This is a genomic window from Achromobacter sp. 1011791174 (genome assembly GCF_059760925.1).
Genome location: NZ_JCBANH010000044.1, coordinates 1 through 48,795, shown reverse-complemented (window position 1 = coordinate 48,795; position 48,795 = coordinate 1). Strand labels below are relative to the sequence as shown.

Below are 48,795 nucleotides of genomic sequence, written 5' to 3'. Positions count from 1 at the left end.
GGCCGCGCCCGTCCGCCAGCCCGCGCCGGCGGGGCCAGCCCATCTTACCCGCGGCCCGCGGACCGCCGCTATTGCGCGAAAGCGAGTAAGGGAAAACGACCATCCGGGTCGAACAGCGCCTTGATCCGGGCATCCAGCCGGCGTCCCGCCTCCCGGGCCGCATCGTCCAACGGCGGCGCGTCGCCGCCTGCCGCTTCCCCGGCCGCCGGCACGGCCGTGAGCAGCACCTCCTGCACCCACGCCAGCGTGCCGCCGTGCCCCAGCAGCAGATGCGCCAGGTTGACCGTGGCGGGCGCCTGTGGCCGCAGCGCGTCCAGCCGGTAACGACCGGCCCAGGCGCCGCCCACGGCGCAGGCGGCGGCGTCCGGCCCCGTGCTCAGCTGGAACAGCGCCGGCACCAGCCGCTGCAGCGTGGCCGAGCGCAGCGGCCGTTCGTCGCTCTCGCCAAAAGGCCCCAAGGTTTCCTCCACCCCGTCGGCCAGCACCACGTCGGCCGCCAGGACCCCGGACTGCGCGCAGCGTCCCGCCGGCCAGGCGGCTGGCGCCGCCAGCCATTCGGCCAGCGTCATGGCGCCGGGCAGGCCGTCGAACTGCCGCAGGCCGGCTTGCGCCAGCACCGCCAGCGGCACGCCGGGCTGGGCCCGCCAGCGCGGCGTGTCTCCGGCCAGGCGGGCCAGGCCGCTGAGGTTCGCGGGATCCACCCGCAGGCAGGGACCAACGGCGGTTCCCTCCGCGCCGTCCAGCGCCAGGGCCACGCCGTACTCGGCGCACAGCACCCGGGCGTGGGCCAGGTCGCCCTCGCGCGCGGGCGCCAGCCAGCCGCGCGGGCCGTCCGCGCCGGCCTCGCCCAGGTCACGCACGGCCCCCTGGCACAACAGCGTCAGGCGCTGGATGAATCGGGCCCAAGGCGTCTGCACGGGACGCCGGCCGAGCAGGAAAGCGCGCCGGGATGGCTGCATGACTACAATCCCCCTTCTGCTTCAGATCGCTTCGAGAATCAAATGCCCCGCCTTGCCCATCGCACCAACGACTTTCTGACATTCCGAGTCATGGAACTCTTCAAGCAGGCGCAGGCCCTGCAGGCCGCGGGCAAGGACATTATCAGCCTGGGCATCGGCGAACCGGACTTTACCGCGCCGCCCCAGGTCGTGGAAGCGCTGGAGCGCGCGGCGCGTTCCGGCCTGAGCGGCTACAGCCCGACCGCCGGCCTGCCCGCGCTGCGCGAGGCCATCGCCGGCTTCTACCTCGACCAGTTCGGCGCCCGCGTCGATCCCCGGCGCGTGATCGTGACCGCCGGCGCCTCCGGCGCCCTGACGCTGGCCTGCGCCGCGCTGGTCAACGCCGGCGGCGAAGTGCTCATGCCCGACCCCTCCTATCCGGCCAACAGCAACTTCGTGCTGGCCGCCGGCGGCGTGCCGCGCCTGATCCCCAGCACCGCCGACAAGCGCTTCCAGCTGTCCGCCCAGGACGTGGCGCAACATTGGACGCCCGCCACCCAGGGCGTGCTGGTGGCCTCGCCCAGCAATCCCACCGGCACCTCGATCGCGCACGGCGAGCTGGCCGAGCTGCTGGCCCAGGTGCGCGCCCGCGACGGCTTCGCCATCGTCGACGAGATCTACCTGGGGCTGTCCTATGAAGGCCAGCCGCGCTCGGCGCTGACGCTGGACGACGACGTCATCGTCATCAACAGCTTCTCCAAGTACTTCCACATGACCGGCTGGCGCCTGGGCTGGATGATCGTGCCCGACAGCATGGTGGAGGCGGTCGAGAAGATCGCCTCCAGCCTGGCCATCTGCGCGCCCACGCTGGCCCAGCACGCCGCGCTGGCCTGCTTCACCGACGACGCGCTCAAGACCTTCGCGCACCGCCGCGAAGCCTTCAAGCAGCGCCGCGACTACCTGCTGCCCGAATTCGAGCGTCTGGGACTGCGCGTGCCGGTCAAGCCGGACGGCGCCTTCTATATCTACGCCGACATCAGCGACCTGGGCATGGACAGCACCGCTTTCTCGCAACGCCTGCTGCTGGAAGCGGGCGTCGCGGCCGTGCCGGGCCTGGACTTCGGTCCGGCCCACGGCGACCACACCATGCGCTTCTCCTATGCCACCGGCCTGGACCGCCTGGAAGCGGCCGTCGATCGCATGGGCAAGCTGCTGGGTCACTGAACCGGCGTTCGGGTTCCATGAAAAACAACGCGCCCCTCGGGGCGCGTTTTCCTGTGGCCGGGGCGCGACCGGATCGGGGTCAATCCCTCGCCAGCGCGATGCCCGAGGCCAGCGCCAGGCGCCGGCGCTCGGCCTGCACCTTGGCGCCATAACCGTTGTCGTCGGGGCCGGTTGCGCCGACGTAGCAAGCCAGTCCGCCATCGACCGAGCCGCGCCGGTTGATGCAGTCCTTCAGGATGGTGGCGCCCACCATGATGTTGGCGCCGGGATCCAGCGGATTCTTGCCAACCGCGTCGAACTTGTCCTGGTGGACGCTGGTCATGACCTGCATCAGGCCCTGCGCGCCCACATGGCTTTCGGCCAGCGGGTTGTAGCGCGACTCGATGGCGATCACGGCCAGCAGCAACAGCGGATCGAGCTGCTTGTCGCGGCCGACCTTGTACACCGTGCCCACCAGCGGGCCGGTGGCGTCATAGGCCACCTTGTACTTGCGCGAAATATAGTTGCGCAAGGCTTCGGCCTGCGGGCCGGTGGCGACCATGGCGGGCTTCTTGGGCGCCGGCGGCGCCACGCGTGCCGGCCCCAGCATGCCGGTGGCATTGCTGGCGGGCGCGGCGGGCACGGCCATCGCGATGGCCGAGGACGAATCTATGCTGAGTTCGGATCCGGTGTCGGACTCGGAACCCGCTTGCATGGATGTAGGCGCGAGGGCGGTCAACAAGGCTTTGTGCACCTGCAATGCCTGGTCGCGCAAACCAGGCAGGGCGAATCCCATGCTTACCGTCACGATCACGGCAATGCCCAGGTAGACGGAGCAAATGCGCAGGGATTCGGCAAGATAGTGGTGCACTCCTTGGGCCATGCGCCTGAACAGGCTGGCCACTGACGCATCGGGCATAAAGACCTCCTGCGTATCAAAGAGGGGGTTAATGTTAACCTCTCTGGCTGATCGAAATGTAACCAAATTGCCGGGATCTGTAGTGAAATACCGCGACCTTCGAGACTTTCTCGCTCAACTCGAACGCATGGGCGAACTCAAGCGCATCGCCGCGCCCGTCTCCACGCGCCTGGAAATGACCGAGATTTCCGACCGCGTGCTGCGCGCCTCGGGCCCGGCCCTGCTGTTCGAGAACGCGCAGCACGACGGCCGCCCGGCGCAGATGCCGGTGCTGGCCAACCTGTTCGGCACGCCGGCGCGCGTGGCGCGCGCGATGGGCGCCGACGACGTCAGCGCCTTGCGCGACATCGGCGAGCTGCTGGCCTCGCTGCGCGAGCCCGAGGCGCCCAAGGGCCTGCGTGACGCGCTGGCCAAGGTCTCGATGCTGAAGTCGGCGCTGTGGGACATGAGCCCCAAGAACGTCAAGAGTCCGGCCTGCCAGGAAGTGGTCTGGGAAGGCAAGGACGTGGACCTGACCCGCCTGCCAATCCAGACCTGCTGGCCTGGCGACGTGGCGCCGCTCTTGACCTGGGGCCTGGTGATCACGCGCGGCCCCAACGCCAAGCGCCAGAACCTGGGTATCTACCGTCAGCAATTGCTGGGGCCGAACAAGCTCATCATGCGCTGGCTGTCGCACCGCGGCGGCGCGCTGGATTTCCGCGACCACGCGATCGCCCATCCCGGCACGCCCTTCCCCATCGCCGTGGCGCTGGGCGCCGACCCGGCCACCACGTTGGGCGCGGTCACGCCGGTGCCGGACAGCCTGTCCGAATACCAGTTCGCCGGCCTGTTGCGCGGCTCGCGCACCGAGGTCGCGCAGGCGCTGGGCAGCAACCTGTCGGTGCCGGCCTGGGCCGAGATCGTGCTCGAAGGGCATCTGCTGCCGGCCTCCGACCCGCGCGCGCTGCCGCCCGCCGTGCCCGAGGGCGCCCCGCCGCCCCCGGACACCGGCTACGAGATGGCGCTGGAAGGCCCCTACGGCGATCACACCGGCTACTACAACGAGCAGGACTGGTTCCCGGTCTTCACGGTGGAAAGGATCACGATGCGGCGCAATCCCATCTATCATTCCACCTACACCGGCAAGCCGCCGGACGAGCCGGCCGTGCTGGGCGTGGCGCTGAACGAAGTGTTCGTGCCACTGCTGCGCCGCCAACTGCCGGAGATCGTGGACTTCCACCTGCCGCCCGAAGGCTGCAGCTACCGCCTGGCCGTCGTGTCGATCCGCAAGCAATACGCCGGCCACGCCAAGCGTGTCATGTTCGGCCTGTGGAGCATCCTGCGCCAGTTCATGTACACCAAGTTCATCGTGGTGGTGGACGAGGACATCGATCCGCGCGACTGGAAGGAAGTGGTCTGGGCCATGACCACGCGCATGGACCCGGTGCGCGACACGCTGCTGGTCGAGAACACGCCGATCGACTACCTGGACTTCGCCTCGCCCGTCTCCGGCCTGGGCGGCAAGATGGGGCTGGACGCCACCAACAAATGGCCGGGCGAGACCAGCCGCGAATGGGGCACGCCCATCGTGATGGACGCCGAGGTCAAACAGCGCGTGGACGCCATGTGGAGCGAGCTGGGGCTCTGACCCCGCCGGCGGGCGGCGCGCGGTCTCCCCGCGCAATCGATTGAAGCCGCCCGCGCCGCGCCTCGCGCATCCAACCGTTACAAGCCGTTCCAAACGGCCTGTGAACGAGCGCTCCGAATCCGCCGAGAGCCGCGTCCTTCCAGGCCTGGCGGCCGGTTCTTAAGACTCTCTTCAACTTTGTATGCGCCTCGTCCGGGGCTTTCTACACTGCCGGCATGATGACTGTTCCGCGACGGTCCCGGCCCGGCAAGCACTGCCGCGCCCAGCGACACGCGGGCGGTCATTCTCGAACGAATCGGCAACATCAACGCCGTCCCTGTTTTCCCCAGGGATGACGATCCCGACAGTCGTCATGCCGGCCTTTCCGGATTGAATCACCGCAGGCTCTGGCAGGCGCGCACAGACGCTCCGCCCGCGCCTCGCCCGGCCAGCGCGACCTGTCGGCATCCGCCCCGCCATTCCTGGCCGGGGCATGCGCCGGACAAGCATCCGTCCCGTCGATCGTTCGCCGCAGTTCCCCGCGCCGGGAGCACGCGCCAGTCCCCTGCCGCGTGTCGAAGCAGGCGCCCGCTGAATCGCCGCCGCAGCATGCTCGCAATCGCGACGGCGTTCAAAACATTGAATAAGAGGACTCATCATGAAGAAGGTTCTGGGATTGATATTTGCCGCCAGCGTCGTGTTGGCCGCGCCGCTCGCCCACGCCAAGGAAGCCGTTCCGGCCGCCAAGCGCGTCGAACAGCCCGCCCCCGTCAGCGTCACGCTGAGCGCCTGGTCGGTCACGCTGGACAAGGCCGGCAACGAGAGATTCAAGCGCGCCGAATCCGCCAAGCCCGGCGACGTCATCGAATACCGCGCCGAGCTGCGCAACGTCTCCCGCGCCACGCTAAAGGATCAGGCCCTGACGCTGCCGGTGCCTCCCGGCACCGCCTACGTGCCGTCCTCGGCGCGGCCGGCGCAGGCGCAGGCTCGCGCGGACGGCGGCAAGTTCGAGGCCATGCCGCTGATGCGCGTCGAGCGCAACGCGCAGGGCCAGGAAGAAAAAATCGCCGTGCCGCCCGAGGCATACCGCGCGCTGCGCTGGCCGGTGACTGACCTTCCCGCTGGCAGCAGCTTCAAGGCCACGGCCCGCGTGCGCGTGACCGACACGCCCGCCGAGGCGGCCAAGGACTAAGCCGCCCGCCATGGCGGCGCGCCCTTTTGCCGCGCCGCCCGCTACCCACATCGCGTTTCCTTCATCGCGGCGCCGGATTTCCGCGCGCCCCGGGGGACGCTTTGCGTCCGAACACGGCGGAGGGCCGCGTTCGATGGTTCCACCTCTAAGGAAATTCATGAGAGCTCTACCCAAGAAGAGCGCCACGCGCTGGCTCGGCGCCGCCGCGCCAGCGCTGGTGGCCTGGTCTTTGACCTCGGGCATGGCACAGGCGGCAACCCCGGCCGCCGGCACGATCATCAGCAACCAGGCCGCCGCGTCGTACACCGACGGCCAGGGCGTCGACCGCGTGTCGCAATCCAACGCCGTCGAGACCCTGGTGCTGCCCAAGGCCGCGTTCAGCCTGGCCAGCGACAACACCAAGCAGGCCTCGCCGGGATCCACCGTGTACTTCACGCACACGCTGACCAATACCGGCAACGCCGCCGACACCTTCAAGATCACGGTCGACAAGCCCGCCAACACCGTCGGCTCGCCGGCCTCGACCTGCGATATCTACATCGACGAGGACGGCAACGGCCTGCCCGACTCGAATACCCCGATCGGCGCTTGCGGCACGCCCTTCACCACCACCTCGGTGCTGGCCGGCGGCCTCTACCGCTTCGTCATCGGCGCCACGGTCAACGGCCAGGCCTCCACGGGCGATGAAGCCACGATCGCCGTCCACGCCAAGAGCGTCACCGACCCGGCCGCGACCGGCGCGCCCGAGCAGAACACGGACACGCTGCAAATCGCCAACGGCGCGGCGTTCAACGTGAACAAATCGTCCAACAAATCCTCCGGCCCGACGGGTTCGGTGATCACCTATACCTTCACCATCGCCAACACCGGCAACGCGGCCGGCGATCTGACCATCACCGACGCGCTCGGCAACGGCCCCACCGCGGGTCTGCGCTACGTGTCGGGCTCGGGCACCTGGTCCAACGGCCAGGGCGCGCTGACGGACGCATCGGACGGCGCAGAGAAGAGCGACGGCAACGGCGGCTCGATCGACTACCAGGCGCCCACCGAGGCGTCCAAGCCGGGCGACGTGGTGGTCAAGCTGACGGGCTTCAATCCCGGCGCGACCCAGACCGTGACCTTCCAGGCCAAGGTGGCCGACACCGCCACGGTCGGCAAGGACATGACGACCAACGCCGCCGACTACACCTGCCAGATCGGTGACGGCGGCAAGGACTGCCGCACCAACGAGGTCATCTTCGAAGTGCTGCGCGCCATGAGCGTCGTCGCCAACGGCAGCACCTCCAGCAGCGTCAACGGTTCGAACGAACCGCTGACGGTGACCGAGGCGACCGCGGGTTCGACGGTGCACTGGACCGACGTGATCTGGAACACCGGCAACGACACCGAGACCTACCAGCTGACGCTGTCCAAGGAGAACTTCCCGGCCGGCACGACCTTCATGCTGTTCCAGGCCGACGGCGCGACGCCGCTGGTCCAGGGCTTGACGCCGCCGATTCCCGCCTCGGGCTCCGCCGGAGTCTGCGCGGCGCCGCTGGTCAAGGATGCCGAGACCAACGCTTGCGGCTACCCCGTCGTCGTGCAGGCGCAGCTGCCCATGAACGCGTCCGGCGACGGCCCGTTCCAGGCCAGCTATATCGCGGCCTCGACATCCGACCCGTCGCAGACCGATTCGGTCGAGAACCAGTTGGCCAAGCTGTCGTCCGCCGCCTTCGTGCTGGCCAACGACATCTCCGCCGCCCTGCGCGGCACGGCCACGCCCCAGACCACGCTGACGGCGACGATCGGCGGCAGCGTCACCTTCCCCCTGTACGTCAAGTCCAACAGCGTCGACACCTTCGCCCTGTCGTACTCGGGCACCGACTTCAACGCGGGCATCGTCCCGGCCGGCTGGCGCGTGGAATTCCGCTCGCCCACCGCCGGCACCTGCGACGCGCCGGGCGCCCAGATCATGAACGCCCGCGTCACCGAGACGGCTGACCCGTCGGACACGACCACGCCCGACGCCACGCTGATCGCCTGCGCCGTGGTGTCCACGCCCGAAGACGCGGCCCAGAGCACGCAGAAGGTGTACTTCAAGGCCACCGGCACCTCGGGCGTGTCCAGCGCCAAGCTCGACGCCGTGACGATCAGCGCGAACCGCCAGATCTCCCTGGTGCCCAACCAGACCCAGCAGGTCGCCCCCGGCGGCAGCGTGACCTATAGCCACGTGCTGACCAACCAGGGCAACCAGGCCGAAGGCGGCACCTGCTCGGCCATGAGCTTCTCGGGCGATAACTCGCTGGCGGGCGACGGCTGGACCTCGGTCGTGTACTACGACGCCAACAACAACGGCGAACTGGATCCGAGCGACCCCGTGGTCGAATCGCTGGCCCAGATCACCGCCTCCGGCAAGTACACCGACGGCACCGCCGCCGTGGCGGGCACGCTGCCTTCGGGCAAGGGCCTGCGCCTGTTCGTCAAGGTCTTCGCTCCGTCGAGCGCGGCCGCCGGCGAAACCGACAACCGCACGCTGCAGGCCATCGTCAAGAACAGCACCGGCGCCGGCGCCTGCGCCAGCCCCGAACCGGCCGCGCAAAGCGTGGTGGACACCAGCAACGTCATGACCGCGCAGATCCGGCTGCTCAAGGAGCAGGGCCTGGACGCGAAGTGCGACGGCGTCGTCGACCTGGCTTTCAGCGCCACCCAGATCCAGGTCAAGCCCGGCGAGTGCGTGATCTATCGCGTGCAGGCCAGCAACCAGGGCGTGGACGCGGTCACCAACGTGATCATGAACGATTCGGTCCCGGCCTTCTCGACCTACGTCGACATCAAGGACTCGTCCATCTGCACCCCGGGTCAGGCCACCACGCCGGCCAATGGCGGCACCGGCTCGGTCACCTGCAACGTGGGTGAACTCAAGCCTGGCGCCAAGGCCACGATGCAGTTCAACGTCAAGCTGGACGACTGACCGTCCCTTCCCGTTCGCCTGGGCGCAAGCCCTGGCATCCGATTCGAGGCGGCTCCCGCCGGAGCCGCCTCGTCATTCCCAAAACCCTGATTCGGAAAGATTGATACGCATGCCTGTAGATTGGAGAAACTTCCTGTCTTTCCCCCAGGAGCGCGCATCCGGCGCGACGCGACCGGCCCCGGCCGCGCGCGGTCCGGGCCAGCTCGGGCGCGCCTGTCGCGCGCTGACGCTGGCCGCGCTCCTGCTGCCGGCATGGGCATCCATCTTCAGCGGCCACGCCAGCGCCCAAACCTCGATCGCGGATTCGCCGCAGGCAGGCATCATCCTGCGCACGCAGGCCGATGTCACGTTGCTGCCCGCCGGGCACACGCGGGAGGTCCGCATTCTCTCCAACATCGTCGAGGTCCGGGTCTCGCCGGTGGAAGCGTTGCTGCTCACGCCTGGCGGCTCGCGCGACGGCGTCCCCGGCGCCAGCGTGCAGATGCCGCACGTGCTGACCAATACCGGCAATATCGTCTCCGGTTATGCCTTTGACCTCAACGTCGTGGCCGGCAGCTTCGCGCCGCAAGCCCCCTACATCGTGCATGACCGCAACGACAACGGCGTCGAGGACGACGGCGATGCGCGCATCCCGTTGCACGGCCCCGCGTTCACGCTGGAACCTGGCGAGGCCGCCAGCCTGCTGGCGATCGCCACCGTGCCCGATGATGCGCGGGACGGACAGGCGGCCGTGCTGCGCCTTTCGGCCAGATCGCAGGCGCGCAGCGTGCTCACGAGCAAGAATGATGTCATCGTCGTGCGCGAAGGCGCGGCCTTCGCCTTGCACAAGACGGCCGACGCGGACCGCGCGCAGGGCGGCGACGTGGTCGGCTACACGCTCGACGCCACCAACAACGGCAATGCCGACGCCGAAGGCACGGAGACCGGCAAGGACCTCGACGGCGCCACAGGCGCGCTGCGCATCGACGGCGTGGCCGCCCGGGCCGTGCTGCTGCGCGACCGCATCCCGGCGCATACCCGGCTGGTCAGCGGTTCGCTGCAAACCGCCATCGCCGGCGCCCGGCGACTCTGGCATGCGCCGGGCGACGCGCCGTTTTCCTATCGTTCGAGCGAAGTGGCCAATGCCGACGAAGTGGCCATCGCGCTGCCGGTCGTGCAGCGCAATCAATCGCTGCGCATGGGCTTTTCCGTGCGCGTGGACGACGACCACGCCGGCCGCGTCGACAACGTCGGCGTGCTGAACTTCCACGCCGCGGCCTCGCCCGACGGCGTGCGCACGCAGCCTAGCAATACCGTGCCCGTGATGGTGGACGGTACCGAGGGCGTGGACCTGACGCTGGTCAAGACGCACGACGGCAATTTCCACGCCGGCCTGGAGCAGGCCTACACCCTGAAGGTGCACGCGGCCAACCAGCCCAGCGCCGGCGCGATCTCCGTCGTTGATACCCTGCCCGATGGCATGCAGCTGGTCTCGGCCACGGGGCCGCTCTGGACCTGCGACGCGGCCGGCCAGACCGTCAGCTGCCAGACCTCGCAGACCATCGGCCCGGATTCGCCCAGCGCGCCGCTGACGCTGGTGGCGCGCGTGCCCTCGACCGTGCTGGCAGGCCAATCCGCCGTCACGCTGATCAACCGCGCCGCCGTCTCCGGCGGCGGCGAACCCGCGGCCTTCGCCGGCAACAACAGCGTCGAGGACCCCACCGTGATCGAAGCCGGCGCCAAGCTGTCCGGCAAGGTCTGGCTCGATCTCAATCGGGACCGCCTTCACCAGGGCGGGGAACGCCCCCTGGCCGGCTGGCGCGCGCAACTGCTGCTGCCCTACAACGATCCGGCCGCGCGGACCGCCGGCCTGCGCAGCGTGGTCATCGGCCCCGGTACGCAGTACCGCCTGGTCCAGGAGGCCGTGACCGACGCCGCCGGCGCCTACCGCATGCAGGACGTGACGCCGCGCGCGGACTACGCGCTGCGCTTCCTGTCCCCCTCCGGCTACCAGTACGCCACGCCCGTGGACGGCGACAATGGCGCCGCGCAATCGGGCGCGCGCCCGGATACGGACGCCGGCATGCTGGTGGACCTGTCGATCGCGGCGAACGCCGACATCACCGGCCAGAGTCTGCCCGTCATCCCCAGCGGCGTGGTCTATGGCTCGTCGAACCGCCAGCCGCTGGCCGGCGCCATGGTGCGGCTGAGCGGCCCGGCCGGCTTCGATCCCGCGCGCCACCTGGTGGGCGGCGCGGGCAATGCCGAACAGCGCAGCAGCGACGAAGGCATGTACCAGTTCCTGCTCACATCGGACGCGCCCTCGGGCCGCTATCAGCTGCTTACCCGGCCCTCGGCCGGCTATGTGTCGCCGTCCACGGCGCTGCCGCCCCAGCCGCAAGCCCTGGTCCTGCCCACCGGCGCGGCCCCGCTGGCGGTGCAGCCGCAAGCCGCCCCGCCGCAGCCTGGCGAGGCCACCACCTACTACACCCAGTTCACGGTATCGTCCGGCAGCCGGCCCGTGGCCAACAACCACCTGCCGCTGGACCAGGCCGCGACCCAGGGCCTGCTGCTGCGCAAGAGCGCGTCCAAGAGCGTCGTCGAAACGGTGGACTTCGTGGACTACGCGCTCGAACTGAACAACCAGACGGGCGGGCTGCTGGCCGGCGCGACCTTCGAGGACCTGCCCGCCGCCGGCTTCGTCTACCAGCAAGGCTCGGCGCGGGTCATCACCGCCGCCGGCGCCAGCGCCGTCGAACCGCTGCTCACTCCCAACGGCAAGGGCGGGCTGTCGATGCGCTTCGAGCTGCCGTCGCTGCGCCTGGCCGACCAGGAAGCGCTGCGCCTGACCTATCGCATGCGCGTGAACGTCGGCGCCCTGCAAGGCGACGGCGTCAACCGCGCCCGCGCCACCAGCGGCGCGCTGCGCTCGAACGAAGCCTCGGCGCGGGTGAAAGTGGTCGGCGGCGTGTTCGCGGAAGAGGCCTTCGTCATTGGCAAGGTCACGCTGGACTGCAACCGCAATGGCATCCAGGACGAGGAAGCCGGCGAAATCGGCATCCCCGGCGTGCGCCTGTACCTGGAAGACGGCACCTTCGCCATCACCGACAGCGAGGGCAAATACAGCTTCTACGGCTTGCGTCCGCTGACGCACGTGCTCAAGCTCGACCTGACCACCCTGCCGCAAGGCGCGGTGCTGGGTTCGGCCGGCCACCGCAACAGCGTCGACGAGCAGGCCTCGCCCGCCGTCCGCACCCGCCAGGCCAGCACCCGCTTCGTCGACCTGAAGAAGGGCGAGCTGCACAAGGCCAACTTCGTCGAGCAATCCTGCGCGCCATCGGTGCGGCGGGATGTGATCGCGCGCCGCGACGCCGCCTCGGCCCAGCGAGACGAAGCCGCGTCCAGCGTGCGCCGCGACTTCAAGGCGCAGGCGCAGCTCGTGGAAACCACCGACGTGCGCAGCCGCCCGCAGACCGGCTACATGGATCCGGAGCGCGGCACGCCCGGCGCCGACCAGCCCCCGGGACGCGACGGGAAATCGCCGGCGCCGCGTGCGACGCGGACCGAAGCGGCGAACGCCGCCGGCGCGCCGGACGCCGCCACGGCCCGGCCGCTGGAGGAACTGCTGCCCGAGGCCGACCCGGAACTGGGCCTGCTCAACCTGAAGGAGGGCCAGACCCTGCCCATCGCCCAGACTTCCATCATGGTCAAGGGCCGTCTGGGGGCCGTCTTCCGCCTCAAGGTCAACGGCGCCGAAGTCGGCCAGGATCGCGTCGGCAAGAAGAGCCAGCTGCAGGACCAGGGCGTGCAGGGCTGGGAATACGTGGGCGTGAACCTGCGCCCCGGCGTCAACCGCATCCAGGTCGAACAGCTGGACGGCATGGGCAACGCGCGCGGCAGCGCGTCCGTCAGCGTGATCGCGCCCGGCAAGCTGGCCCGCATCGAACTGAGCGCCCCCGAGCGCCCCATGGCCGACGGCCGCACGCCGGCCAGATTGCGCCTGCGCCTGACGGACCGCGACGGCGTGCCCGTGACGGCCCGCACCCAGGTGACGTTGAACGCCACGATCGGCCAGTGGCAGCTCGAAGATCTGTCGCCCGCCGAGCCCGGCACGCAGATCTTCGTGGAAGGCGGCCAGGCCGAACTGCCGCTGACGCCGCCCGCCTCGCCCGGCGAGGGCCATGTCGAAGTGCAGGCTGGCAATCTGCGCAAGAAGATCCCGCTGGTTTTCGTGCCGGAACTGCGTCCGATGATCGCCGCCGGCATCGTCGAAGGCAGCATCAGCCTGAACCAGATCGACTTCTCGAAGATGGAGCCGGTGCGCTCGGGCGACGTGTTCGAGCGCGAGCTGCGCGCGCACAGCCGCTCGTTCAACGGCGGCAAGGGCTCGGCCGGCGGTCGCGCCGCGTTCTTCCTGAAGGGCAAGATCCGCGGCGACTATCTGCTGACCGCCGCCTACGACTCGGAAAAGACCACCCGCGACCGCCTGTTCCGCGATATCCAGCCCGACGAGTACTACCCCATCTACGGCGACTCGGCGCAGCGCGGCTTCGACGCGCAAAGCACCGGCCGCCTGTATGTGCGCATCGACAAGGACAAGTCGTACCTGCTGTATGGCGACTACACCACCGCCTCGTCCGACACGGTGCGCCAGATCTCGCAATACTCGCGCTCGCTCAATGGCGTCAAAGGCCATTACGAGACGGACATCCAGGGTCGCAAGGTGGAAGTGACCGGCTTCGCCGCGCACGACACGCTGCGCCAGATGGTCGAGGAATTCGCCGCCAACGGCACCTCCGGCCCGTTCCAGCTGCGTCACGGCGATCTGTACCTCAACAGCGAGCAGGTGGTGGTGCTGACGCGCGACCGCAACCAGCCGTCGCTGATCCTGCGCAGCGAGACCAGGCAACGTTTCGTGGACTACGAACTCGAACCCTGGACCGGCCGCTTGCTGTTCAAGGCGCCGATCCCCAGCTTCGACGCGGACCTGAACCCCAACTCGATCCGCGTGAGCTACGAAGTCGATTCCGGCGGCGAGGCTTTCGCGGTCTATGGCGCCGATGCGCAGGTCCAGGCGACCGAGAAACTGCGCGTGGGCGGCGTCTACGTGCGCGACGAGGATCCCGGCAAGTCCTTCGGCATGCGCGCGGTGACGGGCGAATACAAGTTCGGCGAGCGCACCACGCTGTCCGCCGAGCTGGCCAGCACCCGCAACGGCGACAGCAGCCTGCTGGACAGTCAGCTGACCGGTCAGCCCGGCGGCCAGGGCGAGACGCCGGCCGTCGCGCCCGGCGCCGACCTGCTGGGCGAGCACTCGGGCAGCGCCCGCCGCGTGGAGTTCCGCCACGAAGGCACGGACCTGAACGTGCTGGCGCAGTACGCCAGCGCCGACGAGGGTTTCGACAATATCTCCGCGCCGGTCTCGCAGGGCCGCACCGAGATCGCCGGCAAGGCCGAGTACCGCATCGACGAACATACCGCGCTGCGCGGCGAGATCCGCAGCAGCGAGGACGAGCGCTACGGCAGCAAGCGCGAAGGCGCCACCGTGTCGGTGGAACGCCGGCTGAGCGAGACCGTGGTGGCCGAGGCCGGCATGCGACGCTATGCGGAAACCGTCGCCGACAATGGCTACATGGCCGAACAAGGCGTGGCGCCGTACTCGGGCACCACCCTGCGCGGCAAGCTGAGCGTGCAGTGGCCGACCAACCCGAACGCCGTCGGCTACCTGGAATACGAACAGGATGTCAGCGAGTCCGACCGCCGCGTCGCGGCCGTGGGCGGCGAGTACCGGCTGGGTTCCGGCGGGCGGGTCTATGGCCGCTACGAATTCCTGTCCAGCCTGGGCAGCCTGTATTCGCTGAACGATACGCAGCGCCGCTACACCGGCCTGTTCGGCTTCGACACGCAGTACATGAAGGACGGTTCGGTGTTTTCCGAATACCGGATGAACGATGCCATGGACGGCCGCAGCGCCCAGGCCGCCGTCGGACTGCGCAACCTGTGGAGCGTGACGGATTCCTGGCGGCTGGGCACGACTTTCGAAAGCACGCGCCCGCTGTTCGGTCCCGAACGTGGAGACACTGGCGGCTACGGCGGCGCCTTCTCGATGCCCGGCGACTACGCCAGCCTGAACGAAAGCTCGGTGGCCGGCACGGTGGCGGCCGAGTACGTCGGCAGCGAGCGGATGAAGTTCAGCACGCGCCTGGAAGCGCGCCGCGCCACCTCGCTGGACAGCTATCTGCACACCGCGGCCGTGGCCTACAAGCTGTCGCCGGACTGGACCCTGCTGCTGCGCAACGGCGTGCAGCTGGACAAGGGCCGCGACGGCAACGCCGGCGACGCCACCCGGCTGCGCCAGCAGATCGGCGCGGCCTACCGCCCGGTGGACAACGACCGCTTCAATTTCCTGACGCGCTACGAGCATCGCGCCGAGCGCCTGTCGGGCGCGGCCAGCAGCTACCTGGCCGGCTCGGCCAGCGGCCTGGACAGCCAGTTCCTCGCCAATGGACTGCGCCAGGACACGCACATCCTCTCGGCCCACGCCAACTGGCAACCGATCAGCAAACTGACGCTGTCGGGCCGCTACGCCTTCAAGTGGACCACCGACGAATCCAACGGACTGTCGTCGAAGAACTGGGCCCATCTGGTCTACGGTCGCGCCATGTGGGACCTGGCCCGGCGCTGGGACGCCGGCGTGCAGGCCTTCGCCATGACCGGCAAGGGCGGCGCGCGCCAGACGGGTTTCGGCGTGGAAGCCGGCTACATGGTGACGCCCGACGTGTGGGTGTCGGTGGGCTACAACTTCAGCGGCTTTCGCGAGACCGATCTCGCCGGAGACGCGCAGACCAACCGGGGCGTGTTCCTGCGCCTGCGGATGAAATTCGATGAATCGCTGTTCGACGGAGCTGGGCAATGACGATGCAGGCCACAAAGAACCGCCGCCCGCGCAAGGCGCACTGGCTGCCGGCGCTGATGATCGCGGGCGCGCTGCTCATGCCCGGGATGGAGCAGGCGCATGCGCAATCGCGCACCATCGTCAACACCGGCTTTGACAAACTGATGAATGGGGCCAGCCCCACCCCGCCGTCGAACGGCGCGCTCTACCTTGACGATGCCCGCTGCACGGTCGGCGTAGCTGGCAAGTGCCTGGCGGGCTGGCTGTCCACGCATCCGGCCCATTTTGAGTTCGGGCACATGATTGAGGCCGGCTCAAGCATGAGCACTTATGGCGTCACGCCCAACAGTGGCACAGCCTTTGTCGAACTGAACGCGGCGACCCGTTCTCGCCTCTATCAGAACATCTGCCTGAAATCCGGTGAATCGATCCGGCTGTCCTATTGGCTGTCGTCCAGAAATGGCACCGACGGCAATGGCGCGCACGATAGCCAGGTCCAGGCCGGCATCTGGCCGCTGAATCATGCAGGTCCGCTAGGCGGGGCGATCATGGCCGTCCCGTCCAGCGTGCGTCCGGGCTCGCAGCCCGGCTGGAACGAGGAGACCGCCGTACTGACACTGCCGGCATCCTACCCGTCAGGCATCTATCAATTGGGTTTCGAAGCCATCCTGCCGCAGGGGAATTCCAGCTACAGCAACCTGCTGGATAACGTCACTATTCCCATCAAGCCCCTGATCGACCTGGGCGGCAGCCAGACGAATGCCATCGTGGTCGAAGGCACCGAGTCGCCCACGATCAAGGTTCGTATCAATGGCCGCGTAAGCGCGCCAATCCGGCTGGTGTTCAAGGCCTCCGGCACGGCCACGCCCGACGAGGACTACCGGTTGGGCAAGCCCGCCGGCCTGCCGGGCTCGGCCCCAACCCTGGAACACAAGAACGGCAGCGATACCTGGACGCTGTTGGTGCCGCAAGGCGAGTACCACGGCGGCCTGTCGACAACCGTGGGCGGCGGCGTCATCAGCCTGCCCTTCGAGGCCCTGGCGGATGAAGCCGCCGAAGACAACGAGACCGTGGTCTTCACGCTGCAGGCGCCAGGCGTCAACGGTGCATCTCCCTCGCTGGACTGGAACATGGAAGATCCGATCTGCAGCGGCACCGGTGATACCGTCAAGCAGGCCAGCTATCTCATCAAGGAAACGGTACCCACGATCAAATTCAGCGGCACGGTATACAACGACCAGAACGGCAACGACGCGCTGGATGAGCAGGAAAACTGGACCTCGGTGGAGCCGCTGGCCTCGAACGTCTACGTCAACCTCGTGCGCAAGAACGAAGTCGTGTCCTCGCAGGCAGTGGCGCCCGGCGCGGGCAGCTATCAGTTCGCCGCGCCCAGCGATACGGACTACACCATCGTCCTGTCGGACTCCCCCGCCAATCCGTCTCCTACGCCCCCGGTCTACTGGCGTTTCAAGAGCCCGGCGTCCGGCATTCTCGGCCCCTATTCCGAGGGCCAGGATACACAGGACTTCGGCCTGACGCCCGCCACCGACGCCTCGCTGTCCAAGGCGTTCGACCAGATCCGCATCCCGCTGCAAGGCAAGGCGAAGGTCATCTTCAAGCTGAAGAACAGCAACAACGGCCTGGATCAGCACGATGGCCTTGCTTTCACCGATCTGCTGCCAGAGGGCCTGGTGATCGATGGACAACCCCAGGCCGCGCAATGCGGCGGCACCGTGACGGTATCCACCCAGAACGGCCGCTCGCGCCTGCGCTTTGCCGGCGGCAGCCTGCCCAAGGGCGTCAGCAGCTGCGACGTGACCGCGACCGTGCTGGGCCAGACCCTGGGACTGAAAACCAATGACCAATCGAATCTGAGCGAGGTCTCATCCAACCTGGCCGTATCGGTCAATGCCAGCATTCGCGTCGGCCTGAACTACGACGTGGAGGGTGCGGTCTACCGAGACGCCAACGCCAACGGCCATCTCGACGCGGAAGAAGGCGGCGTCGGCGCAACGTTGTGGGTCAAGCTGACGCCGCGTTCTTCGCGCCGGCGGTCAATGCCAGGCGCCGGCGCTGGACGTCGTGGTCGCCGACGCGGCCAGCGGCCGCTACCACATCAAGGCCGCGCCCGCGGGCGACTATTGCCTGATCGCCTCCGACAACAGGGATCCGGCAGACATCACACCATCCACGCCGGGCTGGACGCCGTCGGCGCCGGCGGACGGCCGGCTGTCCATCTCGATCAGCAACGCGGACCTGCGCAACCGCGACCTGGGCCTGTACCGAGGCCTGATCGTCAAGGGCCGGGTGTTCCGCGATACCGGAACGCCGGACGCCCGGGCCGGCAACACCGCCAACAACGGCGTCGCGGACAGCGCGGAACCTGGCCTGCCGGGCGTCGGCGTGCGCGTCCAGGCCGGCGGCCGCGTCTATTCCAGCGGCTCGACCGATGCCGACGGCGCCTACGCGCTGTTCGTGCCCGTGCCGCAGGACGGCGGCCCCGCCGCCGGCCAGCCCATCGAAGTGGCGCAGACCAATCCGCAGGGCCACGTCTCCACCGGCGCCTCGGTGCAGGGCAAGCCGATCTCGGGCTCGGCCAGCGTCGGCGGCACGCAATACACCTACGACCGCGACGCCGACATCCTCAGCTTCGCGCCCGGCGGTCGCAGCGTCCTGGACGGCCTGGACTTCGGCGACGTGCCCGACAGCCGCCTCAGCCACGACGGCAACCTGGACGGCACGCCGGGCGCGGCGCTGACCTTCCCGCACGTCTTCACCGCCGGCACCCGTGGCAGCCTGCGCCTGAGCAGCAGCGCCGTGCCCTCGCCGCCAGCGGAGAACTGGACCGATGCGCTGTATCGCGACATCAACTGCAATGGACAGATCGACGTCGACACGGATACGCTGATTCCATCCGAACAGGTCTTCGATCTGGACGCCGGCCAAAACCTGTGCCTGGTGCACAAGCAGTTCATTCCCGCCAATGCGGCCACCGGCCACCGCAACGTCGTCACGCTGCGCGCGGAACTGACCTACGCCAACGCCGCGCCGGCGCTCAGCGCCGTCTACACGCGCGAGGACCGGACCACGGTGGCGCAATCCGGCGCGCTGGAACTGGTGAAGGAGGTGCGCCACACCGGCCCCAACTGCACGCCGCTGCCCTCGCCGCAGGGAGACTGGGCCAGCAACAATCAGGCGCGTCCCGGCGACTGGCTGCAATACCGCATCACGTACCGCAACAAGAACATCGATCCCTTGCGCAACCTGGTCATCACCGACGCCACGCCGGCCTTCACCCGCTACGTCAACGCAACCTGCGGCACCAGCACGCCTGACGGCCTCGCCTGCTCGCCGCCCAGCGCCGGCAGCAATCCCCCATCCGCGCCCAAGGCGGGCGCCGCCGGCATCCTGCGGTGGGAGTTCCAGGACAAGCCAGGCGCGACGGGCGGCCTGCTGAGCGGCGCAGCCGGCAACGTGGATTTCTGCATCCAGCTGGAACCCTGAGAGGCGGCGCGGTCACGCGCATGGCGCCCGATGCGCGATGCCCGCCATGCCGCCACTGTCCAGCGACACGCAAACAAAAACGCCATCCTGTTTCCAGGATGGCGTTCATTGCCAGGAAGGCGGCGGATGAAGGACGCCGAACCTCAACGCTCGTCCGGATCCTTGCCGCTTGCTTCCTGCCAGGTTTTCCACAGCTGCCAACCCACCAGCGCGCCCGCCGCGACCTTCAGCAGGCGAAAGCGCTTGCCTCCACGCATGAACATGGCGGACAGCGACGAGCTGACCAGTGGATAACGGCGCGCCAGGCCGATGGCCTGCAAGGCCCAGCGTGACGCATTGCTGGACGCCAGTCCGGGCAGCAGGCTCTTGAGGAGCGAGGCCGGCTCCAGCTTGCGGCCGGCGCTGGCGATGCCCTGGGCCAGGGATTCGCGCTCGATGGCGGCGCGCGCGCGCAGCAGCTCGATGCGCACCGCGCGGTCGATGGAGGGAGAACGCTTTGCCATGGCTCAGTCCTCCCCGCGCCGGCGCGGATCCTCGTCATGCGCGTCGCGCACGCGCTCGAGCAGTTCCGCGTCGCGGCCCAGCTCTTCCAGCGTGGCCGAGAACGGCGGCGGGCCATAGAGCAGCGCCTGCCTGACCGCGACCAGCAGCCCCACCCCCAGCACCGCGTACAGACCGGCCAGCAGGCCCAGCGCCAGATAACGGTTTTCGGTGGGCCAGAACGCCACCGCGATGCTGACCGTGAACACCAGCACCGCCAGCGTCAGGAACAGCAGGGCGGCGAAGGCCATGCCCAGCAGCTTCAGCAGCCGCGCCTTTTCATCCGCCGCCTCCAGAGCCAGCAGCTCCAGACGCGTGCGCAGCAGCCCGACCAGGCCGGAGGCGACGCCAAATACAGATTTACGCAGACCCATGAGTCATGGCGCGACCGCGCGGACGGCCGGACGATGCGTCCGGGCCGCCGCGCAAGCCGCGCCGTTCCCGTCAGCGGCGGCTGATCAGCAGGCCGAGCAGCAGGCCGGTCACGCCCGCGATGCCGATGGCCTGCCAGGGATTGTCGTGCACGTAGTCGTCGGTGGCGCGCGCCGCCTTGCGGCCGCGCTCCAGCACCGCGTCCTGCGCCTCGTAGAGGGCCTCGCGGGTGCGTTTCAGGGAGGTGAGCGCGCGGTCGCGCAATTCGTTGGCCTTGTCACCGGTGCTGCTGGCGGCTTCGCGCAGCAGGCTCTCGGCATCGTTCAGGCTGGTCTTGACACTGTCGATCAGGCGTTCTTTCGCCGCGTCGTCGGTTTTCTTGGTGGCCATGTGTTGAGCTCCTGTTGTGTGTCGATGACAAAAACATCATACCAGCCGCGTCGCGCCCCGCAGGCGGCCGCGGCCCCGCGCTACTTGATCTGCGTGATCTCGACGGCGGATTTCACGCCGCCCTGATCGATGTCCTGCTTCATCACCAGGTTCACCGCCGGGCAATACCAGTCAGTGACCGTGGTGTTCATGCCGGGAATCGGAATCGTCAGCCCCTGGAACGAAGCCATGGTGGGATCGGAATTGCGGGTGTAGGTGATGGGATGGCAGAACTGCTTGCCCAGCGCCGTGTCCACCGGCTTCTGCTGTCCCACCGTCTTCTGGCCGATGCGCACGGTCGTGCTGGGCTGGCCGCCCACCGGCGCGTCCTTGCCGATCTTCAGGCGGAAGGACGAGCCCGGCAGCTTCTGGCCGGCATTGAGCTTGCCGTCATAGGCGAACAGGCCCAGCATGCGCAGGTCGAACTGACCCTCGGAAGGCTGGGGCGCCTCGCCTGCGGATGCGTACTTCAGAAAGGTCGCCTGGCCGTTCTTGACCGTCATCAAGTAGTCCAGCTTCGATTTGCCCGGCGGCAGGCCGGCGTAGCTGAAACGCGCCACGCCCTGCACCCGCGCGCGGCAATTGTCGCCATTGCTTTTTGTAACCTCGGCAAAGCTCAGGTCGGCGCCTAGCGCCAGGTTGCCCGTGCCGGTCAGCTGCACGGCGCCGCCGTCGTGCATGAATTGCGCGTCGCACACGCCGGCCTGCGCCGTGCCCGCCGCCACCGCCATCACCGCCAAACCTGCCCAATTTCGCAATGCCACTCGTCGCTCCAGTAATCCGGAAAATACGTCCCGCCCGCGAGCGGAAACTGGATCGATACTACACCGGGCGGCGCGGGCGGCATATGTCCGAACGTGACAGTCCGATCAAGCGGCAACGGCATCCGGCCGGTCACCCCGCCGGCGCCAGCCGCCTGATGCGCGCGCGGATTTCCGGGGCGCAGGAACCGCAGCCCATGCCGCAGCCCAGCCCGGCCTGCAGCCCGTCCCAGTCCAGGCCGTCGGCGATGGCGGCGTCGATGGCCGCCTCGTCCACGCCCTTGCATATGCACACCATGCGCTTGCGCGCCGCCTCGATGCGGCCGGTCAGCAGCGCGGCCAGGCTGGCCGGCGCCGCATCGCCGCCGGCCCAGGCCAGCAGCGCGTCCTGCGCGCGCACATCGCCGGTGAGCAGGAACGCCGCGGGCGCGCCGCCGGCGGTTCGCAGGCGCCGCAGCACGCCGCGCGCCGGATCGTCGAAGGCGGCGTCCGGACAACGCAATTCCAGGGCCTCCAGCAGTTCCTCCAGCGCCGCGCCGTCGGGCGCTTGCGCCGCGCCCAGCTGCAGGCGCGCGCCGCCCACGGCGGCCGGCAGGACCACCGCGTAGTCGTAGCGGCCCAGCCACGGGGCCAGGCGGGCGCGCAGCGCCGGGCCGTCGCCCTGGATCCAGCCACACGCCCGCCAAGTCAGCTTGGCCGGCTCGGCCGAGATGGCCGCGTGCTTGAGTTCCGGCTGGCGGGAGATGGGATCCGCCGCGTCATGCGTCAGCGCGTTCACGCCCAGTCCGGCCATGTAGGCGCTGCCCCAGTGCATCGGCAGGAAGGCCTGGCCGGGCCTGAGTCCCTCGTCCGGCCGCGCCGGCAGCACGATGCTGCCACGCCGCGACTTGAGCCGGGCCAGCGCGCCGGGCGCGAGCCTGAGCCTGCGCATGTCCTCCGGATGCAGCGACACCCAGGGCTCATCCACATGCTGCGTCAGCGCGCGGGCGAGCGAGGTGCGCGCCAGCGTGTGCCAATGGTCGCGCAGCCGTCCCGTGGTCAGCTTGAGCGGGTAATGCGCCGACACGGATTCGACGGGCGGCCGGTAGCCCAGGTCATGGAAACGGGCGCGCCCGTCCGGCGTGGGATAGCGTCCATCGCCATACAGGCGCGCCCTGCCCTGCCCCGCGCGATACGGCCACTGCTGCGGACCGTCGCGCTCCAGCGTCGGGTAGTCCAGCGCGCTGTAGTCCAGGTCCCGGCCCGCCGTCATCCTGGCGTGCTCGGCGTACACCTCGCTTTCATCGCGATAGCCGAACAGCGCGGCCTTGCGCGGCGCGATGCGGGCCGCCAGCCTGAGCGCGACCGCCTGCGCCAGCCGCCAGTCGGGCATGGCGTCGCCCGGCGGCGCGATGGCGGCCCGCACGCGGCTGATGCGGCGCTCGGAATTGGTCATGGTGCCGGATTTCTCCGGCCAGGTCGCGGCGGGCAGCACCAGGTCGGCATGGGCCAGCGTCTCAGCGCCGGCATAGGCTTCCTGCACGATCACGAAATCCGCGCGCGCCAAAGCGGCGCGCGCGCGGGCCTGGTCGGGCATGGACTGGGCCGGGTTGGTGGCGGCGATCCACAACACCTTGATGCGGCCCTCGCGCGCGCGCTCGAACAGCTCCAGCGCGCTGGCGCCGGGCGCTTCGGGCAAGGCGTCCACGCCCCATAGCGCGGCCGCCTCGGCGCGGTCGCCGGCGTCGGCCGGATCGCGGTGCCCGGGCAGCAAGGTGGCCATGCCGCCGGCCTCGCGTCCGCCCATGGCGTTGGGCTGGCCGGTCAGCGAGAACGGCCCCGCGCCCGGCCTGCCGATCTGGCCCGTGGCCAGGTGCAGATGGATCAGCGCGGTGTTCTTGTCGGTGCCGCTGGCCGACTGGTTCAGGCCCATGGTGTACAGCGACAAGGCAGCGCCCGCGCCGCCGAACCAGCGCGCGGCCTGGATGATGTCCCGCGCGGGAATGCCGCAGACCTCGGCGGCCGCGCCGGGCGTGAATTCATGGATGCGGGCCTTGAGCGCCTCGAAGCCCGAGGTATGGGCGCGGATGTAGTCCTGGTCGACCAGTCCTTCCCACACCATCACGTTCAGCATGGCGTGGAACAGCGCCACGTCCGAGCCCGGCGTCAGCGGCAGGTGCAGATCGGCGCCGGAGGCCGTGTCGGTGCGGCGCGGATCGACCACGATGAGCTTCATGCCGGGCCGGCTCGCGCGGGCGGCCTCGAGCCGGCGGAACAGCACCGGATGGGCATAGGCCATGTTGGACCCGGCGATCAGCACCGTGTCGGCCAGTTCCAGGTCCTCGTAGCAGGCGGGCGGCGCGTCGGCGCCCAGCGTGCGCTTGTAGCCCGACACCGCGCTGGACATGCAGAGCCGCGAATTGGTGTCGATGTTGTTGGTGCCGACCAGCGCTCGCGCCAGCTTGTTGAAGACCGCATAATCCTCGGTCAGCAGCTGGCCGGACAGGTAGAAGCCGACAGAATCCGGCCCGTGCCGGACGATGGCGTCGGCCAGCCGGTCGGCAGCGATGTCCAGCGCCTGGTCCAGCCCGATCGGCTTGCGCGGCTCGTCCTTGCCCGCGCGCCAGGACGCGGCGAGCACGCGCGCATGATCGGCGCGGACCGTGTCGGCCAGGGCCAGGCCCTTGCTGCACAGCCGGCCGTGGTTGGCGGGGTGGCTGTCGTCGCCGCGCACCGCCAGCACCGCGCCCTGGCTGACCCGCACGCGCACGCCGCAGCCCGTGCCGCAGTAGCAGCACACGCTGGCTACCTCCGCGCCCTCGTCCCGCGCCGGATGGATGCTGACCGGAATCGCCGCCGCGTCCATGGCTAGTCCAGGTCCAGGCTGACCACGCCGGCCTCGACCCGGACAGCGACCGCCCGGGCGCAGCCCACGTCGGGCGCCTGCGCCTGGCCGCTGTCCAGGTCGATTACCCAGTTGTGCAAGGGGCAGGTGACCGAACGGCCGTGCACCAGGCCGGCCGACAAGGGACCGCCCTTGTGGGGACAGCGGTCGATCAGGGCGAACACCTCGTCGCCATGGCTGCGGAACACGGCGATGTCCTCGCGGCCGGGACGGCGCACGATGCGGGCGCCCTGCGGCGGAATGTCCTCGACCCGGCAGATCTCGGACCAGTTTTGCGTGATGGTGGCGGTTGTCATAGCGGCGCTCATGCGGAAAGGATCTCGAACTCGCGCGCGGCGGGCGCCCCGGCCGTTCTCTCGCGCCAGGGATCGGACTCGAAGGACAGGGCGAAGCGCAGCCGCGCGTACAGGAGCTTGCGGTTTTCCGGGTCCTCGACCACCTGCCGCCTGGCGTGCTCCAGGCCGACGCGGGCCAGATAGTGCACCGTGCGTTCCAGGTAGAAGGCTTCCTCCCGATAGAGCTGCAGGAACGCGCCGGCATACTCCAGCACCTCGTCCTGCGTCTGCACCTTGACGAAGAACTGGGCCACCTCGGTCTTGATGCCGCCGTTGCCGCCCACGTACAGCTCCCAGCCCGACTCCACCGCGATGATGCCCACGTCCTTGATGCCCGATTCGGCGCAGTTGCGCGGGCAGCCCGACACCGCCAGCTTGACCTTGTGCGGGCTCCACATGCCCACCAGGTCCTTCTCCAGCGCGATGCCCATGCCCGTCGAATCCTGCGTGCCGAAACGGCAGAACTCGCTACCGACGCAGGTCTTCACGGTGCGCAGGCTCTTGCCGTAGGCGTGGCCCGAGGGCATGTCCAGGTCCTGCCAGACCTTGGGCAGGTCTTCCTTGCGCACGCCCAACAGGTCGATGCGCTGCCCGCCCGTCACCTTCACCATGGGGATCGCGTACTTGTCCGCCACGTCGGCGATGCGGCGCAGCTCGGACGCATTGGTCACGCCGCCCCACATGCGCGGCACCACGGAATAGGTGCCGTCCTTCTGGATGTTGGCGTGCATGCGCTCGTTGGCCAGCCGGGACTGGCTGTCGTCGCGCGCCTCGCCCGGCCAGGTGGACAGCAGGTAGTAATTGATGGCGGGACGGCAGGTCGCGCAGCCGTCCGGCGTGCGCCATTCCATGAAGGCCATCACATCGGCCACGCGGGTCAGGTGATGCTCGCGGATGGCGCGGCGCAGCTCGCCGTGGGTATGCGAGGTGCAGCCGCACACCGGCTTTTCCGAGCGGGGCTTCACGTCCGCCGCGCCGCCCACGCAGTTGATCAGGATCTGTTCGACCAGCCCCGTGCAGGAGCCGCAGGAGCTGGCCGCCTTGGTGTGTTTCTTGATCTCGTCCACCGTGAACAGGCCCTGCTCGCGGATGGCCTTGACGATAGTGCCCTTGCAGACGCCGTTGCAGCCGCATACTTCGGCGCTGTCCGCCATGCCGGCGGCACGGCTCTCGCCCGCGTGACCGGTATCGCCCACGGCGTGTTCGCCGAACATCAGCTGGTCGCGCAGCGCGCCGATCTCCTTGCCCTCTCGGATCAGCCGGAAATACCAGGCGCCGTCGGCCGTGTCGCCATACAGGCAGGCGCCCACCAGGCGGTCGCCCTGGATCACCAGCTTCTTGTAGACGCCGGCCGAGGGATCGGCCAGCGTGATCGCCTCGGTCAGGCCGTCGCCCACGAAATCGCCGGCCGAGAACACGTCGATGCCGGTCACCTTGAGTTTGGTGGACGTGACGCTGCCCTCGTAGCGCCCGATGCCATGCAGCGCCAGATGGTTGGCGGCCACCTTGGCCTGCTCGAACAGCGGCGCGACCAGGCCGTAGGCCATGCCCCGGTGCCTGACGCATTCGCCCACGGCATAGATGCGGGGATCGTAGGTCTGCAGCGTGTCGCTCACCACCACGCCCCGGTCCACATGCAGGCCGCAGCTTTCGGCCAGCTCGGTGTTGGGCCGTATGCCCACGGCCATCACCACCAGGTCCGCGGCGATCTCCTCGCCATCGGCGAAGCGCAACGCGCGCACCCGGCCGTCATCGCCCGCCAGGATCGCCTGCGTCTGGCGCTGCATCAGGAAGCGCAGCCCCCGCGCCTCCAGGCTCTGCCGCAGCAGGCCGGCGGCCGCGCCGTCGAGCTGGCGGTCCAGCAGCGCTTCGCCCAGGTGCACCACGGACACGTCCATGCCGCGCGCGGCCAGGCCATTGGCCGCTTCCAGGCCCAGCAGGCCGCCGCCGATCACCACGGCATGGCGGTAGCGCGCGGCCGCGTCGATCATCAGGTTGACGTCGCGGATATCGCGGAACGTGACCACGCCGTCCAGCTCGCATCCCGGCACCGGCAGCATGAAGGGATTCGATCCGGTCGCCAGCAGCAGGCGGTCATAGGGCAGCGTGGCGCCATCGTCGAGCTGCGCGATGCGCCGCGCCCGGTTCAGGCCCGTGACCTTGCGGCCCAGCAGCAGCCGGATACCGTTCGACGCGTACCAGTCCTCGCGGTTGAGGATGATGTCGTCCAGCGTCTGCTCGCCGGTCAGCACCGGCGACAGCAGGATGCGGTTGTAGTTGACGTGCGGCTCGGCGCCGATCACGGTGATGTCGTACAGGTCGGGCGCCAGTTTCAGCAGTTCCTCGACCGCGCGGATGCCGGCCATGCCGTTGCCCACCACCACCAACTTCTGTTTCTCTTGCATGATGTCCCTCTCAGCCTGTAGTTCCGGATGCGCTCAGGCCACGGCCCGTGAGGCTCCGGCGTCGTCCGGCGCGCCGCCCTCGGCCCTGCCGGCCTGGACGCCGGACTCGCGAGCCGCCGCGTGCTCCGGATTGCCATGGCGGCGGTGCAGGAAGTCCACTACCGCGGCGCGGCAGGCGAGGTAGACCGCGTCATTGGCCAGTGCCACGCGGTCGCGCGGTCGCGCCAGCGGCACGGCCAGGATCTCGCCGATGGTGGCGGCCGGCCCGTTGCCCAGCATGACGATGCGGTCCGACAGCAGCACGGCCTCGTCCACGTCGTGCGTGACCATGATGGTGGTGGTGCGCGTCTTGGCCACGATCCTGAGCAGCTCGTCCTGCAGATGCGCGCGCGTCAGCGCATCCAGCGCGCCGAACGGTTCGTCCATCAGCAGCACGCCCGGCTCGATCGCCAGCGCCCGCGCGATGCCCACGCGCTGCTTCATGCCGCCGGAGATCTCGCGCGGCAGCTTGTTCTGCGCGGGCAGCAGTCCCACCAGTTCCAGCGCCGCGCGCGTGCGCTCGGCCAGCCGGGCGCGGTTTTCGCTGCCGCCGAACACGCGCTCCACCGCCAGGTGCACGTTCTGGAAGCAGGTCAGCCAGGGCAGCAGGGAATGGTTCTGGAACACCACCGCGCGGTCGGGCCCGGGTCCGGTGATCTCGCGCTCGGCGCACAGCAGCACGCCAGTGGTGGGGCGCGTCAGGCCGGCGATCAGGTTCAGCAGCGTGGACTTGCCGCAGCCCGAATGCCCGATCAGCGTGATGAACTCGCCCTGGTCCACGGTCAGGTCGATATCGCGCAGGGCCACGAAATCGCCCTTGCGCGTGGCGAAGGTCTGGCCCACGCGTTCTATGCGTACATGCTTCTTCATGCGGCTACTCCTCGGCGTAGGTAAAACGGCGCGCCAGCGCGACCAGCAGCGTTTCCAGCGCCAGCCCCACGATGCCGATCACGAAAATGGCGATGACGATGTGCTCGACCTTCAGGTTGTTCCATTCGTCCCACAGCCAGAAGCCGATGCCGGTGCCGCCCGTCAGCATCTCGGCCGCCACGATCACCAGCCAGGCCGTGCCGATGGACAACCGCACGCCGGTCAGCACATAGGGCAGCACCGCCGGCAGCAATACCTTGGTGACGACCTTCCATTCCGACAGATTCAGCACGCGCGCCACGTTCAGGTAGTCCTGCGGCACGCGCGTCACCCCAACGGCGGTATTGACGATCATGGGCCAGATGGAACAGATGAAGATCGCCCAGATGGCGGCCGGATTGGCGGCCTTGAACAGCAACAGGCCCAGCGGCAGCCAGGCCAGCGGCGACACCGGCCGCAGCAGGCTGACGATGGGCGAGAACATGGCGCGCAGCGCGGCATAGCGACCGATGGCGAAGCCCGCCGGTATGCCCACGATGGCGGCCAGCCCGAAGCCGACGGCCACGCGCTGCAGCGAGGCCAGCAGGTTCCAGCCTATGCCCTTGTCGTTGGGCCCGTTGTCGTAGAAAGGATCGGCGAACAGCGCCTGGGCCGCGTGCCAGGTGACGCCGGGCGTGGGAATCTCGGGAATGCCCATGGCCACCGCCTGCCATGCCAGCACGAACACCGCGAATCCAGCCACCGGCCCGGCCACGGCCTTGAGCAGGGCCTCGACGCGGTCGCGCCAGAAGGCGCCCGTCCGGCCCGCGCCCGCCATGCCGGAGATCACATTGAACATATCCTTCTCCCTCGTTGCGGCGCTCAGGCCTTGACCTTGAAGCCGTCGGCATAGGCCGCCGGATCGCTGCCGTCCCAGGCCACGCCGTCGACCAGCGTGGACTTGCGCATCTCGCCGGCGGGCAGCGCCACGCCCACGGCCTGCGCCGCCTGGCGGTACACGTCGATGCGATTGATCTGCCGGGCCACGGCCAGGTAGTCGGGATGCGTCTTGAGCAGTCCCCAGCGCTTGTGCTGCGTCAGGAACCACATGCCGTCGCTCAGGTAGGGGAAGTTGGCCGCGCCATCGGCATGAAAGCGCATGGCATGCGGATCGCTCCAGGACTTGCCCAGGCCGTCCTCGTAGCGGCCCTGCATGCGGCCGACGATGCCGCCGGCATCGGTATTGACGTAGGACTTGGCCGCGATGGTCTCGGCGGTCTTCTGGCGATTGGCTTCGGACGCGTCGATCCACTTGCCCGCCTCCAGCACCGCGGCGGTGACGGCCCGCGCCGTATTGGGATGGCGCGCCACGAACTCGGCGCTGGCGCCCAGCACCTTTTCGGGATGATCGGCCCAGATGCCCTGCGTCGTGATGGCGGTGAAGCCGATCTTGTCCATGATCGCGCGCGCGCCCCAGGGCTCGCCGACGCAGAAGCCGTCCATGTTGCCCACGCGCATGTTGGCGACCATCTGCGGCGGCGGCACGGTGATGGCCTTGGCGTCGCGCATCGGATCGATGCCATGCGCCGCCAGCCAGTAATACAGCCACATGGCGTGGGTGCCTGTGGGAAAGGTCTGGGCGAAGGTGTATTCGCGCTTGTCGCTGGCCATCAGCCTGGCCAGCGACTCGCCGTCGCGCGCGCCAGCCTGCAGCAGCTTGTTGGACAGGGTGATCGCCTGGCCATTCTGGTTCAGCCCCATGAGCACCGCCATGTCCTTGCGCGGACCGCCGATGCCCAGGTGCACGCCGTAGACCAACCCATACAGCACATGAGCGAAATCCAGCTCGCCGTTCATGAGCTTGTCCCGCACGCCGGCCCAGGAAGCCTCCTTGGACAGCGTGATGGTGACGCCGTGCTTCTTGTCCAGGCCCAGCGCCGAGGCCATCACCACGGACGCGCAATCCGTCAGCGGGATGAAGCCGATCTTCACCTCGGTCTTTTCCGGCGCATCGGTGCCGGCCGCCCAGGCGCCGGCGCGCACCAGCGGATCTACCAGGGACAACAGGCCCGCGCCCGTCGCCGCGCGCGCGGCCCCCGCGAGCCAGCTGCGGCGTCCGGCATCGGCGCCATCGCGCGGGTCGGGTTTCGGGGCGTGTTCCGAACGGTCATGGTGTGACGACATGGGCATGGCTCCTGGCAAAAAAAAACGCCCCGCCCGCCACGGACCGGATCCGGTGGCGGGCGAGACGTCGTTGTCCCTGGCCGCGAATGCGCGGCGTTCAGCGTGGGCGACCGTCGTTGGCCGCCACTACCCCACAAGCAAGCGCCGTGCCAACCCCCGCCTCCCCCGGGCGCGGACCGGCGCAAAGTCCGTGATACCGCATGGATACTGGCTTGACGGCCGATCGACGCGGGCGCGGACCGACACCTTGCGGACACACACGGATGCGCCACAACGTGCGCCGGCGCACCAAGCCTGTGCGCGCCATGCCCCGCGCTTGTGCGCGGCGCGCGGCGGTCGCGCGCGCCGCGGCATGGCATGGAAATTGCGTGATCACCGCTATCCGGATTTGCAGGATCGAACGCCCCATGCTGAAAGTCATGCTGCTCAACGATGGCGAGGGACGCGCGGCGTCGCTGCGGCAGACGCTGGCGGCCGCGGGCGTGCTCGTCGTGGCCGAGGCCGCGCCGGGCATGGATCTGGCCGCAGCGATCGAAGACGCCGCTCCCGATGTGGTGCTGATCGACAGCGACGCGCCCGGGCGAGACACGCTGGAATATGTCTGCGTGGCCAGCGAGCACAGCGACCGGCCGGTGGTGATGTTCACCGGCGACGGCACGCGCGCGGCCATCCGCGAGGCGTTGCAGGCGGGCGTGGCCGCCTACGTGGTCGGGGACGTCCCCGCCGCCCGCATCGAAAGCCTGCTGACCGTGGCGATCGAACGCTTCGCCGTGGAGAAGTCCCGGCGCGAGGCGCTGCGCGAAGCCAAGCTTCGGCTGGCGGACAGGCAATGGGTGGAAAAAGCCAAGGGCATCCTGATGCAGACCCGCTCAATTTCCGAGGACGAGGCCCACCGGCTGTTGCGCGAACGCGCCATGCAGGCCCAGAAGCGCCTGGGCGAGGTGGCGCGCGAGGTCGTTGAGTTCAGTCAATGGCTGGGCCCAGGCTGAGCGCTAATAAGTTTTGGATATATGAATTCAATAAATCAAAAGTTGTGGGGATGAAACCCCATCCCTATGATCGACTGACATTTGCCGGGCCAGCCCGGAGCGGGTTTATTCCATGAAGCTCTTCCCCCTGTTCGCCGATCTGAACGGCCGCCCCGCGCTGGTCGTGGGCGGCGGCGCCGTTGCCGAACGCAAGACGCTGGCGCTGCTCGAAGCGGGCGCCGCCGTGACCGTGGGCGCGCCCGGGCTGACGCCCGCCCTGGCCGCGCTGGCCGCCGACGGCCGCATCCGTCACCATCCGGGCCGGTTCGACCCCGCCTGGCTGGACGCCGTCTGGCTGGTCGTGGCCGCCACCGACGACACCGGGGTCAACCGCGAGGTATCCGAGGCCGCCGAGGCCCGCCGCCTGTTCTGCAATGTGGTGGACGATCCGGCGCTGTCCTCGTTCCAGGTGCCGTCCATCGTGGACCGCTCGCCGGTGATCGTGGCGATCTCGTCCTCGGGCGTGGCCCCGGTGCTGGCCCGCCGCCTGCGCGAACGCATCGAATCGCTGTTCGACCACACACTGGGCCAGCTGGCCGGACTGGCCGAGCGCTACCGCCAGCGCATCCGCGCCGGCCATCCCGACCTGGGCGCCCGGCGCCGCTTCTACGACTGGCTGCTGGACGGCCCCGTGGCCGGGCTGCTGCGCCAGCAGCGGCCGGACCAGGCCGAGGCCGCGCTGGCCACCGCCCTGGACCAGCCCCTGCGCCCCGCCGAGGGCAGCGTGGTGCTGGTGGGCGCCGGACCGGGAGACCCCGGCCTCTTGACGCTCAAGGCGCTGCGGGCGCTGAACGAGGCCGACGTGATCATGTACGACCGCCTGGTCAGCGATGACATCATGGCCCTGGCGCGGCGCGACGCGACGCGCGTGTCGGTGGGCAAGCAGCCCGGCGAAGACCATCACGCCACCCAGGCCCGCATCCACGCGCTGCTGGTCGAGCACGCGCGCGCCGGACGCCGCGTGGTGCGGCTCAAGGGCGGCGACGCCTTCATCTTCGGACGCGGCGGCGAGGAACTCGAATACCTGCGCGAGCACGGCGTGCGCTATGAGGTGGTGCCCGGCATCACGGCCGCGCTGGCCTGCGCCGCCTACGCCGGCATTCCGCTGACGCACCGCGAGCACGCGCAATCGGTGCGGCTGGTGACGGCCCACTGCCGCGACGACGAAGACAACCTGGATTGGCCCGCGCTGGCCCGCGAAAAGCAAACGCTGGCGTTCTACATGGGCGTGGGCCAGCTGGACGCGCTCAGCCGCCGGCTGATTTCGCACGGCCGCGCGCCGGACACGCCGTTCGCGCTGATCGAGAACGGCAGCCGCCCGGAACAGCGCGTGCTGTCGGGCGCAGTGAAGGACCTGCCCGATCTGGCGCGGGCGCACGGCATCCGCTCGCCCGCCCTGCTCATCGTGGGCGAGGTGGCGGGACTGGCGTCCCGCCTGCAATGGTTCGGCCGCCATATCGATGGCGGCCAGGGCAACGGCCAGCCGCAGCGCCTGGCCGCCTGAGGCCGCCGCGCCGAAAAGGCTGCGCGGCGCTTAAGGCGGCCTGATCCCGTCAGTCGGTCTTCTGGGTCGTGCCGAAGATGCGGTCGCCGGCGTCGCCCAGGCCCGGCACGATGTAGCCGTGCTCGTTCAGGTGGTCGTCGATGGACGCCGTGTAGATATGCACGTCCGGATGCTTGGCCAGCACGGCGTCGATGCCCACCGGCGCGGCCACCAGCACCAGCGCGCGGATTTCCTTGCAGCCGGCCTTCTTCAGCAGGTCGATGGCGGCGACCATGGAGCCGCCGGTGGCCAGCATGGGATCGACGATCAGCGCCAGACGCTGGTCCAGCTCGCCGACCAGGCGTTCCAGGTAGGTATGGGCTTCGAGGGTTTCCTCGTTGCGGGCCACGCCCACCACGCTGACCTTGGCGCCGGGGATCAGGCTCAGCACGCCATCCAGCATGCCGATGCCGGCGCGCAGGATGGGCACCACGGTGACTTTCTTGCCGGCGATCTTCTCGACCTGGACCTGGCCGCACCAGCCTTCGACGGTGGCGGGAGCCAGCGGCAGATCCTTGGACGCCTCGTAGGTGAGCAAGGCGCCCACTTCCTGCGACAGTTCACGGAAGCTCTTGGTGCTGAGGTCGGCGCGGCGCATGATCCCGAGCTTGTGGCGGATCAGCGGGTGACGGATTTCGTGCACGGGCATGTGCGTAAATCTCCAGAATATTGAGAGTCGGGGGTGTTCGCCTCAGGCGCGGCGGCGGGCGGCGCGGCGCTTTCGCGCCGGCTCGCGGTCCGCCTTGGATACCGCGCCAGAGAATCGTAATCGGTTTGCGGGAATTTTTATCGCCGGACCGCCCAGGGTGGGAAAGACCGCCCTGGCGGAACCCGGCATGGACCATGCCCTATTGTTCGGCCAGCCAGGCGATGAGCGCGTCGTCGAAGGCGCGCACCGCGCCTGCCTGCTCGTGGTTGACCATGCTGACCAGCACGTAGCGCTTGCCGCTGGCGCCCAGCACATAGCCGGCGATGGAACGCACGTCGCGCAGCGAGCCGGTCTTCAGGTGAGCCATGCCCTGCGTGCCGTCGCCCTTGAGGCGGCGGCGCACGGTGCCGTCCACGCCGGCGATGGCCAGGGACGAAATGTATTCCGGCATGACCGGCGAATTCCAGGCCACGGTCAGCATGGACGCCAGGCTGTCGGCGGACACGCGCGCCTCGCGCGACAGGCCGGCGCCGTTGTCGATGACCAGTTCCGGCATGTCCAGGCCCTGGCGCGCCAGCAGGCTCTTGGCCACGGCTTCGCTGCTGGCCACGGTGGCCGGCTTGCGGCCGCGCTCGGCGCCCAGCGTCAGCAGCAGCGTGCGCGCCATGACGTTGTTGCTGCGCTTGTTGATCTGGCGGATGACCTCGGCCAGCGTGGGCGAGTCGTGCGAGGCCAGCACCACGGCGTCGCCCGGCACCATGCCGGTACGGACCTGGCCCTTGAAGGTGCCGCCCAGCTCGCGCCACAGCATGCGGAAGACCTCGGTGGCGTAGTCGGGCTGCGACAGCGCCAGCCGGTACAGGCTGAACTCGCCGCAGGAGCCCGCCACCTTGCCGCTGACGCGCAGGGTCACGCCCTGCTGGGTGATGAGCGGCTCGGTCGAGACCACGGGCGCGCCGGGGCAGCGCGCCTCTGTCCATTCCACCTTGCCCTCGATTTTCAGGCCGGGCAGCGGCGGATCGATCAGCGGCACCCACTTATGGGCCGCCGCGTCCGGCAGGAACATCAGGCGCACGGCGCCGAATCCCACCATGAGCGCGTCCGGGCTGGCGTTGTAGGCGCGGTCGGGCGCGCCGTCGAAGGCGCCGGGATCGGTGCCCACCTGACCGAAGATGCTGCGGTCGATCACCAGATCGTTGATCTGCTTGACGCCGCGCAGGCGCAGCTCGCGCAACAGCACCCAGAGATCCTGCATCAGGAACTGCGGATCGCCACCGGCGCGCAGGTACAGCGGGCCGGACAGCGCGCCCTTGGCGTCGGGCCGGGCGCCCGGCTCGGTCATGAATTCGGTGCGCCAGACGTAATTGGGCCCCAGCTCGGACAGGGCCGCCCAGGTGGTCACCAGCTTCATGACCGAGGCGGGATTGCGCGGCTCCTTGGCGTTGAGCGCCACCAGGCGCGGGCCGCCCACCTCCTGCACCACCAGGGACAGGGCGCTGTCCGGCAGCTTGGTTTCCTTCCAGGCCTTGACCACGGCCGGCGGCAGGCCCGGCACCTGGGCGCAGGCCGCGCCGCCAGCCAGGGCCAGCAGTCCGCCCGCCAGCCACCGCCTGAACCGGCCCGTTCCCGCCACCGCCCTGTTGTATCCCGTCATGCCCCGACCACCTGAATGCTTATCCGGCAAAACCGAGAGCATACAAAACCTGGAGCGCTTGCGGGCGCAGGGCGGGGCATGCAAGCGCCCGGCCGGCCCTGGAATCGGCCCGCCGGCTGATCGCCGGCAGCCCTCCTTCCTCTACTGCACGCGCCACTTGCCGCCCGCAACCGTCGCCATGACCAGGGCGCGCTCGTCCAAGCCGTTGTGGTCAGCCGGGCTCATATTGACCACGCCGGTGGCCGTGGGCAGGTTTTTCACATTTTCCAGCGCGTCGCGCAGCGCCGCGCGGAATTCGGGCGTGCCCGGCCTGGCCGCCTTCAGCGCCACGGGCACGGCCTGTTGCAGCAACAGCCCCACGTCCCAGGTGTAGGCGGCGAACAGGGACACGCTGCCCGCGCCATGGACGGCCTCGTACTTGGCTGCGAAGGCCTGGGCGCTGGCCTTGACCGGGTGGCTGTCGGGCAGCAGGCCGGCCACCATCACCGGCCCCACCGGCACCCAGGCGCCCTCGCAGGCCGCGCCGCAGACGCGCAGGAAGTCGTTGTTGGCCACGCCGTGGTTGAAATAGATCTTGCCCGGGTAGCCGCGCTCGCGCAGCGCCCGGGCCGGCATCGCGGCCGGCGTGCCGGACGCCCCCACCACCACCGCGTCCGGCGCCGCCCCGACCAGCTTGAGGGTCTGCGCCACGGCCGAGGTGTCCGTGGGCGCGAAGCTCTCCTTGCCCACCAGCTCGATGCCGTGCTTCTTGGCCGCCTTCTCGACTTCCACCCAGAAAGTCTCGCCCAGCGCGTTGTTGAAGCCGATGAACGCCAGTTTCTTCACGCCCTGGGCGGCGGCATGGCGCGCGATGCCCTCGGCCATCAGCGAATCGGAATGCGGCGTCTTGAACACCCAGCGCCGCTTGTCGTCCATCGGCTCGATCAGGCGGGCCGAGGACGCCAGCGTGATGACCGGGGTGGCGCCCGCCGCCACCGTGTCCAGCATCGCCATCGTATTGGGCGTGGTGCTGGAACCGATGATCAGGTCGACTTTGTTCTCGGAAATCAGCTTGTGCGAGTTGCTGACGGCGCGGGTCGGGTCCGAGGCGTCGTCCAGCACCACGTACTCGACCTTCGCCCCGCCGATCTCTGCGGGCAACAGGCTCACGGTGTTGCGTTCGGGAATGCCCAGCGAGGCCTGCGGCCCGGTGGCGGACAAGGTGGCGCCGATCTTCACTTGCGCCTGCGCGGGCGCGGCGCCCCCGGCAAGCAGGCCGGCCGTCAGCGCGAGCGTCAGGGCGGCGTTCAGGGTGCAACGTGGGCTCATACGCGATCTCCTTTGGGGTCGGGGGCTTTGTTTTCGGGATGTGCCGGCCCCCTGCGGCGGGTAAGGGTTCAGGCGGGCATGCCTCCGTGCGTCGAGAACGCGCCGTTGCAGAACACCAGCGCGCCGGCCTCGTCGTCGTACAGGTGCAGGCGCAGGACCTGGCCGATCAGGATGGCATGGTCGCCGGCGTCCAGCACCTGGCGGGTGGCGCATTCGAAGCGCGCCACGCAGTCGTCGAACACCGGCAGGCCGTCATGGCCCGGGTACCAGTCCAGCCCGGCGTAGCGGTCCTCGGCCGTCTGCGCGAACGCCCGCGCCAGATGGCGATGGCTGGCGCCCAGCACATGCACCGCGAAGGCCGGCCGGGCGATGAACTCGGCATGCAGCAGGCTGGCGCGGCGCAGGCTCCACAACACCAGCGGCGGATCCAGCGAGACCGAGGCGAAGGAATTCACGGTCATGCCGATCGGCCCCTGCGCGCCCGCGGCAGTCACCACCGTGACGCCGGTGGCGTAGCGGCCCAGCGCCTGACGCATGCGGGCCGGGTTCAGATCCAGGCAGTCGCTCATCGGACGCTCCGTGGCTGACCGCCGGCTCAGGCGGGCTGGGCGGCGGCCGACGCCACGCCGGACAGCGGCATGGCCTCTTCCATCAGCCCGCGCATGGAATCGAGCACCAGGTCCTGGGACAGCAGACCGAAGTTGTGCAGGCTCATGACATGGTCCAGCCCCATGTCGGCCAGCCGCGCCAGCTTGTCGGCCACCGTGCGCGGCGAACCGAACAGAGACAGGCCGCTGGCGATGATGTCGGCGTAGACCTGCTTGCGCGCGTACAGGCGCGTGTCCACGTACAGGTCGAAAGCGCTGGCGGCGCGCTCGCGCGCCAGCGCGTCGGTCGGGGCGACATGGGTGTGCAGCGCCACCGCCGCCATGCCGGACGCGTCTTCGATGCCCGCCTCGGCCAGCCCGCGCCGGTAGTCCTGCATCATCAGGCCGATTTCCTCGAAGCTGTCCACCGCCGCGTAGGGCACGAACAGCATGCGGCGCCCCTGGCGACCCACGTGATAGGCGGCCTCGCGGCGCAGGATAGCCACGTAGACCGGCACCGGCTGCTGCACCGGCTGCACGTTGATCCGCACCTCGCGGATGGTGTTGTGGCGGCTTTCGTGCGTGACGCGCTCGCCGGCCAGCAGGCGCTCGACCAGCATCAGGTTCTCGTCGAAGCGCTCGCGCTTGATGGCGGGATCGACGTCGTAACCCTCGAATTCATGCTTCAGATAGCCCGAGCCCACGCCCAGCGACAGCCTTCCTTGCGAAAGCTGGTCCACCAGGGCATAGTTTTCCGCCACCGTCAGCGGGTTGTGGAAGGTCAGGATGGAGATCGCCGTGCCCAGGCGCAGCCGGCGCGTCTGCTGCGACAGCGCCGCCAGGAACACGGCCGGATTGGGCACCGCGCCATATTCATGGAAGTGGTGCTCGGCCACCCAGAACGTGTCGTAGCCCAGGCGCTCGGCCTGGCGCGCCTGGTCCAGCACCTGACCGTAGAGTTGCCCCAGGCTGCGCGGCGCCGAGGGGTAATGGTCCTGGACCGAGAAAATGGACATCTTCATGTTTGTCTCCGGATTGTCCGCCGTGACCGGCTGATGTATTTTTTAGTGATACGCGTATTCTAATAAGAGACATCCACATGTCAACAGACAGCAGCACCGGCATCCAGTCCGCGGAAATCGCGCTGGACGTCTTGACCCGCCTGGCCGAGCTGGGCGGCGCGCAATCCGTGTCCGAACTGGGCCGCAGCCTGGACATGCCGCGCGCCAAGGTCCATCGCTACCTGGTCTCGCTGGAACGGCGCGGCTATGTCGAGCAGGACCCCGCCAGCGCCCGCTACCGCCTGGGCCCGCAGGCGCTGCACACCGGGCTGGCCGCCCTGGCCGAGGTCGATTTCGTCAAGCTGGCGGCGGACGGCCTGGACGCGCTGAGCGGCGCCATCGGCCAGACCGTGTTCATCTCCATCTGGGGCCAGCACGGCCCCACCATCGTGCAGTGGCGCGACGCGCGCCTGCCCGTGACCGTGAACGTGCGGGTCGGCTCGGTGCTGCCCCTGCTCAACAGCGCCACCGGCCGGGTCTATGCCGCCTGGCTGCCCGAGGACCTGGCCCTGCCCCGCGCCCTGGCCGAATGGGACGCGCAGCTGCGCCAGGGCGCCGACGCGTCCTGGCTGCTGGACGCGGCCAAGCCGCCGGCCGATCCCGCCGCGGCCCTGCGCGCGCACTGGCGCGCCACGCGCGAACGCGGCTACGCCACGGTCAGCGGCCATCTGCTGCACGGCATCGATTCGGTCAGCGTGCCGGTGCGGGACGCCCAGGGCGGCCTGGCGGGCGCGCTCACCAGCCTGGGGCTGCACGGCGGCTTCGACCTGTCGCCCGACGGCGCCCCGGTGCGCGGGCTGCTGGCCGCCGCCGCCGACTGCTCGCGCCGGCTGGGCTGGCGGGCCTGAGGGACGGGCGTGATCAGCGCCTCCGACCGACACGCCTGACTGGCGGCCCGGCAGCGGACACCGCCCGCCGGCCTGCCTTTACAATAGCGAGTTGCCCCAGGCCTGCCCGGTACGACCCGGCCGGCCTTCCCGGCCGATTCCATGACGAACGGCCCCGCCGGCGGCCCGCGCCGCCCGCCCTCTCCTGCCAGATGCCCGCGTGACCCGATCTCTCACCGTTTCCGACTTCGACTACGAGCTGCCGCCCGAGCTCATCGCCCAGACGCCCGCCGCCGAACGCACCGGCAGCCGGCTGCTGCACCTGGATGACGCCAGCCAGCTGCATGACCGGCGCTTCGCCGACCTGACCGGCCTGCTGCGGTCCGGCGACCTGCTGGTCTTCAACGACACCCGCGTCATCAAGGCCCGGCTGAACGGCCACAAGACCACCGGCGGCAAGGTCGAGGTGCTGGTCGAGCGCATCACCGAGCCCGACCGCGCCCTGGCCCACGTGCGCGCCAGCAAGTCGCCCGGCCCCGGCATGGGGCTGCGCCTGGCCGACGCCTTCGACGCCGTGGTGCTGGGCCGCGAGGGCGAGCTGTTCGACATCCGCTTTTCCGGTCCGGTGCTGGACCTGCTGGACGCCCACGGCGCCACGCCGCTGCCGCCCTACATCACGCACGAGGCCGACGCCGGCGACGACGCCCGCTACCAGACCGTGTACGCGCGCGAACCCGGCGCCGTCGCGGCGCCCACCGCCGGCCTGCACTTCGACCAGGCCACGCTGGACCAGCTGGACGCCCTGGGCGTGGAACGCGCCTTCGTCACGCTGCACGTGGGCGCGGGCACCTTCCAGCCGGTGCGGGTCGACAGACTGGAAGACCACATCATGCACGCCGAATGGTTCACCGTGCCGCAGGCCACCGTGGACGCCATCGCCGCCGCCCGCGCGCGCGGCGGCCGCGTGATCGCCGTCGGCACCACCAGCGTGCGCGCCCTGGAATCGGCCGCCGCGCAGACCGCCGGATCAAACGCGCCGGGCATGCCTCTGGCCGCCGCCCAGGGCGACACACGCCTGTTCATCACGCCGGGCTACCAGTACCGCGTGGTCGACGCCCTGGTCACCAACTTCCACCTGCCCCAGTCGACCCTGCTGATGCTGGTGTCGGCGCTGGCCGGCGTCGAGCCGATCCGCCGCGCCTACGCCCACGCGGTGGCCCAGCGCTACCGCTTCTTCAGCTACGGCGACGCCATGTTCATCGAATCCCCCGCACAACAACCATGACCGGACTGAACTTCGAACTGCTCGCCACCGACGGCGGCGCCCGCCGCGGCCGCATCACGCTGAACCACGGCGTGGTCGAGACGCCCATCTTCATGCCCGTGGGCACCTACGGCAGCGTCAAGGCCATGCTGCCGCACGAGCTCAAGGAAATCGGCTCGCAGATCGTGCTGGGCAACACCTTCCACCTGTGGCTGCGCCCGGGCACGGAAATCATGGAAAAGCATGGCGGCCTGCACGGCTTCATGCAGTGGGACAAGCCCATCCTCACCGACTCGGGCGGCTTCCAGGTGTTCAGCCTGCAGGGCATGCGCAAGATCACCGAGGAAGGCGTCAAGTTCGCCTCGCCGATCGATGGCGCGCGCCTGTTCCTGACGCCCGAGGAATCGATGCGCATCCAGCGCTCGCTGAACTCGGACATCGTGATGGTGTTCGACGAATGCACGCCCTACGAGATCGACGGCCGTCCGGCCACGGTCGAGGAAGCGGCCCGCTCGATGCGCATGTCGCTGCGCTGGGCGCGGCGCTCGCGCGACGAGTTCGACCGCCTGGGCAATCCCAACGCGCTGTTCGGCATCGTCCAGGGCGGCATGTACGAATCGCTGCGCGACGAATCGCTGGCCGGGCTGCAGGACATCGGTTTCCACGGCTACGCCATCGGCGGCCTGTCGGTGGGCGAGCCCAAGGAAGACATGATGCGCATCCTGGCGCACGTCACGCCCAAGCTGCCGGCGCAGGCGCCGCGCTACCTGATGGGCGTGGGCACGCCGGAAGACCTGGTCGAGGGCGTGTCGCGGGGCGTGGACATGTTCGACTGCGTCATGCCGACCCGCAACGCGCGCAACGGCTGGCTGTTCACCCGTTTCGGCGACGTCAAGATCCGCAACGCCAAGTACCGCGACGACACCCGTCCGCTGGACCCCAGCTGCGCCTGCCACACCTGCTCGAATTTCTCGCGCGCTTACCTGCATCATCTGCAGCGCGCCAACGAGATCACCGGCGCGCGCCTGAATACGCTGCACAACCTGCACTTCTATTTGACTATCATGAAGGAAATGCGCGAGGCGATCGCCGAAGGCCGCTTCGACGCCTGGCGCGCCCGGTTCGCCGCCGACCGCGCCCGCGGCGTGAACTAGCGCCCGCACGGGCCGCGGGCCGCCTCTCATGGAAAACCCGGAACCCCGCCCTGCCCGGCGGGCCGGGGCAGCCTCCGACACGGGAGCGCGCGCAGAACCTAGATACAATAGTCGGCTTGCCCTGTCCAAGGCTCGCGCGGGGACAGCGCATGCGGCGCAGCCTCGAAGCGCGCCGGCAACCAAGAACTCAACAAACCCTAAAGACCAAACACGCAGGAGAATTCCATGTCCGCTATCGATACCGCCAGCCTCGTCATGGCCCAGGCCGCAGCGCCCGAGGGCGGCGCGCTCATGGGCATGCTGCCCATCATTCTGATGTTCGTGATCCTCTATTTCCTGATGATCCGTCCCCAGATGAAGCGCCAGAAGGAGCACCGCAATCTGATCGCCGCCCTGGCCAAGGGCGACGAAGTCGTCACCGCCGGCGGCATGCTGGGCAAGGTCACCAAGGTCAACGACAGCTACGTCACCGTCGAAGTCTCGGAACTGGCCGAGAAGCCCGTCGAGATCATCATGCAGAAGTCCTCGGTCTCGGCCGTGCTGCCCAAGGGAACCATCAAGGCCCTGTAAGAGTCACATGGTGCTGCGCCGGGCCGGCAGGTCCGGCCGCCACGCCAGACTCCGCCCGGCGCCCGCGCCGGGCGGACCCTTTCACCCTGACATGAAGTAGCCGGCAATGAACCGCTATCCCCTCTGGAAATACATAACGGTCCTGGTGGCGGTCGTCATAGGCCTGCTGTATACGCTTCCCAATTTCTACGGCGAATCGCCTGCCGTCCAGGTTTCCAGCGCCAAGGCCACCGTCAAGGTCGAGCCGGCCATGCTGAGCCGGGTCGAGCAGATCCTGACCGACGCCAAGATCCCCAACGAAGGGGTCTATTTCGAACAGAACGGCACGCTCGGCACCGTGCGCGCCCGCTTCACCTCGACCGACCTGCAGCTGCAGGCGCGCGACCTGATCGACAAATCCCTGAACACCGTCTCCGGCGACCCGCAGTACACCGTGGCGCTGAACCTGCTGCCCGCCTCGCCGCCCTGGATGCGCGCGCTGGGCTGGTTCGCCCCCAAGCCCATGTACCTGGGCCTGGACCTGCGCGGCGGCGTGCACTTCCTGCTGCAGGTGGACATGCAGGGCGCCCTGACCGCCCGCTATGACTCGCTGGCCGCCGACGTGCGCTCGGTGCTGCGCGACCAGAAGGTCAACGTGGCCGGCGTGGAACGCTCCGGCATGGGCGTGGCCGCCACCTTCAACGACACGCAGGACCGCGACCGCGCCATCTCGACGCTGCGTAGCCGCCTGCCCGACCTGGAATTCACCGAGCGCGAGGAAAACGGCAAGCAGCTGCTGATCGGCGCGCTGAACCCGGCCGCCGTCACCCGCGTGCAGGATTCCGCGCTCAAGCAGAACATCAACACCCTGCACAACCGCATCAACGAGCTGGGCGTGGCCGAACCGGTCATCCAGCAGCAGGGCAACGACCGCATCGTGGTGCAGCTGCCCGGCGTGCAGGACGTGGCCAAGGCCAAGGAACTGCTGGGCCGCACCGCCACCCTTGAAATCCGCATGGTCGACGATTCCCCCGCCGCGCAGGCCGCGCTGCTGGGCGGTTCCGTGCCGTTCGGCCTGGAACGCTACAACGACCGCGACGGTCGCGGCATCCTGGTCCGCCGCCAGGTCATCCTGACCGGCGAGAACCTGCAGGACGCCCAGCCCGGCCGCGACTCGCAGACCCAGCAGGCTGCCGTGCACCTGACGCTGGACGCCAAGGGCGCCCGCATCTTCCGCGACGTCACCCGCGACAACATCAACAAGCGCATGGCCATCCTGCTGTTCGAGAACGGCAAGGGCGAAGTGGTCACCGCGCCGGTCATCCGCGGCGAGATCGCCGGCGGCCAGGTGCAGATCTCGGGCAGCATGTCGTCCGAGGAAGCCGCCGACACCGCCCTGCTGCTGCGCGCAGGCGCGCTGGCCGCGCCGATGTCCATCATCGAGGAACGCACCATCGGCCCCAGCCTGGGCGCCGACAACATCGCCAAGGGCTTCTACTCGACGCTGTACGGCTTCCTGGCGATCGCCGCGTTCATCATCCTGTACTACCACCTGTTCGGCGTGTTCTCGACCATCGGCCTGACTTTCAACGTGCTGCTGCTGCTGGCCCTGCTGTCCATGCTGCAGGCCACGCTGACCCTGCCGGGCATCGCGGCCATCGCGCTGACGCTGGGCATGGCGATCGACTCGAACGTGCTGATCAACGAGCGCATCCGGGAAGAACTGCGCGCCGGCGCCAGTCCGCAACAGGCCATTCACCATGGCTTCGAGCGCGCCTGGGGCACCATCCTGGACTCCAACCTGACCACCCTGATCGTGGGCCTGGCGCTGCTGGCCTTCGGCTCGGGTCCGATCCGGGGCTTCGCCGTGGTGCACTGCCTGGGCATCCTGACCTCGATGTTCTCGTCGGTCGTGGGCGTGCGCGCGCTGGCCAACCTCTGGTACGGCCGCAAGAAGAAGCTCACCTCGATCTCCATCGGCGAGGTCTGGAAACCCAAGACGAACTGAACAGCGCGGGCGGCCCCCGCCACAGATAGAGCCCAAGGCCAACCATGGAATTCTTCCGGATCCACCGCACCATCCCGTTCATGCGCCACGCGCTGGTGCTGAACGTCATCAGCCTCGTCACCTTCCTGGCGGCTGTCTTCTTCATCGCCACCCGCGGCTTCCACCTGTCGATCGAATTCACCGGCGGCACGGTCATGGAAGTCAGCTACAACCAGACCGCACAGCTGGAAAGCGTGCGCGGCGTCGTCTCCAAGCTCGGCTACAGCGACTTCCAGGTGCAGAACTTCGGCACCTCGCGCGACGTGATGATCCGCCTGCCCCTGCAGGAAGGCCAGACGTCCGCCACGCAGAGCGAAACCGTCATGTCCGCGCTCAAGGCGGCCGACGCCGGCGTCGAGCTGCGCCGGGTCGAGTTCGTCGGCCCGCAGGTCGGCCAGGAACTGCTGCACAACGGCCTCATGGCGCTGCTGGTCGTGGTGCTGGGCATCGTGATCTACCTGGGCTTCCGCTTCGAATGGAAATTCGCCGTCGCCGGCGTGATCGCCAACCTGCACGACGTGGTGATCATCCTGGGCTTCTTCGCCTTCTTCCAGTGGGAATTCTCGCTCTCGGTGCTGGCCGGCGTGCTGGCGGTGCTGGGCTACTCGGTGAACGAATCCGTGGTCATCATGGACCGGATCCGCGAGAACTTCCGCAAGTACCGCAAGGCGGACGTGCAGGAAGTCATCAACAGCGCCATCACCCAGACCATCTCGCGGACCATCATCACCCACGGTTCCACGCAGATGATGGTGCTGGCCATGCTGTTCTTCGGCGGCCCCACCCTGCACTACTTCGCCATGGCCCTGACCATCGGCATCTGGTTCGGCATCTACTCGTCGGTGTTCGTCGCCGCCGCGCTGGCCATGTGGATGGGTGTCAAGCGCGAAGACCTGGTCAAGCCGGTCAAGAAGGAAGGCGAGGAAGGCGAAGTCGCCTGATCGCGCCATCAGTCCGCATCAGAACCCGCCCTCGTGGCGGGTTTTTTTTAGAGGTCCGCCACGTCACGCAGCCGGACACCGGTCAACTTCGCCGCAACCAGGGCATCGGACATCACCCGATCGCAGACAGGAGAAGCGCCCAAGCGCTCCTGGCGAAAGATGTGGGCATTTGCCACGGCGTCTGCCTTGAAGATCAGACTCGCTCCACCCACCACGCTGTACAGCTTGACGTCCTGGCCAGTCTGGTGATCGCGGTCAAGCCTGATCTTCACCCGCGATCGGGCTTCGTCCAGTGCATTCAGCGTGCGCAGCACATTGCAGAGGTAGTACTGCGGACCGGGGGAACCGTCGGCAAGGGTGAAGTCGCATGAGACAAATGCGAATGCTTCGGGGTCTACACGCAGGAATACCTGTCTGAGTGCCTCGGAGACCACCCAGATGCCTGCCAGCGCCTCAAAGTCGCGCGGCAGCCCCCCTTTCTCCGGCACGTGCACCAGATGTGGCCGCTCGGGGTACTGATCGGGTTCGCCAGTCGGTCGCTCGACAATATTCATGCCAGGGTGGATCAGTGCGTCTTCGTTCGCAAATTCCAGCCCCGAAACCTGACCATTACCCCTGAGGCTTGGATCAACGAGAAAGAACCTGCCCTTGTAGGACTCGGTCCCAGCTGAAACGGGAATGCCGGTCTGCTCGTTCATGGGTTTCCAACATGGATACGGGTTGAAAGGGTTCCCGTGGGTGGGCTGATCGTAGCAGTGCTACAGCATCTGGAGTGCTCCTCGCATTTTAGGACGGGAGCCCTACGGCAAGAAGGGCGAGCGCGCGGCGAGACTCTTTAAGCGCCCCATCGACACGCCAGAGAAGATGGCAACTGAAGCACGGCGCCTGCATGGCAAGAGCGCCGTGAGCAGGCTGCGCCTGTCCCTTCGGCTTGTACGGATAGCCCGGCCTCCAATACAGGGAATACCTTGCGATATCGAAATTCCGTCTCTTGATTTCTATATCTGAACAGGTATATTGATGGAAGTTGACCTACCCAAACCGCTGTACTGGACAGGAAGCGCCAAGAAGGATTTCAAGGCATTCCCGCTTGCCGTCCAAAGGAACATGGGCATGTGGCTCTACGTCGTGCAGCTGGGCCGCATGCCCTACGCCGCCAACCCGTGGAAAGGGTTGGGGCCGGGCGTCCACGAACTGGTGGACGACCACCTCGGCAACACGTATCGCGCGGTCTACGTGGTGCGCCTGGGCGATGCCGTGCATGTGCTGCACGCGTTCCAGAAGAAGTCCAAAACGGGTATTGCCACGCCCAAGCCTGAAATCTCGCTGATCGAAAGGCGCCTGAAGCAGGTCCTGGCCTCGTATACATCCAACCGGAGCAAGCCATGACATCCCACACCGGCACCGCCAACGTCCTGTACGACCTGGGATTCGAAGACGCGGCCGACCTCACCGCCAAGGTCCAGCTGGCGGTCAAGATCAACGACCTGATAGACCGGCGCGGCCTGACCCAGGTGGAAACGTCCGCCTTGACCGGCATGTCCCAGCCCAAGGTCTCGCAGATCCGCCGCTACAAGCTGCTGAACATCTCGCTGGAACGGCTCATGCTGGCCCTGGTTTCCCTGGACCAGCGCGTGGAGATCCGGGTCCGCCGCGCGCGCCGCTCCGACCCTGCCGGAATCAGCGTCGTCGCCTGACGGGCGCGTGCGCCGCCACTGTACCGCCACGCGCCGCTCCGCTGTACCGGGCCGAACCCCGCCGGCATTCGCTACCATAGCCCCCATGAAACTCGTCATCGATCACATCGTCGTCGCCGCCCCGGACCTGGACAGCGGCGCCCGCCATGTCGCCAGGCTGCTGGGCGTGGAGCCCGCGCGCGGCGGCGCGCATCCCCGCATGGGCACGCACAACCGCGTGCTGGGCATGGCGGGCGGCATGTACCTGGAAGTCATCGCCATCGATCCCGACGCCGCCGCGCCGGAACGGCCGCGCTGGTTCGGCCTGGACGAGCCGGCCATGCGCGAACGGCTGCGCGGCGGCCCGTTCCTGGCGCACTGGGCGGCGCGCGTCGCGCTGCCGGACGACCTGAGTGCGTGGCAGGCGCGTCACCCCGAGCGCATCGCGCCCCCCATTCCCATGACCCGCGGCGAACTGCGCTGGCGCCTCACCGTGCCGGACGACGGCAGCCTGCCGGCCTGGCGCGAGGCGGGCCAGAGCGCCGGCGACGGCCTGCTGCCTACACTGATCCAATGGGACGTGCCGGCCCATCCCGGCATCAGCCTGCCGGACAGCGGCCTGACGCTGCTGCGCCTGAGCGGCAGCCATCCGCGCGCGGCGCTGCTGCGCCAGGGACTGGACTGGCTGGGCGCGGACGGCCTGATCGACATTGAACAGGCCGACGGCCCGCCGCGCCTGAGCGCGAGCTTCGCCACCGCCAGCGGCGCAAGAACGCTGGCCTGAGGCGGCCCCGCAGGGCTGCCCGCCGGCCGACCCGAACCCATCACAAACCGAGGAGACCCCATGACACATACCCGCAAGCGGTTCGACGAAGACCCTTATCTGGCCCGCTGCGAAGCCACCGTGATCGCCGTCCATCCGGAAGGCATCGAGCTGGACGAGACGGTCTGCTATGCGCGCAGCGGCGGACAGGCCGGCGACACCGGCCTGGTGACGCTATCTGACGGCCGCAAGCTGGCCTTGACGGACACCATCTACGCCGACGACCGCCGGCGCATCCTGCACGTACTGGAAGAAGGCGCCACGCCACGGGTCGGCGATCGCATCGCCGTGGAACTGGACTGGCCGCGCCGGCATCGCCTGATGCGCCTGCACACCTGTCTGCACCTGCTGGGCGCGCTGGTGCCGGCGCCCGTGACCGGCTGCAGCATTTCCCCCGATTCGGCGCGCATCGACTTCGACCTGCCCGAATCCACGCTCGACAAGGACGATCTGACCGCCCGCCTGAATGCGCTGATCGAGGCCGGCACGCCCGTCACCGTCAACAGCATCTCGCCCGAGGAGCTGGCGGCGCAGCCCGACCTGGTGCGCACCATCGGCGCGGCGCCGCCGGCCGCCGAGCGGATCCGCATCATCGAGATCCCGGGCGTGGACCGCCAGCCCTGTGGCGGCACCCATGTCGCCAACACCAGCGAGATCGGCCCGGTGGCGGTGGTCAAGATCGAAAAGAAGAGCCGCAGCAACCGGCGCGTGGCGATCCAGTTCCGCTGACGCGCCCGCGCGTGGCGGCTGCGCTCATCCAGCGCGCGGCCGCGCGCTGGCCCTGACGTCTCAGCCGCGCCGCCACCACCGCCACGGCATGCGCAGCGGCCATTGGTACTTGCTGCCCAGCACGCGCGGCGCCAACCCGTGCGCCACGGCGAAGGCGATGCCGGCGGCGGTCATCACATCGGACAGGTAGTGGTCCAGGTTGACCAGGCGGCTGACGGCGACCAGCGCGGCCAGCGACAGGAAGGCCCAGCGCCAGCGCGGCGCCAGGATGCCCAACACCACGGCCACGGAAAACGCCGCGTAGGTGTGGCTGGACGGAAAGGAATTGAACAGCTGCGCGCGCGAGAAGGTCTCGCCCATGCCGTAGATGCCCTGCTCGAAATACAGCTCGGGCCGGGCGCGCGCCACCCCGCGCTTCAACACCAGCACAACCAGGCCGCCCACGGCCATGGTGGACAGCAGCAGCAGGCTGCCGCGCGTCATGCTCTCGTAGCGCATGCGCAGCGGATTGGGCCAGCCGCGAGCGGCACCCAGCAGACCGACGATATAGAACGCCAAGCCGACGACGATGTACTTGCCGCTGTCGCCCAGGTAGCCGATCCAGGCGAACGAGGTGTCAACATCCGCGCTCACATGCCCGCGCAGCCAGACGGCCAGCGGCAGATCGAGCCACAGCGCGCTGACGCCCGCCAGCAGGGCCAGGACGGCCCCCCCCGCCAGCCAGCGGAGCGACGAAAACGGGCTGCGCATCGAGTCGTATGCCGTTCCCCGCCCGGTGGCGGCGGGAACGGCGGCGGGCGTCGGTAGCGGATTGGAAGTCATGCGCGCCCTGCTGAAACGAGAAACATTATTGGGATGGCCGTTTTTGGAGAGCGACTATCGTAACGGCGGCGGGCGGCGACTCCAAGAAGCAATTGGGCGCAAGAGGTAAAATTCCCGGTTTCTCCCACAGCAGCCCCCGGGATCTACAC

Annotated in this window: 38 protein-coding genes and 1 pseudogene; 19 read left to right on the top strand and 20 right to left on the bottom strand. The window is 68.9% G+C overall.

From position 1 onward, the window contains the following. Nucleotides 1–68: 68 nt before the first annotated feature. Nucleotides 69–959, bottom strand: coding sequence for an FAD-binding protein (locus AC6LJ5_RS16590; protein ID WP_498141052.1), 891 nt, complete (start codon nt 957–959; stop codon nt 69–71). 42 nt (nt 960–1,001) lie between these two features. Between AC6LJ5_RS16590 and AC6LJ5_RS16585 the strand changes: the two genes are divergently transcribed. Beyond that, nucleotides 1,002–2,162: a pyridoxal phosphate-dependent aminotransferase gene (locus tag AC6LJ5_RS16585; protein ID WP_498141051.1), complete on the top strand. Its 1,161-nt coding sequence runs from the start codon at nt 1,002–1,004 to the stop codon at nt 2,160–2,162. Between the two features lie 79 nt (nt 2,163–2,241). Here the strand turns inward: AC6LJ5_RS16585 and AC6LJ5_RS16580 are convergent, their stop codons facing one another. Further along, entirely contained in the window at nt 2,242–3,060 is an 819-nt protein-coding gene (locus AC6LJ5_RS16580) for a lytic transglycosylase domain-containing protein (RefSeq protein ID WP_103275851.1), read from the bottom strand. A gap of 82 nt (nt 3,061–3,142) precedes the next feature. On the opposite strand from AC6LJ5_RS16580, the gene AC6LJ5_RS16575 reads away from it, so the two are divergent. The 4 genes from AC6LJ5_RS16575 (at nt 3,143) to AC6LJ5_RS16560 (ending at nt 15,703) form a co-directional block, all read left to right on the top strand. Further along, on the top strand, nt 3,143–4,687 hold the full coding sequence (locus AC6LJ5_RS16575) for a UbiD family decarboxylase (protein ID WP_498141050.1): 1,545 nt from the start codon (nt 3,143–3,145) through the stop codon (nt 4,685–4,687). Between the two features lie 637 nt (nt 4,688–5,324). Next, entirely contained in the window at nt 5,325–5,858 is a 534-nt protein-coding gene (locus tag AC6LJ5_RS16570) for a hypothetical protein (protein ID WP_498141049.1), read from the top strand. Between the two features lie 157 nt (nt 5,859–6,015). Next, nucleotides 6,016–8,808: a hypothetical protein gene (locus AC6LJ5_RS16565; RefSeq protein ID WP_392409170.1), complete on the top strand. Its 2,793-nt coding sequence runs from the start codon at nt 6,016–6,018 to the stop codon at nt 8,806–8,808. A gap of 109 nt (nt 8,809–8,917) precedes the next feature. Further along, nucleotides 8,918–15,703 carry an SdrD B-like domain-containing protein gene (locus AC6LJ5_RS16560; protein ID WP_498141048.1) on the top strand — a complete coding sequence of 2,262 codons (6,786 nt, stop codon included), beginning with the start codon at nt 8,918–8,920 and terminating at the stop codon, nt 15,701–15,703. A gap of 614 nt (nt 15,704–16,317) precedes the next feature. Here AC6LJ5_RS16560 and AC6LJ5_RS16555 read toward each other — a convergent pair. Further along, nucleotides 16,318–17,388, bottom strand: a complete 1,071-nt coding sequence (locus AC6LJ5_RS16555; RefSeq protein ID WP_498141047.1) for a hypothetical protein — start codon at nt 17,386–17,388, stop codon at nt 16,318–16,320. Between AC6LJ5_RS16555 and AC6LJ5_RS16550 the strand changes: the two are divergent. Beyond that, nucleotides 17,272–17,535 (top strand): annotated as a pseudogene (locus AC6LJ5_RS16550) (DUF7933 domain-containing protein); the annotation flags it as partial. The gene AC6LJ5_RS16555 and the pseudogene AC6LJ5_RS16550 sit on opposite strands and share 117 nt — an antisense overlap. Before the next feature lie 229 nt (nt 17,536–17,764). After that, nucleotides 17,765–19,186, top strand: a complete 1,422-nt coding sequence (locus AC6LJ5_RS16545; RefSeq protein WP_498141046.1) for a hypothetical protein — start codon at nt 17,765–17,767, stop codon at nt 19,184–19,186. Between the two features lie 143 nt (nt 19,187–19,329). Here AC6LJ5_RS16545 and AC6LJ5_RS16540 read toward each other — a convergent pair whose 3' ends face one another. From AC6LJ5_RS16540 to AC6LJ5_RS16495, 10 genes are all read right to left on the bottom strand, one after another. Further along, a complete protein-coding gene (locus AC6LJ5_RS16540) occupies nt 19,330–19,689 on the bottom strand; it encodes a hypothetical protein (RefSeq protein ID WP_103275857.1) in 360 nt (119 codons plus the stop codon). Between the two features lie 3 nt (nt 19,690–19,692). After that, nucleotides 19,693–20,100, bottom strand: coding sequence for a phage holin family protein (locus AC6LJ5_RS16535; protein ID WP_103275858.1), 408 nt, complete (start codon nt 20,098–20,100; stop codon nt 19,693–19,695). Between the two features lie 70 nt (nt 20,101–20,170). Next, nucleotides 20,171–20,488, bottom strand: a complete 318-nt coding sequence (locus tag AC6LJ5_RS16530; protein WP_103275859.1) for an ElaB/YgaM/YqjD family protein — start codon at nt 20,486–20,488, stop codon at nt 20,171–20,173. 80 nt (nt 20,489–20,568) lie between these two features. Continuing rightward, nucleotides 20,569–21,258: a hypothetical protein gene (locus AC6LJ5_RS16525; RefSeq protein WP_498141053.1), complete on the bottom strand. Its 690-nt coding sequence runs from the start codon at nt 21,256–21,258 to the stop codon at nt 20,569–20,571. A gap of 163 nt (nt 21,259–21,421) precedes the next feature. Continuing rightward, nucleotides 21,422–24,133, bottom strand: coding sequence for a nitrate reductase (locus tag AC6LJ5_RS16520; protein WP_498141045.1), 2,712 nt, complete (start codon nt 24,131–24,133; stop codon nt 21,422–21,424). Between the two features lie 2 nt (nt 24,134–24,135). Further along, complete coding sequence (gene nirD / locus AC6LJ5_RS16515; RefSeq protein WP_103275861.1) at nt 24,136–24,468, bottom strand: nitrite reductase small subunit NirD; 333 nt, start codon at nt 24,466–24,468, stop codon at nt 24,136–24,138. An 8-nt stretch (nt 24,469–24,476) separates the two neighbouring features. Continuing rightward, nucleotides 24,477–26,912: a nitrite reductase large subunit NirB gene (nirB, locus tag AC6LJ5_RS16510; protein WP_498141044.1), complete on the bottom strand. Its 2,436-nt coding sequence runs from the start codon at nt 26,910–26,912 to the stop codon at nt 24,477–24,479. 33 nt (nt 26,913–26,945) lie between these two features. Continuing rightward, entirely contained in the window at nt 26,946–27,821 is an 876-nt protein-coding gene (locus AC6LJ5_RS16505) for an ABC transporter ATP-binding protein (RefSeq protein WP_498141043.1), read from the bottom strand. Nucleotides 27,822–27,825: 4 nt separating this feature from the next. Beyond that, the gene (ntrB, locus tag AC6LJ5_RS16500; protein ID WP_498141042.1) at nt 27,826–28,659 is read right to left on the bottom strand and encodes a nitrate ABC transporter permease; all 834 of its coding nucleotides are present in this window, start codon (nt 28,657–28,659) and stop codon (nt 27,826–27,828) included. A 23-nt stretch (nt 28,660–28,682) separates the two neighbouring features. After that, a complete protein-coding gene (locus AC6LJ5_RS16495; RefSeq protein ID WP_498141041.1) occupies nt 28,683–29,990 on the bottom strand; it encodes a CmpA/NrtA family ABC transporter substrate-binding protein in 1,308 nt (435 codons plus the stop codon). Nucleotides 29,991–30,391: 401 nt separating this feature from the next. On the opposite strand from AC6LJ5_RS16495, the gene AC6LJ5_RS16490 reads away from it, so the two are divergent. Together AC6LJ5_RS16490 and cysG are read left to right on the top strand one after the other, a co-directional pair. Further along, nucleotides 30,392–30,973, top strand: coding sequence for an ANTAR domain-containing response regulator (locus tag AC6LJ5_RS16490; protein WP_498141040.1), 582 nt, complete (start codon nt 30,392–30,394; stop codon nt 30,971–30,973). 112 nt (nt 30,974–31,085) lie between these two features. Next, the gene (gene cysG / locus AC6LJ5_RS16485) at nt 31,086–32,516 is read left to right on the top strand and encodes a siroheme synthase CysG (protein WP_498141039.1); all 1,431 of its coding nucleotides are present in this window, start codon (nt 31,086–31,088) and stop codon (nt 32,514–32,516) included. A 49-nt stretch (nt 32,517–32,565) separates the two neighbouring features. Here cysG and upp read toward each other — a convergent pair whose 3' ends face one another. From upp to AC6LJ5_RS16460, 5 genes are all read right to left on the bottom strand, one after another. Continuing rightward, the gene (gene upp / locus AC6LJ5_RS16480) at nt 32,566–33,204 is read right to left on the bottom strand and encodes a uracil phosphoribosyltransferase (protein ID WP_103275867.1); all 639 of its coding nucleotides are present in this window, start codon (nt 33,202–33,204) and stop codon (nt 32,566–32,568) included. Nucleotides 33,205–33,403: 199 nt separating this feature from the next. Beyond that, nucleotides 33,404–34,858, bottom strand: coding sequence for a D-alanyl-D-alanine carboxypeptidase/D-alanyl-D-alanine endopeptidase (gene dacB / locus AC6LJ5_RS16475; protein WP_103275868.1), 1,455 nt, complete (start codon nt 34,856–34,858; stop codon nt 33,404–33,406). Nucleotides 34,859–34,999: 141 nt separating this feature from the next. Further along, nucleotides 35,000–36,166 carry an ABC transporter substrate-binding protein gene (locus tag AC6LJ5_RS16470; protein WP_103275869.1) on the bottom strand — a complete coding sequence of 389 codons (1,167 nt, stop codon included), beginning with the start codon at nt 36,164–36,166 and terminating at the stop codon, nt 35,000–35,002. 68 nt (nt 36,167–36,234) lie between these two features. Continuing rightward, the gene (locus AC6LJ5_RS16465) at nt 36,235–36,735 is read right to left on the bottom strand and encodes a flavin reductase family protein (RefSeq protein WP_498141038.1); all 501 of its coding nucleotides are present in this window, start codon (nt 36,733–36,735) and stop codon (nt 36,235–36,237) included. Between the two features lie 26 nt (nt 36,736–36,761). Then, entirely contained in the window at nt 36,762–37,775 is a 1,014-nt protein-coding gene (locus AC6LJ5_RS16460) for an LLM class flavin-dependent oxidoreductase (protein ID WP_103275871.1), read from the bottom strand. A gap of 77 nt (nt 37,776–37,852) precedes the next feature. Between AC6LJ5_RS16460 and AC6LJ5_RS16455 the strand changes: the two genes are divergently transcribed. From AC6LJ5_RS16455 to secF, 6 genes are all read left to right on the top strand, one after another. Then, entirely contained in the window at nt 37,853–38,662 is an 810-nt protein-coding gene (locus AC6LJ5_RS16455; RefSeq protein ID WP_103275872.1) for an IclR family transcriptional regulator, read from the top strand. 199 nt (nt 38,663–38,861) lie between these two features. Then, a complete protein-coding gene (queA, locus tag AC6LJ5_RS16450) occupies nt 38,862–39,926 on the top strand; it encodes a tRNA preQ1(34) S-adenosylmethionine ribosyltransferase-isomerase QueA (protein ID WP_498141037.1) in 1,065 nt (354 codons plus the stop codon). Further along, a complete protein-coding gene (tgt, locus tag AC6LJ5_RS16445) occupies nt 39,923–41,059 on the top strand; it encodes a tRNA guanosine(34) transglycosylase Tgt (RefSeq protein WP_498141036.1) in 1,137 nt (378 codons plus the stop codon). The genes queA and tgt overlap by 4 nt, the downstream gene beginning before the upstream one ends. A 225-nt stretch (nt 41,060–41,284) precedes the next feature. After that, complete coding sequence (gene yajC, locus AC6LJ5_RS16440) at nt 41,285–41,629, top strand: preprotein translocase subunit YajC (RefSeq protein WP_103275875.1); 345 nt, start codon at nt 41,285–41,287, stop codon at nt 41,627–41,629. A 106-nt stretch (nt 41,630–41,735) separates the two neighbouring features. Next, nucleotides 41,736–43,616: a protein translocase subunit SecD gene (gene secD, locus AC6LJ5_RS16435; protein WP_498141035.1), complete on the top strand. Its 1,881-nt coding sequence runs from the start codon at nt 41,736–41,738 to the stop codon at nt 43,614–43,616. A 44-nt stretch (nt 43,617–43,660) separates the two neighbouring features. Beyond that, nucleotides 43,661–44,596, top strand: a complete 936-nt coding sequence (gene secF, locus AC6LJ5_RS16430; protein ID WP_392409160.1) for a protein translocase subunit SecF — start codon at nt 43,661–43,663, stop codon at nt 44,594–44,596. A 47-nt stretch (nt 44,597–44,643) separates the two neighbouring features. Here secF and AC6LJ5_RS16425 read toward each other — a convergent pair whose 3' ends face one another. Beyond that, entirely contained in the window at nt 44,644–45,294 is a 651-nt protein-coding gene (locus AC6LJ5_RS16425; RefSeq protein ID WP_498141034.1) for an imm11 family protein, read from the bottom strand. A 322-nt stretch (nt 45,295–45,616) separates the two neighbouring features. On the opposite strand from AC6LJ5_RS16425, the gene AC6LJ5_RS16420 reads away from it, so the two are divergent. From AC6LJ5_RS16420 to AC6LJ5_RS16405, 4 genes are all read left to right on the top strand, one after another. Beyond that, a complete protein-coding gene (locus AC6LJ5_RS16420) occupies nt 45,617–45,985 on the top strand; it encodes a type II toxin-antitoxin system RelE/ParE family toxin (RefSeq protein ID WP_498141033.1) in 369 nt (122 codons plus the stop codon). Beyond that, entirely contained in the window at nt 45,982–46,293 is a 312-nt protein-coding gene (locus AC6LJ5_RS16415) for a helix-turn-helix domain-containing protein (protein ID WP_103275880.1), read from the top strand. The genes AC6LJ5_RS16420 and AC6LJ5_RS16415 overlap by 4 nt, the downstream gene beginning before the upstream one ends. 85 nt (nt 46,294–46,378) lie before the next feature. Further along, on the top strand, nt 46,379–47,056 hold the full coding sequence (locus AC6LJ5_RS16410; RefSeq protein ID WP_498141032.1) for a VOC family protein: 678 nt from the start codon (nt 46,379–46,381) through the stop codon (nt 47,054–47,056). A gap of 60 nt (nt 47,057–47,116) precedes the next feature. Then, complete coding sequence (locus AC6LJ5_RS16405; protein WP_392409148.1) at nt 47,117–47,824, top strand: alanyl-tRNA editing protein; 708 nt, start codon at nt 47,117–47,119, stop codon at nt 47,822–47,824. A gap of 60 nt (nt 47,825–47,884) precedes the next feature. Here AC6LJ5_RS16405 and AC6LJ5_RS16400 read toward each other — a convergent pair whose 3' ends face one another. Further along, on the bottom strand, nt 47,885–48,646 hold the full coding sequence (locus AC6LJ5_RS16400; protein ID WP_498141031.1) for a phosphatase PAP2 family protein: 762 nt from the start codon (nt 48,644–48,646) through the stop codon (nt 47,885–47,887). Between the last annotated feature and the right edge of the window lie 149 nt (nt 48,647–48,795).

Excerpts from the sequence above, each read along its gene's own strand:
- AC6LJ5_RS16590 (WP_498141052.1), bottom strand. The coding sequence starts at position 959 with ATGCAGCCATCCCGGCGCGCTTTCCTGCTCGGCCGGCGTCCCGTGCAG.
- AC6LJ5_RS16585 (WP_498141051.1), top strand. The coding sequence starts at position 1,002 with ATGCCCCGCCTTGCCCATCGCACCAACGACTTTCTGACATTCCGAGTC.
- AC6LJ5_RS16580 (WP_103275851.1), bottom strand. The coding sequence starts at position 3,060 with ATGCCCGATGCGTCAGTGGCCAGCCTGTTCAGGCGCATGGCCCAAGGA.
- AC6LJ5_RS16570 (WP_498141049.1), top strand. The coding sequence starts at position 5,325 with ATGAAGAAGGTTCTGGGATTGATATTTGCCGCCAGCGTCGTGTTGGCC.
- AC6LJ5_RS16565 (WP_392409170.1), top strand. The coding sequence starts at position 6,016 with ATGAGAGCTCTACCCAAGAAGAGCGCCACGCGCTGGCTCGGCGCCGCC.
- AC6LJ5_RS16560 (WP_498141048.1), top strand. The coding sequence starts at position 8,918 with ATGCCTGTAGATTGGAGAAACTTCCTGTCTTTCCCCCAGGAGCGCGCA.
- AC6LJ5_RS16540 (WP_103275857.1), bottom strand. The coding sequence starts at position 19,689 with ATGGCAAAGCGTTCTCCCTCCATCGACCGCGCGGTGCGCATCGAGCTG.
- AC6LJ5_RS16535 (WP_103275858.1), bottom strand. The coding sequence starts at position 20,100 with ATGGGTCTGCGTAAATCTGTATTTGGCGTCGCCTCCGGCCTGGTCGGG.
- AC6LJ5_RS16530 (WP_103275859.1), bottom strand. The coding sequence starts at position 20,488 with ATGGCCACCAAGAAAACCGACGACGCGGCGAAAGAACGCCTGATCGAC.
- AC6LJ5_RS16525 (WP_498141053.1), bottom strand. The coding sequence starts at position 21,258 with ATGGCGGTGGCGGCGGGCACGGCGCAGGCCGGCGTGTGCGACGCGCAA.
- AC6LJ5_RS16520 (WP_498141045.1), bottom strand. The coding sequence starts at position 24,133 with ATGGACGCGGCGGCGATTCCGGTCAGCATCCATCCGGCGCGGGACGAG.
- nirD (WP_103275861.1), bottom strand. The coding sequence starts at position 24,468 with ATGACAACCGCCACCATCACGCAAAACTGGTCCGAGATCTGCCGGGTC.
- nirB (WP_498141044.1), bottom strand. The coding sequence starts at position 26,912 with ATGCAAGAGAAACAGAAGTTGGTGGTGGTGGGCAACGGCATGGCCGGC.
- AC6LJ5_RS16505 (WP_498141043.1), bottom strand. The coding sequence starts at position 27,821 with ATGAAGAAGCATGTACGCATAGAACGCGTGGGCCAGACCTTCGCCACG.
- ntrB (WP_498141042.1), bottom strand. The coding sequence starts at position 28,659 with ATGTTCAATGTGATCTCCGGCATGGCGGGCGCGGGCCGGACGGGCGCC.
- AC6LJ5_RS16495 (WP_498141041.1), bottom strand. The coding sequence starts at position 29,990 with ATGCCCATGTCGTCACACCATGACCGTTCGGAACACGCCCCGAAACCC.
- AC6LJ5_RS16490 (WP_498141040.1), top strand. The coding sequence starts at position 30,392 with ATGCTGAAAGTCATGCTGCTCAACGATGGCGAGGGACGCGCGGCGTCG.
- cysG (WP_498141039.1), top strand. The coding sequence starts at position 31,086 with ATGAAGCTCTTCCCCCTGTTCGCCGATCTGAACGGCCGCCCCGCGCTG.
- upp (WP_103275867.1), bottom strand. The coding sequence starts at position 33,204 with ATGCCCGTGCACGAAATCCGTCACCCGCTGATCCGCCACAAGCTCGGG.
- dacB (WP_103275868.1), bottom strand. The coding sequence starts at position 34,858 with ATGACGGGATACAACAGGGCGGTGGCGGGAACGGGCCGGTTCAGGCGG.
- AC6LJ5_RS16470 (WP_103275869.1), bottom strand. The coding sequence starts at position 36,166 with ATGAGCCCACGTTGCACCCTGAACGCCGCCCTGACGCTCGCGCTGACG.
- AC6LJ5_RS16465 (WP_498141038.1), bottom strand. The coding sequence starts at position 36,735 with ATGAGCGACTGCCTGGATCTGAACCCGGCCCGCATGCGTCAGGCGCTG.
- AC6LJ5_RS16460 (WP_103275871.1), bottom strand. The coding sequence starts at position 37,775 with ATGAAGATGTCCATTTTCTCGGTCCAGGACCATTACCCCTCGGCGCCG.
- AC6LJ5_RS16455 (WP_103275872.1), top strand. The coding sequence starts at position 37,853 with ATGTCAACAGACAGCAGCACCGGCATCCAGTCCGCGGAAATCGCGCTG.
- tgt (WP_498141036.1), top strand. The coding sequence starts at position 39,923 with ATGACCGGACTGAACTTCGAACTGCTCGCCACCGACGGCGGCGCCCGC.
- yajC (WP_103275875.1), top strand. The coding sequence starts at position 41,285 with ATGTCCGCTATCGATACCGCCAGCCTCGTCATGGCCCAGGCCGCAGCG.
- secD (WP_498141035.1), top strand. The coding sequence starts at position 41,736 with ATGAACCGCTATCCCCTCTGGAAATACATAACGGTCCTGGTGGCGGTC.
- secF (WP_392409160.1), top strand. The coding sequence starts at position 43,661 with ATGGAATTCTTCCGGATCCACCGCACCATCCCGTTCATGCGCCACGCG.
- AC6LJ5_RS16425 (WP_498141034.1), bottom strand. The coding sequence starts at position 45,294 with ATGAACGAGCAGACCGGCATTCCCGTTTCAGCTGGGACCGAGTCCTAC.
- AC6LJ5_RS16420 (WP_498141033.1), top strand. The coding sequence starts at position 45,617 with ATGGAAGTTGACCTACCCAAACCGCTGTACTGGACAGGAAGCGCCAAG.
- AC6LJ5_RS16415 (WP_103275880.1), top strand. The coding sequence starts at position 45,982 with ATGACATCCCACACCGGCACCGCCAACGTCCTGTACGACCTGGGATTC.
- AC6LJ5_RS16410 (WP_498141032.1), top strand. The coding sequence starts at position 46,379 with ATGAAACTCGTCATCGATCACATCGTCGTCGCCGCCCCGGACCTGGAC.
- AC6LJ5_RS16405 (WP_392409148.1), top strand. The coding sequence starts at position 47,117 with ATGACACATACCCGCAAGCGGTTCGACGAAGACCCTTATCTGGCCCGC.
- AC6LJ5_RS16400 (WP_498141031.1), bottom strand. The coding sequence starts at position 48,646 with ATGACTTCCAATCCGCTACCGACGCCCGCCGCCGTTCCCGCCGCCACC.